Raw genomic sequence first — 52,404 nt, 5'->3', positions numbered from 1 at the left:
TTTCCATAACCCGCACTTGGTTCGTCTTATTCAGTTCTCAATGGTCCTATCCGCTCTCTCAAGCGACAACTATTATATTCTATCAAACCTACTTCCACTTGTCAATAACTTTTTACACTTTTTTTGAGTTTTTTTATTTTTTTCTACGACTGCTCCCTTGTCAAGGAAGTCTACTTGACTTCATTAGCCCTTTGTGATAACATTACTTCCAGTGACTTGTTATCACACTATACTAATATCTTTATCATCGAAAGGAGTCTATCATGGCTGTTCCTGCTCGTCGTACGTCTAAGGCTAAGAAGAACAAACGTCGTACTCACTATAAACTCGCTGCTCCTAATGTAGCTTTCGACCAATCTACTGGAGACTATTCCCGTTCTCACCGTGTATCTCTTAAAGGATACTATAAGGGTCGCAAGATTGCAAAGGCTGCCGCTGAGCAATAATAGAAGGGAGTTATCATGCGCGTTAATATTACACTTGAACACAAAGAGTCTGGGGAGCGTCTTTACCTTACGTCTAAAAATAAACGCAACAATCCAGATCGTCTACAACTTAAAAAGTATTCGCCTAAACTTCGTAAACATGTTCTCTTTACCGAAGTTAAATAGTTACATCAACCCCAGCCTCTTGGTTGGGTGTTTTTTTACTGTCGTATAGTAAAACATGATAAAAAACAAACCTTTTCTATGGGTTTGCTTTTATTTATCGGACAAGTTAATGGCTTTTTCCAAATCTGACAAGACATCTGACATATAGATTGTTTTTAATTCCATTTCCATAGCTGTCTGAACTTGTAACAGTTTATCATCCACGGCGGCGTGAATATTTCCCCCAACAATACAATCAGGATGAGGATTTTCATGGAAATTAAATAGTCCTGTTTTATCAATATTATCGACCGTGACAAAAATATCATAAAGGCTAATCTCATCAAGAGATTTTGCCAAGCGAAAGCCCCTGCTTCCCTGTTTGGCATCAACAATTCCTGCTCCTTTCAAACCAGATAGAACCGACCTGATAATTACAGGATTGGCTTGAATACTATTGGCCAAGACATTACTGGTCACTTGTTGCTGGTCTTGAAATAATTGGATAAAGGCTAAAGCATGAATGGCAATCGTAAATTTATTTGATATTTGCATAGATAAGGTTATTCGCTGACCACACTGATACGAGCTTTGAGATGATTTCCTGATACAATTTCATCAATAATAGCAATGGCATAATCAGCATAAGACACCTTACTTTCCCCTTTACTATTCAAAACAAGTTCTTCGCCGCCAAGAATATAGTTGCCTGTTCGCTCTCCATCTGCTTGGAAATCACCAGCTGGGCTAACATAAGTCCAATCCACATCATCAATCTGACGAAGTGTTTCTAAAGCTTCTTTGTGAGCATTCAAAACAGGTAACGCTTCTTCAGGAAATTCTGTCACATCTGCAACAGTAAGGGTGTGTTCTGGATTAACATACAGACTACCTGCTCCACCAACAACAACTAAACGTGTTTTGCTATCCTTTAAGATTTTTGTCAAATGTTTAGCGGCATCAGGAATAATATGTACGGTATCTGCTGTCCAGGCACCTACTGCATCGACGACTGCATCAAAATTACGCAAATCATCAGCCGTCAAAGAAAAAACATCTTTTTGAATAAAATTTGGTGCAAGAGTTTCATTTTCCTCTCGAACGATTGCAGTGACATCAAGACCACGATCCACTGCCTCTTTCACAATCAAACGACCTGCTTTACCATTTGCTGCTACAACTGCTATTTTCATTTTCTTTTCCTCCAAAAAATATATTGTAAAAACTTTTTTTACAAGTTTTCGTTTATTAATATATCTTATTATCAACTTCTTGTCAATAACTTTTTTACAACTTTTGAGATTTTTTCAAATGCTTGGTAAACGAGTTAACTAGACCTGTCCAATATGAATAATAAAAGACCCCAAATTAACTTGTAATTTGGGGTCTTATTACTATTTTTTAGTTAAGCTTGAGTGCTTGTAACCATAGAAAAAATAGATTAGGATACCAATAATGATGGTAACCGTAAAGACTTTCCAAGTGTCAGCATCCATCTGACCAATCATAAACAGACAGATGACAAAGGAAAGAACTGAAACTAGCGGTGCTGCTGGTACGGTAAACTGACCTGCCTGAGGGGCACCTGTTTCCCTTCTTAATTTCATCAAACCAATTGGCAACATGGCCATACACATCAAGGTTACCAAACTGGTTAAGTTTGCCAAGGTATTGAGTGGGAAAAATCCTGCCATCAAGGCTGAAATAATACCGGCAAGAATGGTCGCATTGACTGGCACCTTACTTTTTTCACTGACATTACTGAATGATTTTGGCAACAGACCATCTTGACTAAGGGTAAAGGTCAGACGAGCCAAGGCAAATAAAAGGGAGATACAAACCGTAATTAAGGTTAAAATAGCCACCGTCGCCACATAATTAGCGGCCCAGCCCAGACCGACTTGACGCAAGGCAAAGGCTACTGCATCCCCAACATTCAATTCTGTATAATTCACCAAGCCTGACAACACTAAGGTCACTAAGGCATAGAGCACAGCCACACTACCAACTGCAATGGCAATGGCCTTGGGCATAGTTTTTTGGTGATTTTTGGTTTCATCAATAGCCATTGGCATGGCCTCAAAGCCGAGAAAGGCATAAAACATGGTTGCTGCACCAGCCATAATCCCTGTCTGACCGCCGACTAATTGACCAAAGCCAAAAGGTGCAAAATTAGACCAATTGGCAGGCTTAACATAAAAGACACCAATCATTAAAAAGAGGGCTAGGGCTGAAAATTTCAAAATAACCAAAAAGTTATTAAATCGTAAAGATTTTTGCGAATCAAGCAAGACTAAGCCAGTCACCAAAACAACAACCAAGAGGGCCATCACATCAACATACTGGCCTTCAGCAGGATTAACACCACTAAGAGCTAAAGGTAACTGGATCCCAATCTCAGCCAAAAGTCCTTTCAAATAACTCGCCCAACCAGATGACACACCTGCCACTGCAGTCAAAAATTCTAGACCCACAAACCAGGCCGCCATCCAAGCAGGAAATTCACCAAGAGTGGCATAAATATAACTATAAGCACCACCACCTCTTGGAATGCGTGAGGCAAATTCAGCATAAATCAGGGCTGACAAACCAACAGCCACTGCGGCAATCAAAATAGAAATCATCAAAGCCGGGCCAGCCGTTGCAATAGCCGCTCCCGAACGGGTAAAGATACCTGTACCAACCATGGTACCAATCCCCAGTAAAATCAGGCTTCCCAAATTCAAATGACGTTTTAACTCTGTTGGTCTAACATCAGTTGACTTTGTCCTAAACATTGACATAACTGTCTCCTTTATCTCATGTAATTCAAAACTATCTCATTTTATCATAAAGTAAAGGGGCTTGCAAATAGCAAAAAAACTGAGAAAACCCTCAGTTTTTAAGTCAGTCTTTTTCAGACATTTTTTCCTTGATTTCATCATAAGATAGGGCACGAACAGCTTCTTCATCAGCCTCTGTCACCTCTGGCATGCTCCCAGTTTCATAGATAGACTTGATTTGGGCTGCATCCAAGGTTTCATACTTGAGCAAGGCTTCCGCAATCAGCCTATGTGTTTCACGATGACTATTGATAATATCCGCTGCACGATAGCGAGCTTCATTGAGCAAGTCACGGACTTCTTCATCAATTAACAAGGCGGTTTGTTGTGAGTAGGATTTCTCAGGACTCACTTGACCTGTTCGAATGGCATGGTTCCCCTCATATTGGACAGGACCAAGCTTATCACTCATGCCGTACTCAGTGACCATGGCACGAGCCATTTGACTGGCCTGTTCAAAGTCATTGGATGCCCCTGTTGTTTGCACATTAAAGATAATTTCTTCTGCAACACGGCCACCCATCAAACCGGCCAACTGTTCTTTCATTTCTTCCTTAGAATGTAACATCTGATCTTCTTTTGGCAGAGAAATCATATAGCCACCTGCACGACCACGTGGCACAATGGTTACCTTATGAACATCACGCGCACTAGACAAGACTAAACCAACAATAGTGTGACCTGCTTCATGGTAGGCTACCAGTTGACGTTCTTTCTCGGAAACTTTCTTATCTTTCTTAGATGGGCCGGCAATCACACGATCCTCAGCCTCATCAATATCACTGGCATCAATTTTTGTCTTATTGCGACGGGCTGCAACCAGGGCTGCTTCATTGAGGACATTTTCCAAGTCAGCGCCGACAAAACCAGGGGTCTGTTCAGCAACCACCTTGAGGTTAACATCATCAGCTAAGGGTTTATTCTTAGCATGGACACGTAAAATCGCCTCACGGCCCTTGACATCAGGATAACCCACCAAGACCTTACGGTCAAAACGACCTGGACGAAGGAGAGCTGGGTCAAGAACATCACTCCGGTTGGTTGCGGCAATCACGATAATGCTTTGATTACCATCAAAACCATCCATCTCAATTAAAAGTTGGTTGAGGGTCTGCTCACGTTCATCATTACCCCCACCAATACCTGTGCCACGACGACGACCAACAGCATCAATCTCGTCAATAAAGATAATAGCTCTCTCAGCTTTTTTAGCATCTTCAAAGAGAGAACGAACACGGCTAGCACCAACACCGACAAACATTTCAACAAAGTCCGAACCTGAAATGCTAAAGAATGGAACACCTGCCTCACCAGCAACAGCCTTGGCTAAAAGAGTCTTACCAGTTCCTGGAGGCCCCTCAAGCAAGATACCTGCTGGAATACGAGCACCCAAGTCCTTGTATTTCTTGGGATTACGTAGGAAATCAACCACTTCCACCAATTCTTGCTTTTCTTCTTCCGCACCAGCCACGTCAGAAAAACGCACGCTAACATTGTCCTTACTTTGGGTTTTTGCACGATTTTTACCAAAGTTCATGGCACCGCTGGCACCACCACCTTGACGCATCATCATCATGAAGAAACCAACCATTATCAGGATAGGGAAGTAACTAGCCAAAATTGACACCCAAGTTCCGGTTGAACTTTCTGGTTTAACTGTCAACTCTGTTCCGGCTGCCTTAGCAGCTGCTTCAATAGATTGAAGGGAAGTATCGCTTGGTAAAACTAGCGATGTGAAACGGCTGACCTTAGTCGAGCTGCTGCCAAGGAAAGTCGTTGGGGACTTGACTTCCTCTTCCTTTTTATATTCTCCTGAAATTTCAATCACGGAACCGCTTGGTTGATAATTTAACTTTTTAATCTCACCAGCTTCAATTTTTTTCAGTAGGGTTGAATAATTAATTTGTTGGCTCTGAGCAGAACTGCCTCTTAGGTAATATTGTCCAGCAGTTACTAGAATAATCATCAGTAAAATATAGACAAAAGCATTTCTAACCAGTCCATTATTTTTATTATTTCTCATATAAAACTTAGTAGACCTTTTCTATTGTTGTGTATAGACTTCTTCTTTTAAAACGCCGACATAAGGCAGGTTACGGTAGTTTTCCGCATAATCCAAACCAAAACCGACAATAAATTCATTGGGGACATCGTAGCAAACATAATCTGCTTCAATCTCAACCTGACGTCCTTCTGGCTTATCAAATAACGTTGCGATTTTAACAGACTTGGCTTGACGATATTTAAACATATCCCGCAGGTATTTCAACGTACGACCAGTGTCAATGATATCCTCGATAAAGATAACCTCACGTCCTTCAACATTGGTATCCACGTCTTTTAGGATTTTCACTTCTCCACTACTTGTTGTTCCTCCATGATAACTGGAAACCACCATGAAATCTACTTCAATGTGGGTATCAATATGTTTCATCAATTCTGCCATAAAGGGAACTGAGCCTTTTAAAATACCAACTAGAAGAGGATTTTTTCCTGCATAGTCTTTAGTCAACAACTGACCAAGTTCCTTTGATTTAGCGATAATCTGCTCTTCAGTGTAAAGGACTTTTTTAATATCTTGTTCTAACATGTGCCACCATCTTCTATTTTTTCTATAAATATGATACCCTCAATTATATCATTTTTGCTAGACTTTCTCAAATATGTTCTGTCTTTCGTAAACACAAAAATAATTTTTCCATCCTGTTCCCCTACAATAGCCTTTTCTCGTTCGTCCTTTGAAATTTTTTCATCAATAAACCATCGACCTAGTTTTTTATGATAAGTGCCAAAATCCAAGACATCCCCTGCTTGCCTTTGGCGTAACTGGATAGGAGAACGACTGGTGACAACTAAACCATCTAAAATAGCCTGATCAGGTGACCACTGCAAGTTAAATTGACCAAACCTGACGTGCCCCTGATAGGGCAAAAGGATAGGCTGATGCTTGACGTTTGGTAGACTAGGGCGACTAATCTTAAACCTGTCCACTGTTTTGCTAAAGTAGTAGCCATTTTTTAAATAATGATCGTAAGTTTTAGTAGAAGACAGTTGCGCCAATAATTGATTAAATTGACTCTTTGATAGGGCTAAATCTGGAAATTGTTGGAGGTACTCCTGCAGTAAAAAATAGCGAACTGCCGGACTTTCTTGCCGAAAAGCCTGACAATTTCCCATTTCAATCTTTTGGGTTAGGCTGGCCAAAGCTTCAAATAAGAGCGATGTTTCATGTGAAACATCTACCAAGTGTTTTCTGATTTGTTGATTTTCCTGCTCTAATAAGGGCAGGTACTGCTGCCTCACACGATTACGGAAATAGGTCAACGACTGGTTGGACGAATCTTCAAAATGAAAAACTTCTGGTAAATCTTTTTTAGCAAAAGCTAGCAAAGGACGAATCAATTCTCCCTGGCCAAACTTCTGAACAGGCTGTATTCCCCTCAGATAACGAAGCCGACTTCCTCGCAAAAGACGCATGAAGACAGTCTCAACTTGATCATCAGCATGATGAGCAGTCACCAGGGCTGTATACGATTCCTTTGCCATTACCTTTTTAAAAAAATCATAGCGGAAATTTCTCGCTCGCTCCTCTGTAAAAGGTCCCGAAAAGTTTGCCTGATAAAAGGCAAGGCCTTTTTCTTTTGCCCAAGTTGCCAAATACTCTGCTTCTACTGCCGCTTCCGCTCTTTGGCCATGATTAACATGGGCTACACCGAGATTAATTTCTAATTTTTCCCGATAATTATGCAAAAAGTGAAGTAAATTCATGGAATCTACTCCACCAGATACGGCAATCAAAACCTGACGATGATTTTTAAAATAACCATTTTTTTGCACATGGGCCAATAATTTTTCATACATCACTTCAATATCTCATAAACATCATTAGCAATAGCCGTGATATCATCATAACTTGCCTTGTCTGTAAAGATGGACAAAATAAATGGGGACGATGCGTAGACAATCGCAACATCATGTTTGTAGTCATAGGCATCACCAATTTTATGGGCAACTCGAACAGAAATATCCTTAGAAATCCTTTGATTATCAAACTCCGTCTCAGAAAGGTAGTCTAACACCGGGCTATTTTGATAGTAGAGACCTTCCATGACTCGACCAGCCATTTGAGCAGTAGCCTTTTTATCAATCATGCTCCACGACCTACCCGCTAACCTTTTGATGTCTCGACGATAGCTAGCATCATACTGATTGGTTAAGTAATACCCCAACAGATTACTAGCCACATTATCCGAATTTTGCGCCACATATTTTAGCAACTCTTCGACACTATAATCTTTATTATCGGCTATTAGGCTGAGTTTACTGCTGCCACTGGCATCATAAGCCCCCTTAAATTGATTAACCTCTTCGGTATAAAGCAGGCGGTCATCTAACTTGAACTGGGCATTTTGTAACTCTTCTTCTACATAATAAAGAATGGGAAGTTTGGTGATACTCGCCGAATACATTTCTAAATCTTGGTTAACTTCCGCAACTTGTTGGGTGGCCAGCTGCTTGACATAGATGCCATAATTTGCTTTTTTGTATTTCTGCTCAAGCATGGCTTGAACCTTCTCAATCCGATTATCCAGGCTAGATAAATCATTTTGATTAACCCAGCCCTGACCCTCAATTTCCAAATAGGTACCATGCTGAGTCCTTGCTTGACTCACCACCTTGACAGGAAGATAAGCTTTTAATTGATGGGTTTTAGCTGGGACGCCAAAGACATACGGAGACTCGTAAAGAGTCAACTGTTCTTTGGTCCAATAAACCTGGTCAACTTTTACTTGCTCTAAAACAATATCATCAAATATCAGAAATTTACTGGCCGCAATGTAACTGCCATCTGCCAGCTCAAAAACTGGAGTGAGATTCTGATTCAAACTCAGAGACTTGATTTTTAGAGAATCAGCTGGACTTATCATTGCCTTGACCTGCTTGAGGTTCTTGTCTGCATAGACCACTGTCTCCTGATACAAACTAGGATTTTTGGGAAGATGGTCAAAGTAACTATATAAGGTCCCTACCTGCGCTGACAATTGATAGCGTTGCCCTTGAGTTAAAGGGAAATCAAACTCACCACTATCTAGGATTAAAGGTGACAAAAAAACAGGTAAAATAAATAATAACAGCAGTTTTTTCACACCCAACTCCTTTCTAGTTCGTCTTTTCCTCCCTTAAATCTTGATTTTTCTGAGCTAGTTCTTCCAACTTCTCTTCAGAATAAGACAAAAATTTTTCAATTGTTTCAATTAAATGATCCATAATATCTATTTCGGTAATAATTCTGGAATGGCATAGATGGTTTCACCTGTTTTGGAATAATAATATTTGGCACGCGCATATTTTTCCACATAGGCCTTGTCCTTCAATCTTTTGGCTAACAATTTTTCTGCATCTGTTTCTAAGATTAAAGACTGGTATTTTTTTTCCAGACGACGAATTTCCACCTGTCTTTCCTGCAACTTCATGTAAGTAGAGACCAAATTATAGGTAGGAAGGATAAAAAGCAGCATCATCCCAATCAACATCCACCCCATGAAACGATGACGTTTCCGAGTCTCCTCCTCTTCATAACGCTTACGAAGATTTTCATCATTGATGTAATGATTATTGATTTGTACAATATTAGGCTTGGCCATCTACTTCTATCCTTGTTTCACTGATAATCTCATACATCTTGAGGGCATCTTCTTTTTTGGTACTGTCTTTCATTTCTAAAACACGTACTGTCAATAGTTTGTTACCAAATCTAATCTCTATTTGGTCATTTATGTTCAAATCAGTTGACGATTTCGCTAAAATACCATTTACCTTAATCCTGCCCTTGTCAGCCACTTCTTTAGCAACCGGGCGACGCTTAATAATCCGCGATACTTTCAAATATTTATCTAATCTCATAACTCACCTCGTGTCTTTTCATTCTATCATTTTTTATGAAAAAATGGTAGAAATGACCACAAACTGTCCGGAAAAACCTGCCAATGATAACTTAATAAGAGAAAAATTCCCCCACCTAAGCCTGTTGACAGCAGTAAACTCATAAAGGCCCAGATACGTGAGTCTTGAGGTAAGAATTGTGTCAAACCAAAAACTAGTAACCCCATGATGGATAAAACCAAATAAAATTTTCCGTTGACTAGATTAGCCCAATTCACAGGCACCTGACGGACATAGGCCAACAAAACAAAGACAAGACTTAGGCATGTTGACAAACTACTGCCAACAATCCCAAAAAATCCAGTCAATGGGCCCGTTATTAGCAACTTAAGTAACACCCCTAAAAACAAATAGAGAAGCGACGACCGATGTTGACCGACAATAAAACAATGGTGATGAAAATATTGCACCATGCTGGCTAAGAAAATCAAGGAACTATAGAGGCTAAGGGCTAATAAGCCTTGTCGATCTGTAAAGAGAACTTGATTAACCTGAGGAAGGACACTTAAAAAGCCAACGGTTATGGTCAAGCTAAGGTAAAAAATCACTTCAAAAAATCGCTGACGTTCCAACTCGTAGGTTTTCTCATTGGCCAAATAGAGTTGGGTTAGTTTTGGAAGATAACTGGTAAACAAGGCCGTCGTCACTAACAGGCCAAATTGAAGCAATGGTTGTCCGCGGTCATAAACCCCTTTTAGGGCCTCAGCTAATTGATTTGCCATACCTTGTTCAACCAGAATGTTTTTTACCAAGAAGGCATCAATCAGTTGAAACAACAAAAGATACATGGCGTACAAGGTAAATACAAGACTAGGAATAGCAGCCGACCCAAGCTCTGCCAAAGACATGCCCCTCTGAGCTAACAAGGGCAAAGGATTTTCCTTAGACTGATAGGCTAAATAGACTACTGTAACTAGGCTAGCAAAAAAATTTCCAGAAGCAGCTAGGTTGGCTGTTTGATAAATGTCCCAACGGTAAACAAGATAGCAAGCAGCCGCCACAATAATGATTAAAACCCTAACCACCTGCTCTACAACCTGACTCAGGGCTGTCACTCTTAACTTCCCTTGTCCTTGATCAATTCCCCTATAAAACGATAGAAAAGGTGTTATAAAAAAAGTAGCTGCCACCCAAATAAAGGCGGGCCCTAACCTACTGGCGCCAATCCAATTCGCTAAGATTTGGTGCCCCAATAACATTAAGCTAGCAGTCACCCAAGAAAATATGGTTGATAGCTTAAGAAAACTAACTAGATGGCGACTGGATGACTTCTGTAATAAACTAGAGATTAGATTTGGAAAGCCAGTCAACCCTAAAGCTGTAATAATCGCTAAAAACGGATAAATCTGTTGATAGGCATAAAATCCCCTATCACCAACCAAATTTTGGTAGGGAATCCGATAAATAGCAGCTAAAATCTTTGAAACTAAACTACTCAACCCAACCAGTAAGCTAGCTGTCTTAGCTTCTTGTAGCAGTTTTTCTTGCTTTAATGTCACGACAAGCCTCTCCAAATTTCTTCAATTCCTCTAACACCTCGTACTCTTTTTTATGACGGATGTCAAAAATAACCTCTATTTTTCCATCAATCTCACTGATTCTAGCTTTAAGCGAGGTTTTTGACAATCCTTCAAAGTAATCTTGAGTCAGAAAGATGGACTGAATGACCCGCTCAAAACGAACAATCAATGCTCCTTGCTTGCGCTCAACCAATTCTACAAAAATATGATCAAAATGGGCCTTGATTAAGGCAATCTCCAATAAATAAGCAACGGCATCAGGATAATCACCAAAACGGTCAATTAGTTCATCCTGTAAACTGTCATAATCTTGTTGATCATCAATCGCGCGAATGCGTCTATAAATTTCAATTTTCTGTCGCTCATCTTTAACATAGTCACTAGCCAAATAGGCATCTAGTTGTAGATTGATCTCTGCATTCCCTTTCTGACGAATCTGAGATTTTCCTTGCTTTTGATTGATGGCTTCTTCCAATAATTGAGAATATAACTCAAATCCCACTGAATCAATAAACCCACTCTGAGAGGCACCTAAAATATTTCCTGCCCCACGAATTGATAAATCACGCATGGCAATTTTAAACCCACTGCCAAGCTCTGTAAACCCCTTAATGGCTTCCAATCGTTTCTCAGACACCTCCGTCAAAATCTTATCTGGACGGTACATGAGATAAGCATAAGCAATCCGATTACTGCGGCCAACACGTCCCCTCAATTGATACAAGGTTGACAGACCCATATAATCAGCATTTTCAATAAACAACGTATTGACATTAGCAATATCGACTCCGGTCTCAATAATCGTCGTGGCTACCAAAACATCATAAACCCCATCAATAAACTCTAACAAGGTGTCTTCTAGCTGAATCTCACTCATCTGCCCATGCACAAAACCTATAGAGGCCTCAGGTAATAATTCCTGCAAGTCAGCAACTTTTTGCTCAATGGTGTCAACCCGATTGTAAACATAAAAAACTTGCCCCCCTCGATCCATCTCACGCAAAACGGCTTCACGAACAAGGCTGGGATTGGTTTCCAAAACATAGGTCTGAACCGGATAACGATTGGTTGGTGGGGTTTCAATAACGGATAAATCCCTAATCCCCAGCATGGACATGTGCAAGGTTCGCGGAATTGGAGTAGCAGTTAGGGTTAAAACATCAATTTTATTTTTTAATTCCTTCAGACGTTCCTTGTGCTTGACACCAAAACGCTGCTCTTCATCAATCACCAAAAGCCCCAAATCAGCAAACACCACATCTTTGGAAAGTAGTCGATGAGTGCCTACAAGAATATCAATCTGACCTTTACCCAACTTGACAATGGTGTCAATCTGCTCCTTCCTAGTTTGAAAACGACTCAATAGTCCAATTTCAACTGCAAAATCCTCAAACCGCTCCTTAAAATTGGTATAGTGTTGCTGGGCCAAAACCGTTGTTGGAACTAAGATAGCCACCTGCTTGCCATCATTAACCGCTTTAAAAGCTGCCCGCATAGCAACTTCGGTTTTTCCAAAACCAACATCCCCCACTAGCAATCGATCCATAGGACGACTCTTTTGCATATCTAGCTTAATTTCCTGAATTGAGCGAAGTTGGTCCTCTGTTTCTGCATAAGGGAAATACTGGTCGAACTCCCTCTGGTTATCATCATCTTCCGAAAAGGCAAAGCCCTCCAACTGACTTCGCTCAGCATAAAGTTTCAAGAGGTCATCAGCAATATCCTCAACCTGCTTAGCAACTTTTTGCTTGGTCTTTTTGAAACGCCCATCATTCAACTTATTGAGCTTAGGTTCCTTACCATCGCTAGCTAAATATTTAGATAGTAAGTCAATCTGCTCAATCGGAACAGAGATCCTATCCTTGTTTTGATACTCAATCGTTAAATAATCCTTATGGATTCCCCTAATTTCAATGGTTTCAATCCCCAAATAACGACCAATACCGTGAACATGATGAACGACAAAATCCCCTTGATTAAGTTCATTATAATCCTTCAAACGCTCAGCATTACTAATCTGCTGACGTCGTATCCGTCGCTTAATCTTTTTATGGAAAATTTCCTTACCGGTCACAAGGGCCAGCTTTTCATCTGCAAAATAAAAACCATGTCCTAAATGACCCAGGGTCAGCTGCGCCTCCCCCTCCTGTAATTCAGTTGGAGCTACAATGGGCAGGTTTAGTTGATAGGATTGCAATGTTTCTTGCAACTGTTGTAAACTAGCTTCTGAATCAGCCTGTAAAATAACCGTTGCTCCCAATTTAAGGTAACGATTCACTTCATCAATTAAAAGAGGAAATTGATTAAAGAATTCCTGCATAGGGTACTGAGTCAATTGGTACAGTTTGTCAAACCTCATATTCCCTAGCCCCTTATGGAAGTTAGAAAAAAACGTGGCCGGTTGGTACTGTCTCAGAGTAGTGAAGACATCAGCTAAGTAAGTTTGTTTACTCAAAGCTTTACAGTTTTGTAAATTATCTGTCAAATAATTAGCCATTTCAATGTCTATCCTGGCATGACGATCAACTAATTTTTGAAAATCATCAAAGAACAATTGAGTCTGAGGAGGGAGATAATCCAAAATGGTCCACTGCTGGTCATAGAAATAGGCTAAAAATTGTCGAATATCTTGATGACGATGACCTCTTCTCGTCACAGATAAAAAATCCTCTAAATAAGTTTGCTGATCTATTCCTTCCTGCTCTAGTTCAGTTTCTAAACGACTAACAGCTCGTTCAAAATCTTCAGATGACAGGATTATTTCACTGGCTGGACTGATGTTAATCTCTTCTAAATTTTCTAGCGACTTCTGAGTCTGACTATCAAAGGAGCGAATCCCATCAATCTCATCACCAAAAAATTCTATCCGATAAGCCTCATCTGTACAAATATCATAAATATCAACGATATCTCCCCGCTGGCTAAATTGACCTAAACTCGTAACCTGAGAGACTTTTTCATACCCTAATTGGCTTAATCTCTCAACTAACTGACTTTGCTCCAAGTCCTGCCCAACTGCTAGGCTAACTAAGCTTTTGACAAAATTCTCTGGCTTGGGAAGTAAAATTCGACTAGCCGCTAAACTCAGTACCAAAATACCAGACTCGCTGTCATTCAAAAGAAAATTTAAGGCCTCTAACCGATTCCGTGACTTTTCCTGTGAGGCCAAAAGAAATTCAGCAATGATAGCATCATCAGCAAAAAAAGGATAAACATGGTCTGGTCCTAATAAGCTAGCTAATTCTTCCGTTAGTTGCTCTGCTTCATGATGACTGGCCGTCAAGATAACTAATTTTCCACGGTGTTTTTGATAATAGCTAGCCATGGCCAAGTGTTTACTTGTCCCAGATAATCCCATCACTAACTGCCGATTGACTGATTGAGCATCCAGCCAGTCTTGAATCAGTTTATTTTTTGAAAATAAATCTATAATTGTTTGTTTAACCATTATATTGTCTCATCGTATCTTCAAAATCTTTTGTTGTCAAGTAATGATTGACAGCTTTGTCAACCCTGTCAAGTGTATTTAACATGGTGATTTCATCTTCTGGGTCAAAAGTACCCAAGACATGATTAATCACTGTCATCTGTGCCTTAGGACGGCCAATGCCAATCTTGACACGGTCAAATTCTTGCATCTTTAGCTGGGCAATAATACTCTTAATACCATTATGACCACCAGCAGATCCTTTTTGACGAAAACGGAGTTTACCCACTTCCATATCCAAATCGTCATAAATGACCAACAGGTCACTGACAGCAATATTATAATAGGTCAAGAGTGCCCTGATAGCTAGACCACTATTATTCATAAAAGTCGTTGGTTTGACAAAATAAACCTTTTCTTGGTTGATAAAGACTGAACCAATCCAAGCCTTAAAATTCTTATCTTCTGTAAAGGTCACGTCAAGGTCCTTTACAAGTCTGTCAACCGCCATAAAGCCAACATTATGCCTTGTTTTATCATATTTTGAGCCTGGATTACCCAGACCAACAATCATTTTTACCATTTTTTTCTCCTCAAATAGCAAAAGGGAAGCAGATAAGGTATTCGGCAAATCAATAACCTCTCTCACTCCCTCTTATTTTCCATTACACATTAAAGCGGAATTCCATAATATCACCATCTTGGACGATGTATTCTTTTCCTTCTTCACGCAAGCGACCGGCTTCCTTGACGGCCTTTTCACTACCGTAGGTCATCAAATCCTCATAAGACATGGTTACCGCACGAATAAAGCCCTTCTCAAAATCAGAATGGATAATTCCAGCAGCTTGTGGTGCCTTGATACCACGTTTGAAGGTCCAAGCACGTACCTCTTTTTCCCCAGCAGTAAAGTAGGTCCCTAAGCCCAACAAATGGTAGGCAGCACGCGTTAATTTGTCAACGCCTGATTCAGTCAGACCAATAGCCTCCAAAAACTCCTGCTTGTCTTCATCATCTAATTCTGAAATTTCTTCTTCGGCACGGGCTGAAATGACTACCACCTCAGCATTTTCTGTTGTCGCAAAGTCACGAATAGCCTGAACATAAGCAATCTCATCTGGTTCTGCTACCTTGTCTTCATCAACATTTGCCACATAAAGAACAGGTTTCGTGGTCAATAAGAACAAGCCCTTAACAACCTTTAACTCGTCATCTGAAAAATCAATGGTACGGGCTGACTTGCCATCTTCCAAAACTGGCTTGATTTTTTCCAAAACAGAAAATTCAGCAATAGACTCCTTGTCTTTTTGCGTCCGAGCCATTTTCTCAACACGCGCATAGCGTTTGTTGACACTCTCCAAATCGGCCAAAATTAATTCTAGGTTAATGGTTTCAATATCAGCAATCGGATCAACAAAGTCCGACTCACGTCCTTGCTCCCGCATGACATTTTCATCATCAAAGGCACGCACCACATGGACAATGGCATCTACTTCACGGATATTGGCCAAAAATTTATTCCCTAGACCTTCTCCTTTTGAGGCACCCTTAACAATCCCTGCAATATCGGTAAACTCAAAGGTTGTCGGCACCGTTTTTTTCGGAGTAATCAACTCCGTCAATTTTTGCAGACGTTCATCTGGGACCTCAACCATGCCGACATTGGGGTCAATAGTCGCAAAAGGGTAGTTGGCAGCTTCTGCCCCCGCCTTGGTAATTGCATTAAATAGGGTTGATTTACCAACATTTGGCAAGCCAACAATTCCTGCTGTTAAAGCCATACTTACTTATCTCCATCTAAAAATTTTAATCATAACCATTATAGCAGAAAAACGACGAAAAAGCTTGCCGATTGACAAGCTTAATTCAAAATTTCCACCAGGGAACGAATAAACCAGATAACTGCACCCAAAACAGGAAAGATGATCCACCAAAATTCTGCTAGAAATTCCCAAAAAGTCTTTGGTTGCTCTAGGGCCTGTGGCTCACTGACACTACTATCTTCCAAGTCCTCTTCTTTACCCAAAATAAGAACATCCAAACTAACCTCAAAAATATCAGCTAATACAATCAATTTTTCCAGGTCTGGTGTGGCTTCACCGGTTTCCCATTTCGAAATGGCTTGTCTGGAAATATACAATCTTTCAGCTAAATCATCTTGGGACATGTTTTTGGCTTTTCTAAGGCTTTTTATCTGTTGGGCTAAAACTGTCATCACAATCCCCTCCTTATTTCTGTTTTATAGGATTAGTATAACTAAAAAACCTAGGGATAACCAGCACTTTTTAAGAACTCTCTTGCAACCAGTAGTTGCAAGTTGTCAACTAGCCCTTGCTAGTCAAAATAGCCTTTAATTTCCGCTCAAAATCATAGCGACTCATCATAACTTCATGCTGACAATTTTGACAAAGCAATTTAATATCTGCTCCCAAGCGTTTCACTTCCCAAGCATTGGCTTTTTTCCCAGTTGCTTTAATGATACAGGCATGGGGCTTCTTCATTTCAACCACACTTCCAACTTGATACATCTTACTTCCCTCAATGACTAATGATAATTTATTATAACAAAAAAGAACTTCACACGGAAGTTCCAAAAACTAATTGGTCCGAACTGGAGTAATCAGTTGAATAAAGTTCTCACTGTCATCACCTGGTGTTAGCGTAAAGGGACGAACAGGTGAGATAAAACGAATCTTAACAGTTTCACTCTTGAGCGCTTTAAGAGCTTCAATCAAGTAGGTTGGATTGAAGCTGATGGTCAAGTCACCTCCAGTTAGACCTTCTGTATCAATTTCTTCGTTAACTTTCCCTACCTCTGGTGAGTTAACATGGGCTGTTACTAATTGATTTCTAATCTCTAGCTTAACAGTACCATTTTGACTGGCATTAGAAACCAGGAAGGCCCGTTCCATGGCCGAGCGTAGAGTCGTTGTACGACAAATAAGCTCTGTTTCAAAGTCGGCTATTAGCAGGCGATCCGTATCAGGATAAGTTCCTTCTAACAAGCGAGTATAAAAACTAATGTTATCTGTTCTGAAAAGCATTTGATTGGCTGAAAAGAAAACTTCAATGCTTTCGATATCCTCTGTAAAAACGGCTGAGAGCTCACGGAGGGAACGACTAGGTAAAACAACATCAAAATCATCTCCCGCCTTGTCTAGGGTCAACTGACGCTGACTCATGCGATGTGAGTCGGTCGCCACTGCCTTAAATTCTTTTTGATTTGTTAAAACAAAATGAACCCCAGTCAAAATAGGACGACTTTCTTGGGTGCTAGCTGCAAAAGCTGTCTCAGAAATTAAGGTTTTTAATAATTTAGTGTCAAAAGTTAACGGATTTTTGGCGGTCATTTCTTGCAGACGTGGGTACTGATCAACATCCTTACCTTTCAAGGTAATCTCTGATTTTCCACTTTTGAGAACAACTTGATGATGTTCAATTTCCTGGAAATCCAAGGTAACATCTGGCAGACTTGAGACAATATTGATGAAAAAATTAGCTTCTAGTAAGATACTTCCTGGAGAAGTAATTAATAGACCAGCATTTTCATTATCCTGATGAATAGCATGTTCAATCGATATTTGACCGTTAGATCCTGTCAAAGTAATGCCTTCTGCTGAAACCTCCAATTTCAAACTAGATAGAATAGGAATAGCATTTTTTGAACTAATTGCTCGTTTGGTAATCGTTAAAGCCTGAAGAAAAAAGGTTTTATTGATTGAGAATTGAATCATGATAACTCCTTTATATAATTAATAATAAATTTAGTAGTAGTAGTATGGCCTGTGGATAAGGTGGAAAAGTTATCAAAAGCCAAATTTCTCAAGGCTTCAGACTTGTTAACAACTTGTGGATAAGGTTTTGATAACTGTTGACTTACGCACATCCTTATTTTAATTTATTTTTGATGGTATTAATTTCTATTTTTAAACTTTCATCTTGGTTAATCAGATTTTTTATTTTATTATAGGCGTGAAGGACAGTTGAGTGATCACGTCCACCAAAGGCACGCCCAATTTTTGTCGTGCTATTATCGGTCATTTCTCGTGATAGATAGATGGCTACCTGTCGAGCGGTTGCTAGATTTTGTGGTCGCTTGGTGGATTTGATTTCCTTAACGGTAACACCGTAAAAGTTACCAACTTCTTCTTGAATTTTTTCAATCGGGATTACCGTCATTTTCGGGGCACCCGTTGTACGCGAACGAATGGCCTTGGCTACTATATCAACAGTGATGGTGTCAAGGTTTTCTAAGCTAGCGATAAGATTGATATTTTTAAGAGACCCTTCAAGGTCACGGACGTTGGAATCAATCTGATTGGCAAGGTATTCAATAGCATCTTTTTGGAATTTAAAATTAAGGTGTTGAATCTTGTCTTTTAGGATAGCCACACGCGTTTCAAAATCTGGTGGAGTGATATCAACTGATAGGCCCCATTCAAAGCGGGTAACCAACCGATCAGGCAAATTTTTTAAATTTTTCGGCGAGCGGTCACTGGTCAGAATAATCTGTTTCTTTTTATCAAACATGGTATTGAAGATGTTAAAGAATTCATCCAAGGTACTTTCCTTATTGACCAAGAATTGAATGTCATCAACCATGAGCACATCAAGGTGACGAAACTTTTCTCGAAATTCATCCATGCTCTTTTTTCCTAGCATCGCACTATTAACAAATTCATTGACAAAACTTTCCGTTGTGATATAAAGAATTCGCTCAAAAGGATTGGCTTCTTGTACAGTATTACCGATGGCATTGAGAAGGTGGGTTTTTCCTAGACCAGGACCTCCCCAGATAAAAAGTGGGTTGTAGTTGGTTCCAGGCTTGGCTGCAACAGCCAAGGAAGCTGATTTGGCAAAGCGATTGCCTTCTCCTTGGATGAAATTATCAAAGGTGTAGCTGCTATTAAGATTGGAAGCAATTGGTGAAAGGTATTGGGAATCGTCTAGATCCGTGCTATCTTCAGCAGCATCTGTTGAGGACAGCAGGTTCTGATCTTCTAGATCCTCTGGAAAAACGTAGACAGCCTTGATTTCAGTATCCAATATTTCAAAACCAGCTGTTAAAATATCACTTTCCAAATTAGTTTCCCAATATTTTCGCTGAATTTCATGAGGAAGTAAGATCGTGGCTTGATTATTTTTAATTGTTAATAACTTAGCAGAAGCGACATAGTAGTCATAGGTATTCTGAGTTTGCGAGTTTCTCGTCAATTCTAGGACTCGTTGCCAAAAAGCTACTTCTAATTTGGTCATAAGAAATCCTTTCTCTTTGATTTAGTAGTTCTATTTTATCACAAAGGGACTTATTTGCAAATAAAACAAAAAAGTTTTCCACAAGCTGTGGAAAACAATTCACATTGTGATTTACTTTTTTCCACAAGCTGTGGAAAAGTGAAATAAGCTTGTTAACTCTCATTTTTTACAGAAAAAAATCTGTGGATAAGTGATTGTTAGCTTAAAAGAAATCAACAAGCTATTTTAACTTGTTGATAAGTCTTTGATAATCTTCCTCAGAAGAAAAATGGATAGTGAGTTGCCCTTTATGCTTTTTGTGATAGGTTAATGTTACCGGCAGGCCCAAAGAACGGCTTAATTCTTTCTCGCTTTCTTGAATGAATAAATCAGGAGTCCTTGTTTTGGTGGGTTTTGTTTCGGTTTTTAGCCGTTTCTCCAACTGGCGGACACTGAGCCCTTCTTCCTGAATCAGGTTAAAATAGAAAAGTTGTTCTGATTCTTTCAGATTAATTAGTAAGCGCGCGTGCCCTTGAGAAAGTTGGTCTAGGGCAACTGCTTTTTGTAGATGAGCTGGTAATTGGAGGAGCCTGAGACTATTTGAGATATAAGGTCTAGATTTCCCCATGGACTTGGCTAATTCATCATGGGTTGTCTTAGTTTTATCCAAGATTTTCTGATAGGCCTGTGCTTCTTCAATCGGGTTGAGATCTGAACGCTGTAAATTTTCAATAATGGCCTGTTTCATACTGTCTTGATCGGAGATTGTTTTGATAATAGCAGGAATTTTAGCTAGTCCTGCTAATTGGCTTGCTTTGAGCCGACGTTCCCCGGCAATTAGCTCATAGCCAAAAATGGGGGACTCTCTGACAATAATGGGTTGTATCAGGCCATTTTCCTTAATTGACTCAGTTAATTCTGTCAATTCTTCAGGTTTAAAGTGCTGTCTCGGCTGATAAGGATTGGGATAAATATCTGACAAATTAATGTAGGAAAATGAATCCATAAAAATCTCCTGTTTATCTTAAAAAAAGACCTTTACATCATTGTAAAGGTCTATCTTTACTTTGTCAACTATCTTGTCAACCTAGTTACTCAAATCTTGAGTGCTTTTTGTTAGTTTAATCGTTTCAGTACGTTTTTCAGAGCCACGATAGAAGGTTACTGTCATCTTGTCACCTAAACTATGCTTGTAAAGTAAACTTTGTAAATCACTGGTATCTTTGACTTCTTGACCGTCAATTTCAGTAATGACATCGTATTTTTCAAGCTTGCCTTCTGACGGCATGCCGGTTTGAACAGCAGCTACTACGATACCGCTGGTAATATCCGCTGGGATTTTTAATTGACTGATGGCAGAAGTTGACAGTTGACTCAAATTAACCATTGAGATACCGAGAGCGGGACGACTAACAGAGCCATTTTCTTCAAGCTGTTTGATGATTTCAACCACGTCGTTAGATGGAATGGCAAAGCCCATGCCTTCTACAGAAACCCCGCCTAGGCCAGACTTACTGGTTGCTGAAATTTTACTTGAGTTGATTCCAATGACCTGCCCCTGGATATTGATCAAGGCTCCGCCAGAATTTCCTGGGTTGATAGCGGCATCTGTCTGGATAGCATTGGTTGAAATAGTCTGTCCAGTATCACTTGTTGAGGTAACTGTTCGGCTAAGACTTGAAACAATACCTTGGGTTACAGAATTAGCATATTCGCTACCTAAGGGGCTTCCGATGGCGATAGCCGTTTCCCCTACGGTAAGAGAAGAAGAGTCAGCAAATTGAGCAACGGTTTTAACTTTTTCTGCTGAGATACGGACAACAGCTAGGTCAGAATAAGTGTCTGATCCAATCAGTTCCCCAACAGCCTTGGTGCCGTCAGCCAAAAGGATTTCAATCTTTTCAGCCCCCTGAATCACGTGATTGTTGGTTACTAGATAGGCATATTTTTTATCTTTTTTATAAATAACACCAGATCCCTCACCAGCAACTTGTAATTCAGCATTTTCATTGAGATTGGTTTCTGGATTTTGACCAAAGAGGCTAGAAATATTACCTGTTGAGCTAGCATTTTGGTAATTGACAACTGAAACAACGGCATCTTGAACAACCTTAACAGCTTCAGTGGTAGATGTTTTATTTTGAGAAGTGACTTTAGTAGTGGCTACCTGGGTCACAGTTGTATTTCCGTTAGACTGCAGGACTACAAGACTGGCTAGGAGTCCTCCGAGAAATCCCAACCCAATGATAAAGCAGGTTTTGATCAGTTTTTTTAAGGGAGATGATTGTTTATTTTCCATAGTCATCCTTTCTTGATTTTTTAAGTTATAATAATTCATATAACTTAATTATAACTTAATTTTTGGAAAAAAACACTTATCCACAATTGTGGATAAGTGTTAGGCATTTCTCCAATCCCTTTAAAATTAGGGAAATAAAGCAGATTTCCCCTTTTTTGGTTTGTGGATAAGTTTGTTGAAAGCTTGTGGATATGTTATACTAGACCTATGAAAATCAAAATTATTTCCGTTGGTAAATTGAAAGAAAAATACCTCAAAGATGGTATTGCAGAATATGCCAAGCGCCTGGGTCGCTTTACCAAGCTTGAGCTGATTGAATTAGTTGATGAAAAAACACCAGACCGTGCCAGTCAGGCAGAAAATCAACACATTATGGCCAAGGAAGCTGATCGTATCATGGCCAAGATTGCTGAGCGAGAATTTGTGATTGCCTTAGCAATAGAGGGGCAGCAATACCCTTCGGAAGCCTTTAGTCAGCTCTTAGCTCAGACAACGGTCAAGGGCTTCTCAGACATCACCTTTGTGATTGGTGGAAGTTTGGGGCTCGATCCTCGAGTAAAAACACGCGCCAATCTCTTACTGAGCTTTGGCAAATTGACTCTGCCCCATCAGTTGATGCGTCTAGTGTTGATTGAGCAAATTTATCGGGCTTTTATGATTCAACAGGGCAGCCCCTACCATAAATAGTTTGACGTGAAACAAGGAAGAAAAATGTCTAAGAAAGATTATCGTATTTACGAAGGCTTGCGTTTTGCCAGCTGTTTGACCTTTATTAGTGGTTTTATGAATGCTTTTACTCTCGTCACCCAGGGTGGACGTTTTGCAGGTATCCAGTCAGGAAATGTCGTTTATTTTGCCTACTATCTAGCCCAAGGCCATGTGACCAGAGCTGTGCCTTTTCTGTTACCCATTTTTTTCTTTATGCTGGGTCAATGCTTGACCTATTTGGCACGGTCCTATTGTGTCAACAGAGGCTTGCCTTGGCATTTGTCGGGCAGTTTAATCATGACAGCCTTGGTTTTGCTAGCCATTATCCTTAATCCGATGATTGGCCATTCCTTGACCATTGCCATTCTTTCTTTGGCAGCATCGGTGCAGATTGAAACCTTTAGACATTTAAGGGGGGCTCCTTATACCAATGTCATGATGACAGGTAATCTAAAAAATTCAGCCTATTTAGCCTTTAAGGGGTGGATGGAGAAAGATAAGGCTCTGTTTCGACAAGGAGGCTACATCTTGCTAGCCATTATCAGTTTTGGTCTGGGTGTTGCCTTATCGACCAGTCTTTCTCTAAAATTTGGTGAGTCTGCCCTTTGTTTTTTAATGTTGCCAAGCATGTATCTCAATTATCAGTTGTGGCAGGAAAAACAGTCTAAGGACCAGTCACAGGTAAAAATAAGCCGCAAATAGAAAGTTATCAAAAGAAAGTTTTTAGGTATTATTTATTATCATCCCTTGTGGGTGTTTGATGATTATAGTGATAGAAAAAGGAGAAGAAAGGATAAGATGTGGGTTAGGAAAGAGTTTGAGCAGGGCTTGGTAGCAGCTACGCCCACCGTTTTAGGCTATGCCAGTATCGGCCTTGCCTGTGGTGTGGTGTCTGCCAATTCCAACATTACAGCGGTTGAGATGGGGTTGATGAGCCTATTAGTCTATGCTGGGAGTGCTCAGTTTGTCATGTGTGCGATGATTGTCGCAGGAGCCCCTCTTTTGTCGATTGCTGTGACCGTTTTTTTCATCAATCTTCGTAACTTTTTGATGAGTCTGCACACGACAACATTTTTTGAGGGGAATCACTTGATGTCTAACTTGTTGATTGGGTCCTTCCTTACGGATGAGTCCTATGCGGTCTTGTTGAAAGAAACCATGAAGAGAGAACAGATTTCCCCTAGCTGGATGTATGGGAATAATCTAGCTAGTTACGCTTCTTGGGTGACCTTTACAGTTTTGGGAAATATTCTTGGTGGCTTAATTCCCAGTCCAGAAAGGCTTGGTTTGGATTTTGCCTTGATTGCCATGTTTGTTGGGATTTGTTCGGGTCAATTAGAAACCATGCTCAGCCAGCATTCTATGCAAAAAATTGCGAAAATCTTGTTCGCAGTAGCGGTAAGTTATTTTGGCTTAGCAAGTCTTGTATCTTCTTATCTAGCTGTTTTGATTTCAACCATAATAGGTTGCTTAGTAGGGGTCTTATTAGATGATTAGTAGTTCAGTAGTTAGTATTATTCTTGTAGCTGCCGGTGTGACTTGGCTTCCGAGGGTGCTTCCTTTTTTATTGACACAGGGGAAATCCCTTCCAACAGGGGTGATTAAGTTTCTTCGGTTTTTGCCCTTGACCATTATTTTTGCCTTGACCTTGTCTAGTCTTGTAGATGAAAAAATTGGCCGTTTACCGTCTTTTTTACTGGTAGAAAGTTTAGCAGTCGTTCCAACCTTTTGGATTGTTGTCAAGAGTAAAAACATCTTGCTAGCTGTCTTGGTTGGCATTTTGTCTACTGCTATTCTTCGCTTCTTTTTCTAGGAAGAGCAACAATTTTGACAACTAAAAGAGGATAAAACAAGCTTTTATCCTCTAACGATGATGAGTGTTAATTGTGGATGTGGGGCCTTAGTTCAAGAAGGCTCTTTTTAGTTATCTTGTCATTGCCTGAACCACTGGGTAACTATCAACGACTTGAATAAAGTGGTTAATCTTGTGGTCGGCATTAAAGGTGTAGATATGGACAAAATCAGCTTGAAAGCTTTTCTGGCTGGTTTTGTGTGTTCCCTGATAACGCCCATAAACCATGACCATTTGCCCATTAAAAGCATAATGAAGAGGTTCTGCTTGGTAGTTGTCCCATTCAGTTCCTAGACGTTTGTGGACATTATCTAGTACGGCTTCTTTGCCGATATAAGTGCCGGCATAGGGAAATCCTGCTGCCTCAGTCCAAGAGACATCTTCTGCAAGGTAGTTGGCAAATTCTTCCAAATGGCCTTGACCAGTCAATTCATAGGTTTTAGCTAGGATTTTTTGGTAGTCTTGGTTTGTCATGACTTACCCCCAAGGCATTTCTAACATGACAACCTTACTACTTAGTCCTAGAACCCCTTGATTGGGTAAATTGGGAAAGGCTTGGTTCATGGCTGTCATGAAGTCATTAGAGCTGCTACTTGTTTCCATCACCTCAATAGCTTTTTGCAGGTAATTTTTAGTAAAAACTAGGGCAGATTTATCAAAGTTACTTTCTGGATGACTATGGCTTGGGATTAGGTGCTTGATGCTAAGCTCTGCTATTTTTTCTAAATGGGTCAGCCAAGCGGTCATCTCTTCAGCAGTCTTACTATCTGCTAAAAAGACATGGGCTTGGTCAAAGGTATCAATCCCGCCAATGAGGACTTGATGTTTACTATCATAAAGATTGATACGATGGCTATCACCAACCATTTCAAACCTTTGCCCACGCCAGATGAGTTCTTTTTCCTCCAAAGCTTGTGGCAAAACAATATTGACAGGAGCTTCTGTTCCTAATTGTTTAGACCAGACTGCTAGTTTACCAAGCACTTTTTGGACAATATGTTCCTGGGTTTCTTTGGTTGCTTGAATGATAGCCTCTGGAAAGGCTGCCTTAATCACTTCAGCACCAAAGTAATAGTCAGGGTCCCCATGAATTAGAAAAATACCATCTAATTCTAACTGATTATCTTTCAGGTAAGTCACAATTTCCCCTGCATGGCTCTTTGTAAAACCTGTGTTAATCAGAAAAGCGTGTCCTTCTTTTTCAATCAGGCTTGCTGTGACCAAAAAACTTTGGTCATTGCTGGTAAATGTTGTGATGGTGTAGTTATTTGTTTGAATGTGTTTCATTTTATTTCTCCCGTTCTAGTAAGGATTGATAGTTGTTTTCAAGGTCAGTGGCTGTCACTGCTCTCCCCCTGAAATCGTAGTATTTGTCATCGATTTGAGCGATGACAGTTGGATAGGTTTGAACGCCCATGGCACTAGCTTTTTGAAAATCCTTCTGAGCAGCCTGTCCAGTTTCCAAGGCTAGGGCAAGCTGATTAAGCAAATGTTTATCTAAGCCAAATTCTGATAAGATTGATTGGTAGCTTTCGGGTCGGCTCAAGCTCTTACCCTCGATAAAATAAGCTTTCTGTATAGCAAAGGCCAGTTCTGACTGGCGTGCCTTAGGAATCTGTTCGCGTAATATGGCAAAGGCAACAGCTGGTCCAGTTGAATCAAGGACCATGTTTCCATCCTCAAGCATTTTTTGATAATTTTCGCCAAAGGTCACAGGATAAAGCTGGGCTATCTTGGCATTACCTATTTCAAAGAAACCGTAATCTCCTACTGCTTTGCTATTTTCACCTAGGAAAAGACCACCAGAAATAATCTCAAGGTCAAGTTCAGGGTGATTAGCGTGAAAATCAGTGAAACTGCTGTTAAAACCGTAAGACCAGCCACAGTAAGCGTCCCAAATGTAATAAAGTTTCATCTTAACTTCCTTTCGTTTTTGTATAGGGCTATTATACCCCTCTAAAAATCAAAAACAAGTAGGATTTTTTAGTAAACAGGGTATCTTTTGTGATAGAATTGTATCAGAATAAGATTTAGATTTGAAAAACATATTTAGAAAGGCTAGATTATGGCTACTTTTAATTCGCATACAATTCCTGAGTGCCCCTTTGTAACGACTCAGAAGGTCTTATCTGGTAAATGGGCGATTTTACTTCTCCATCATTTGGACCATGGGACTAAACGTTTTAATGAATTGCAACGGCTCATGACACCAATCACTCAGGCAACCTTGACCAAACAACTTCGTCAGCTAGAGGATGATGGCCTTGTTGAGCGGCTTGTTTATCCTGAAGTTCCGCCAAGGGTGGAATATCAGTTGACACCGATTGGTCAGGAATTTGGTCAGGTCTTAAAAGAAATTGATAGTTGGGGCAACAAGTACATTGATTTTGTGAAAGAAAAAGAAAACTAGGCTTCCGATTGGAAACCTAGTTTTAGATTGGAGTGATTGTTAAATCTTGCTTGATGATTCCAGCAGGATTCGAACCTGCGACCGTTCGCTTAGAAGGCGAATGCTCTATCCAGCTGAGCTATGGAACCAAACCATACTACCATATTCTATCAAAATTTGACTAAACTTGTCAATATAAAATTATGCAACCGTATTTTTCTAAGGATTTTCTGGCTGAAATGGTTAATTTTTATATGGGCGAGAAAATTTTTAAAAAAATTTAATTTTTTTGAGCAAAAGGCTAGACAAATAAAATTTATCTGCTATAATAGTAAGAGTAATAAGTCATTACGATAAGGTCCGTTGGTCAAGGGGTTAAGACACCGCCTTTTCACGGCGGTAACACGGGTTCGAATCCCGTACGGACTGTTTGAAACTGCTGGGAGCAGTTTTTTATTTTCTAAGGAAAAACTCATTTGTGAAAGGCTAACCTCAGCCTATAGCAGATGAGTCTTTTTTGCGTCAATTTCCTGGGGTAGAAAAAAGAATCCCGTCCTAAGGACGGAGATTCTGAGAGTTTTAGTTCGTTTTTGCTGTTTTATTTCCCTTGATAAGGTAGAGACAGAAGAATAACAATCCTAGCAAGGATATACCTAAGCCAAGGAGGAAACCTTTTGGCATGAATGTTAGGACGATTGTGCCTGATCCTGATTGGACATCTACTGCCATAAAACCATTTTGTGCTTTTCTGATTGGAAGGGGATGACCATTTTGTTTAGCTGTCCATCCTTTATCGTAGGGTAGAGTGAACAAAATTGAAGCTTCCTTATCGGTCTTATAGAAGGCAGTTACCTTATTTTTATTGCTGGTAACTTGGATATCTTTTTGATTGATGATAGACATGGCCTTATCGTAATTTGTTAGATTAAGTGCATAAAAATTAGGGGGGGTAAATGTCACCTTTTCTTGACTAGGGAAACTAAAGACAATTCGATGAGTCCCTGCTTGATTGTAATTTCCTAGGTTAAAGAAACTGTAAGCATTTGAGGTGGTATACTGATAGTCGCGGCCATCGATATTAATTTGGACTGTTTTATTGTCTTCGTTGCTGAGGGTTAGATTTGGTACGCTAACATAGACTTGTCGATCGGCAGGAATTTGAACGAGGTAGCTAACACTGGTTGTCTTGTCCTCTGCCTGTGTGACTGTAATTTGATTATCGAGGATTGTAGCGCCCTGTTCTAAGCTAGCATTTAAACGGGTAAAATAGTTTTGAGAGAGGCCAGAAAGCTGATTAAGAAACTTGGTTTGGTTGTCAAGGGTGTTGACAGTCATGTCAAAATTTTTGTAAATCCCTTCGGTCAAAATACCAAGTTGACTGGCGTAGGAATTTTGGTAGAGTTTCATGCCAGTATTTTCATAAACTTCCTGGAAACCAAATTTACTTGGCATATTTTGGCTGAAGTTGTACTTGATTCCCAAGAGACTATCCATGATAATGGTGTTATTTTGATAGCGGAGGTTGAGATTTGTTCCTGTTGATTTGAAGCCAAATCGGTCCAAGGTACTGCTAGATGAGCGATTTCTGATAGATGAAAATTGGGACAAGCCATAGTAATTAAATTTCATGCTATCGTTGCCTGTCTGGGGATGTAGTCGCTCCATTCGGAAGAAGGAATCAGAGTTTTCTTTGGCATAGGCGACTAATTTATTGATTTCTACCATATTTTTCTGATAGGAATCTCTTGCTGGGAAGACCCACTCAGTGGAAACGCCATTTACCTGATAATAGGTGTTTACACCAATTTCTGTTATTGTAAAGATTAGTGTAAAGATGATAAAAACTAGTTTTGTGACTTGTTTTTCAGTAAAGCTGACTAGGATAATCAGATAGGCAAGGACAAATGCAGCAGTTAAAATTAAATTGACAGGTTCTAGAAAATCATATTTTTTAGTAAAGAAGGCTGTCAAGGTAAAACCAGCGATTAGAAGGCCAAAAGGAAAGAGAAATTGTTTCCATCTTATTGTTGACAGATGTGTCAAGGTTTCCCCGGCTAGTAGAATAATAGTCAGGGAAAGAAGCCAAGCATAGCGATGTAGAAACATATTTGGCGCGTGCATTCCTTGCCACAATAAATCTAAAGGTTGCAGGTAGAAACTTGTGGTGATAAAGATAAGGAGGAGGGCATAGGCCAACTTGACACTAAACTTGACAGTTTTTAAGGTAAAGAAGGTCAGACATAAGATAAGAGGAAAAATGCCAACATAAATCATAGGGATGGCACCAAATTTTGTTGTGTCATAGGCCCCAACAACATTTTTAGCAAAGAGATCAAGGTACCATGCCCCATCAGTGAAAAGACTGGTAATGGGCGTGAATTTTTCGCCATGAGCCTTTAAGTCAAGGTAGGTAGGAAGTAGCATGACAGCACTTGACAAACCTGACAATATTGACACGATTGTAAATTGCTTAAAGCTGTTAAATCTGTCTTTCCAACTGTTAATTTTGGTTTCTTGAACAAAGACATAGAGAACGAGGAAGATGGCTGTCATAAAGCCAAAATAGTAATTTTGGATAAATAATGTGGTCAACGTGAGGTAATAGAGAATCTTACCTTGTCCTTGTAACACTTGATGTAAACCTAGGATAATCAAAGGAATCAGGATGAAAACATCTAACCACATATTGATTTCTAGTTGACTGGTTGCAAAACTCATCAAACTATAAGAGGTTGATAGTCCTAGCAAGAGGGGAAGATTGACAGTCTTGTAAAGCTTTTTTAAGCTATAAGCACTGGATAGACCAATCAAGCCAAACTTTAGGAGGGTCAAGAGATAGAGGGCATCGCCCATAGTCTGGTTATTAAAAAAATAAACTAGTGGTGAAAGAAAACTTCCTAGGTAGTAGCTAGTTAAGGCATAAAAATTTAGTCCAAGACCACTGGTAAAGGTATAAAAAAGACTGTCTGTACCATGTAGGATATTTTTGAGTGTTTCAGCAAAAATAACGTATTGATGAAAGCCGTCACTAGCTAAGATGGTCCGATCACTTCCCCAGGAGATTCCCAGTGATAAGAGGCTGGCAAAAACGATGAAAAGAGGAAGCAAGAAAGAGATGATATAGAAAATAAGGTTAGCGTATTTGCTGAATTTAGGGGGAATAGTCATAGATACTTTATTTTTCCTTTAATGTGATAATGAGAGCTAATCAAAAAGAGTTGGCCAGGCCAAACTCTTTTATTTCCAAAGTTCTTGGACCTTATCTTGAACTTCTTTATTGTCAAGAAATTCATCGTAGGTTTCATCAATACGGTCAATGACTCCATTTTTTGAAATAACGATAATGTGATTGGCCAAGGTTTGAATAAATTCATGGTCATGACTGGCAAAGATGATACTTTCTTTGAAATCTTTCAAGCCATCATTCAAACTAGAAATGGATTCTAAGTCTAAGTGATTGGTTGGGTCATCAAGCACCAAAACATTTGATTTTAAGAGCATGAGTTTAGACAACATGACACGGACCTTTTCTCCCCCTGATAAAACGTTGACAGACTTGTTAACGTCATCGCCTGAGAAGAGCATACGACCTAAGAAACCGCGCAAGAAGGTATTATCGTCCTCTTCCTTGCTGGCAAATTGACGGAGCCATTCAAGAATGCTTTCGCCTGATGCAAAATCGCGAGAATTGTCCTTTGGTAGGTAACTGCGACTGGTTGTCACACCCCACTTGATGGTTCCTTCATAGTCAATGTCTCCCATCAAGGCACGAATAAGGGCAGTGGTTTGAATGTCATTTTGGCCGATTAAAGCTGTTTTATCACCTGGACGAAGAATAAAGCTGATATTATCCAAGATAACTTCACCGTCAATAACGACCTTTAGGTCTTCAACGGTCAAGAGGTCGTTACCAATTTCACGTTCAGCCTTGAAGTTGATGAAAGGATATTTACGGCTAGATGGCACGATTTCTTCCAATTCAATCTTGTCCAGCATTTTTTTACGCGATGTTGCTTGTTTAGATTTTGAAGCGTTGGCAGAGAAACGAGCCACGAATTCTTGTAATTCTTTAATTTTTTCTTCCGCTTTAGCGTTGCGGTCAGCTTGTAGGCGGGCAGCTAATTCAGATGATTCTTTCCAGAAGTCGTAGTTACCAACGAAGAGTTTAATCTTGCCAAAGTCAAGGTCAGCCATGTGGGTACAAACCTTGTTAAGGAAGTGGCGGTCATGGGAAACAACGATAACGGTATTTTCAAAATCAATCAAGAAATCTTCCAACCAGTTAATGGATTGGATGTCAAGACCATTGGTCGGCTCGTCAAGTAGGAGCACGTCTGGCTTACCAAAGAGGGCTTTGGCAAGGAGGACCTTGACCTTGTCACCATTGGCTAGTTCACTCATGGTTTGGTAGTGAAGCTCTTCAGGGATATTAAGGTTTTGCAGGAGTTGAGCAGCCTCACTTTCAGCCTCCCAACCACCAAGCTCGGCAAATTCTCCCTCTAGTTCAGCAGCACGGACTCCATCTTCGTCAGAAAAATCTTCCTTCATGTAGATGGCGTCTTTTTCTTTCATGATGTCGTAAAGGGTTTGGTTTCCCATAATAACGACATCAATGGCACGCTCTTCTTCGTAGTCAAAGTGATTTTGACGTAGGACAGAGAGACGCTCATCTGGGCCAAGGGAGATATGACCTGTACTTGGCTCAATGTCGCCCGCTAAAATCTTTAGAAAGGTTGATTTTCCAGCTCCGTTGGCACCAATTAGACCATAGGTGTTACCAGCTGTAAATTTGATATTAACATCGTCAAAAAGTTTACGGTCACTAAAGCGAAGCGACACATCTGAAACTGTTAGCAAAAGACTTACCTCATTCTTTATAATCTCTTTTATTTTACGATAAAAAGCTGGATTTTTCAAGAAAAACAAGACAAAGAGCAAGTAAATTTGTTATAAAAAAATTGACAAACTTGTAAAGTCTGTCAATTTGGTGTCAAGAGTACTGAAGACAATAGGATGGCTACGTGCATATATTACGATGAAAAATGTTCTTTATTGACTAAAAGACAAACTAATTACAAAAAGTAAAATAGAATATGCCAAGAAGTAATGTTTTTCTTTCGTTACATAGAGTGAGTAGCAGAAGGCTCCCAAAAGGTAACAACACGTTCCTAGAATTGTGAGTTTGAAATCAAAAATACGAAACAAACTTATGATGAACGCGACTGGCAGGTATAAAATTAATGATGTACCTACCGCCAGTAAATCTTTTTTATAATTTTTAATCATGATGGTTAAGGAATATTGACGCTGAATGAGTAGTTGTATCCGGGGATATTTTTCCCAATTGGAACTGTTCTTATTCCATTTTCTACAGCCCATTTAACTGTCGCTGCTGTACTCGCCGTTATTAAAGCTGCTGCCCCAGCTCCCCAAGGGCCTGTTGCAGCTAATTGTTTAGCATACCAGCCAACATAACCTCCAGCAAATACTCCCGCAGCCCAACCATTCATCTTTCTAACTTGAGGACCAAGATTTAGATAGACTCCTACAAATCCACGGAAATTGTATTTTCTTGCTCCTAAATCAGAAATGGCTAATAATTCTAGAGCCTGCTCTTCAGTGATTCCTAAATCTTGAGCAAGTTGTTCTTTAGTTGCCATTAGTATAATATCGCCATACTCGTTATATCCAAAGTATTTTGATAAATCTATTGCAGTTCTTGTCATGGATTCGTCATAAGAGTACTTACCTTTATCAGTAATAATGTTCATTTCATCACTTGAAAAAACAGGAGAAGTATTAACAGTTGGGGTCTCTGTTTGTTGATTCGTGGCGTAATCATTAGCTAAAACTACTTTGGTAGGAATAACCGTAGATACGAAACTAAGAGTAATAGTTGCTAGATACATATATCTTCTAATTTTTTCATAATAGGCCCCTTTCTAAATCCTATTTTCCTTTTTGTTTACGCTTTCATTATACCTTAAAATTGTCTGTAATACAAATAAAAACTTGCTAAAATAGTGGAAATTATGAAGAAAAATTGACAAACTTGTAAAGTCTGTCAATTTGGTATCAAGATGACCAAAATAGGAAAGTAGATAAGGCAGTTCCTAAGAAGAAAATCAACCAGCTGGTTAGCATTAAAGTAAGGACAAAACCTAACTCACTTTGCCATCTGGGAATTTTTCTTTGCTTACCATTTAGAAAATTGACAAGATCGGCATAGGTGTTCAAAGAATACCTTTTGATAATGTAGCAAACTTGAAATAAAGAAAATAGGAGAATGCCACCTAAAAAAGTAATGAGTAGCGAAAATTGATTACTGTCTAGTAAATAGCGTGTTGGATAGGCGACAGAAAAAGCAAAGTAGGACAGAACTAGAATAAGGAACCATTTCTTCAATAGTTTTTGTTCAAGTGCTTGTTTCATGATGGGAAGGTCTCCTTTGACTAAATAATCTAAAGAGATGTCAAAGGAGGTAGCTATCAAAAGTAGGCTATTGATGTCTGGGTAGGTCTTGCCAGTTTCCCAGTTAGAAATGGTCTGACGAGAAACATAAAGTTTTTCAGCCAAGTTTTCCTGCGACAGTCCCCTTTCCTTTCTTAATTCAACTAGTTTGTTTTGCAGCTCCATATGATCATCTCCTTGAATACCTTTAGTTTAGTCTTTTTAGCCTTAGTTTACCATAAAATCTCTTTGACAGGTTCTAGTTTTCTTGTCAAAAGGCTTTGACAAAGTGACGATTGACAAGGTTGACAGGTTTGTCAATCTTACATTGGCAGGATAATATCGTCCTTCTGGAGATGGTGCTTGGTCATGCTAAAGCCACGACCAAAGACTTGACTGGCTGGTAAAACCACGATAAAAGCTGCCTCATCAAGGCTTAAAATATGTTGATGGAGGGCTGGAAACTCATAGCTAGAAATGGTGGTCATCAGCATGGTTTTATCAGTAGTAGAGTAGCCTCCTTGAATGGGGATTTGAGTGACCCCACGATCAGCCACCTTGGTAATATGTTCTTTAATTTGTTCAGTTTCTTTGGAAATAATCATAACCATTTTAGAGGCATTAAAGCCAGTTTCAAGGCGATTGATGACGTAACTAATGACCATGAGGGCCAAGGTAGAGTACATGACACGGTCTGGCGAAAAAGCAATCAGGCCCATAAGGACACTGATACCGTCAATCAAGATAACAGAGGCTCCCAGAGACAAGGGAGTGTATTTATGGATAATTTGGGTAATGATGCCTGTTCCCCCCGTAGAAGAATTGCCACGAAAGACCAAACCAAGGCCTAAACCAACGATAATCCCACCAAAAATGACAGCTAGGAGTGGATTTTTGGTTATGGTGGGAAAGCTAGATGTCAAGTTGATGGCTAGGGGATAGATCATTGCCCCATAAACCGTTTTGAGAAAGACCTTGGGTCCGAGCAGGAAATAACAAAGGATGAGGAGGGGAATATTGCTGAGCATGAGAATGACAGAAGGACTCCAGCCCAAGAGTTTATTGAAAACAACGGCTAGGCCAACCATGCCACCTGAGGCAATCTGATTGTCCAAAAACATGGTGTTAAAGCCAAAGGCGGCAATGAGCGAGCCCAAGGTTACCAGTAGCAAATCCATTAAACGATTTTTCATGAGTTTTCCTTTCAAAGTCTTTTTACTCTTAATTATGCCCTACCAGCCTATAGCTCGTCAAGATATTATGGTATAATTTAGAAGATAGAATTTTTCAAGGAGAAGAGACATGAAACCTATTATTTTAACCGGCGATCGACCGACAGGCAAGCTACATATCGGTCACTATGTCGGGAGTTTGAAGAATCGGGTCTTGCTTCAACAGGAGGGCAACTACCAGATGTTTGTCTTTTTGGCAGACCAGCAGGCCCTGACTGATCATGCTAAAAACCCACAAAAGGTAAGAGAATCTATTGGGCAGGTAGCCTTGGATTATTTGGCGGCAGGTTTGGATCCAGAACAGGTGACAATCTTTATTCAAAGTCAGATTCCAGAATTGGCGGAGTTGACCATGTATTACATGAACCTGGTGTCTTTGGCTCGTTTGGAACGCAATCCAACAGTCAAGACTGAGATTGCTCAAAAAGGCTTTGGGGAGTCAATTCCGACAGGATTTTTAGTCTATCCTATTGCTCAGGCGGCTGATATTACAGCCTTTAAGGCTAATTTGGTACCTGTTGGTACCGATCAGAAACCTATGATTGAGCAAACCCGTGAGATTGTCCGTAGTTTTAATCATGCTTACCAAACCGACATTTTGGTAGAGCCGGAAGGGATTTATCCTACTAATGAAGCGGCAGGACGCTTGCCAGGGCTAGATGGTAATGCTAAGATGTCCAAATCATTGAATAATGGGATTTTCCTAGCAGATGATATGGACACGGTGCAAAAGAAGGTCATGAGCATGTACACTGATCCTAATCATATTCGGGTGGAAGATCCCGGCCAGATTGAGGGGAATATGGTTTTTCATTATCTGGATGTTTTTGGTCGAGAAGAAGATGCCCAGACCATCGCTGAGATGAAGGAACATTACCAACGTGGTGGTTTAGGGGATGTGAAAACCAAGCGTTATTTACTAGAAATTTTGGATCGTGAATTGACCCCAATTCGTGAGCGTCGTTTAGAGTATGCCAAGGATATGGGGCAGGTTTATCGTATGCTAGAAAAGGGCAGTCAAGTGGCCCGTGAGAAGGCAGCTCAAACCCTATCGGAAGTCAAGGCAGCCATGGGACTTAATTATTTTTAATTGGGTGATGACTTAATGTGCAAAACCTGTTATAATAGTAAAAATAAAAATTGAAAAGAGGAACCTATTGTCATGTCAAACTGGGAGACCAAGTTTTTGAAAAAAGGCTTTACCTTTGATGATGTTTTATTGATTCCAGCAGAGAGTCATGTCTTGCCAAATGAAATCAATCTTCAAACAAAACTAGCAGATAATCTGGTCTTGAATATCCCAATTATTACTGCAGCCATGGACACGGTTACTGATAGTAAGATGGCCATTGCCATCGCCCGTGCAGGTGGCTTGGGTGTGATTCACAAAAACATGTCAATTCAAGAGCAAGCCGAGGAAATCCGTAAGGTTAAGCGGTCAGAAAATGGTGTTATCATTGATCCCTTCTTCTTGACCCCAAATCATACCATTGCTGAGGCAGATGAGTTGATGGGTCGCTACCGCATTAGTGGTGTTCCAGTGGTTGAAACCATGGAAAATCGTAAATTGGTGGGTATTTTGACCAATCGTGACTTACGTTTCATTGCAGACTACAATCAACCGATTTCAGTCCACATGACCAGTGAAAATTTGGTCACTGCCCCAGTTGGAACTAACTTAGAAACAGCCGAGCGTATTTTACAAGAGCACCGCATTGAAAAGCTTCCTTTGGTGGACGAAGCTGGTCGTTTGTCGGGCTTGATTACCATTAAAGATATTGAAAAGGTGATTGAATTTCCACATGCAGCCAAGGATAAATTTGGTCGTCTCTTGGTCGCAGGGGCTGTTGGGGTAACGTCTGACACCTTTGAGCGTGCGGAAGCCTTGTTTGAAGCTGGTGCTGACGCCATTGTCATTGATACAGCCCATGGTCATTCAGCAGGTGTTTTGCGTAAGATTGCTGAAATTCGAGCAACCTTCCCAGATAAGACCCTGATTGCAGGAAATGTTGCAACGGCAGAAGGGACACGAGCTCTCTATGATGCCGGTGTTGATGTGGTTAAGGTCGGTATTGGACCTGGTTCGATTTGTACCACTCGTGTGGTAGCGGGTGTCGGTGTCCCTCAAGTAACAGCTATTTATGATGCTGCTGGTGTGGCGCGTGAATATGGTAAAACCATTATTGCAGATGGTGGTATCAAATATTCAGGAGATATTGTCAAGGCTTTGGCAGCTGGTGGCCATGCGGTCATGCTAGGGTCCATGTTTGCTGGAACGGATGAGGCACCGGGAGAAACCGAAATCTTCCAAGGTCGTAAATTTAAGACCTATCGTGGTATGGGATCAATTGCAGCCATGAAAAAAGGGTCAAGTGATCGTTATTTCCAAGGGTCAGTCAATGAAGCCAACAAATTAGTCCCAGAAGGGATTGAAGGACGTGTTGCCTATAAGGGTGCAGTAGCCGATATCGTTTTCCAAATGTTGGGTGGTATCCGCTCTGGTATGGGCTATGTTGGCGCTGGCGACCTAGCTGAACTACATGACAAGGCTCAATTTGTTGAGATGAGTGGGGCAGGCCTAATTGAAAGTCATCCCCATGACGTTCAAATCACTAACGAAGCACCAAATTATTCCATGAGATAAAAAGAACTGGTTTAACCAGTTCTTTTGTCGCCAAAAATAAAGGAAAAAGGTTGACACGGATTGTCAACCGGATAAAGGAGAAAAAGAAAATGACAGGAATTTTATACGCCTTAGTTCCCATGCTAGCTTGGGGAAGTATTGGGTTTATTAGTAATAAAATTGGGGGAACTCCCAATCAACAAACCTTTGGTTTAACCTTAGGAGCGGTTGTTTTTGCCAGTGTCGTTTACATGATTGTGAGGCCAGAGTTGACAGTCATGACTTGGCTCTATGGCATTATCGGCGGCATGTTGTGGGCTGTTGGTCAAAATGGCCAGTTTAGTGCCATGCAATATATGGGGGTATCCGTTGCCAACCCTCTGTCAAGTGGTAGTCAACTAGTTATTGGGAGCTTGATTGGTGTCTTAGCTTTTCAAGAGTGGACAAAACCCATTCAATTTATTTTAGGTACGATTGCCTTGATTTTCCTTTTGGTTGGTTTCTATTTTTCTAGTAAGCAAGATAAGGATAAGTCTGCTAGTCAAGATAGTCAACCACGAGATTTCAAAAAGGGTTTCCAAGCCTTGACAACATCAACTTTGGGTTATGTGTCTTATACCGTTTTCTTTAATAATATTGTCAATCTTGATCCCATGTCAGCTATTCTTCCCATGTCCTTTGGGATGGTGCTAGGGGCTGCCATGTTTATGAAATTCCAGGTAAATTTTGAACCGGTTGTGTTAAAAAATTCCATTGTTGGTATTATGTGGGGCTTTGGTAATATTTTTATGCTCTTAGCAGCGGCAGAAGCTGGTCTGGCTATCGCCTTTTCCTTCTCACAACTAGGGGCAATTATTTCTATTATTGGCGGGATTGTTATTCTAGGAGAGAAGAAAACCAAGAAAGAAATGGTCTGGGTTTTGCTAGGTGTTAGTTGTTTTATTATTGGAGCAGTTTTACTAGGAATTGTTAAATCATATTAAAAAAGTTGACAGAGTTGTCAACTTTTTTTGCTTATTTTTCCCTTGTCAATATAGAAAATGTCTAAATCACTAGGCAGGTGACTAAGGTGATCCAGACTAGTAGTCGTGATAAAGGTTTGAACTTCTGGGTCAATACCTGCTAGTAATTTGGTTTGTCGGTGGTTATCAAGTTCGCTCATGACATCGTCAAGTAATAAGATTGGGTAATCGCCAGTGACCTGCTTGATTAAATCAATTTCAGCCATTTTTAGTGACAGAATCAGACTGCGGTGTTGCCCTTGACTACCGAAGTTGGCCTCCATTTGGTTGATGGCAAAGTTAAGGTCATCACGATGGGGCCCAATACCAGTGTTTTTTTTGAAGAGATCACGTTGACGCTGATTTGCTAATTGTTGAATAAACGACCTTTCCAAGTCATTGACAGTATCGAAAGTGACCGTTGATTGATAAGTGATGGCTAATTTTTCAAGGCCATCTGAGATAATCTGGTGGTGTTTGTTGGCTGCTTTTTCTAAATCTTGGACAAACTGTAAACGATGCTGAATCACCCGACTACCATAGTGGGCTAGTTGCTCATCTAAGACCGCTAAGAAGTCAGTGTCAAGCTTCTTGACAGTCTTTAGATAGCTATTTCGCTGCTTTAAGATATGATTGTAGTGAGATAAATCAGCCAAATAGATGGGTTTGATTTGTCCCAAATCAATGTCAATAAATTTACGCCGTAAACTAGGAGCACCTTTGATGAGTTGTAAATCTTCAGGAGCAAAGAGAACAACGGTCATGGTTCCAATATAATCAGACAGTCGACCTTGCTTGAGGTGATTGACACTGATGAGTCGTCCTTTACTGGAAAGACTGATGTCAAGATTGACAGGGCCAACCACCCTCTGTAAATGCCCTGTCAATTTGAGTTGTTCCTGGTTGAAATAAATCAAATCCTTGTCAGATCTGGTTCGATGACTGCGAGTTAAGGCCAAAAAATAGATGGCCTCTAAAAAATTAGTTTTTCCCTGAGCATTTTTTCCCAAGAAAATATTCAATTTAGGAGAGAAAGTGACTGTCTGACTGGTGTAGTTACGGAAATTAGTTAGGCTGAGTTCTTTTAACCACATAGCTAAGTTCCTGGGAAGCGGACAGGTTTTTTCTTGCCTTTAACGGAAGGATTTTTGGCTGTTTTAGCTTTTTTCTGGCCTTGATTAAGCTGTTTAACCAGCTCAGCCACCCGTTTTCTTTCCGCCTCTTCAGCGAGATAGTCTTCCATTTCTGCTGGGCTAGGTTGGATGAGGGTGATGGTCACTCCTTGCTCTGGCAGTTGGATTTGGTCCCCAACCCTTAGTTTTTTCCCCCGACGTTTTTCATCTTCTCCATTAAAAAGGACAGTATTGTTAGCTAAAAAAGCTTTAATAGCCCCACCTGTTGCAATAATTCCTTGCTCTTTTAGCAGGGCTTGTAGGGTGATGTAATCGCTAAATAATTTATACTTCATCATTTCTTACCTTTCTGCTAATATTATAGCATGTTTCATTATTTTTAGTAGGCAGATAGGTTGATAAAATGATATAATTGAAAGCAACGTTGACTTAAAGGAAGGCTTGTATGGAAATTGTAAAAGGGGTTTATTTACACCCAATAAAGACAAAGAAGTTTAAAAATAACCATATTACTTGTCGGTTTTCAAGTCCATTAAAGAAGCAAAGTGTTGCTCGTCGTGCCCTAGTGGCCCAAATACTGGAAACGGCTAATGCGACCTATCCAAGTCTGCAAAGCTTTCGAGAAAAATTAGCCCATCTTTATGGGGCCCATTTTTCTACTCAAGTCAGTAGCAAAGGTCAGGTTCATATTCTAGATATAGATATTAATTTTGTTGCTGATCGCTATGCTGTTAATGGTGATAGTGTTTTAGTAGAAGTATTTAAATTTTTACATGATGCTCTCTTCAATCCACTAGTTTCAGTTGTCCAGTATCAGCAAAAACTTTTTCAGCGTGAAAAAACGAACCTCATTCATGCTATCAGCTCAAGCATGGAAGATGCTTTTGACTACAGTGACTGGCAGGTAAAAAAACTCTTTTTTAGACAAGATTCCCTAGCGCTTCCTCCTTATGCAATTCCTGATTTATTGCAACAAGAAACCTCCTATACGGCCTATCAAGAATTTCAAAAAATGTTACAGGAAGATCAAATCGATATTTTTGTGGTTGGAGATTTTGATGAGTACAGGGTTTTGCAGTTAATCCATCAGTACCCTTTTGAAGAGCGTCATGTTGAACTCAATTATTTTTATCAACAACATTATTCAAATGTGGTTAGTCATCAGACTGAGTTTAAACCTAACCAACAATCTGTTCTTCAATTGGCTTACCATGCTCTGACGCCTTACGGAAGTAAGGATTATTTTAGTCTCTTGTTGTTAAACGGCATGTTAGGAATGTTTTCTCATTCACGGTTATTTACTGAAATTCGTGAAAAAGCCGGTCTGTCTTACCAGATTGGTAGCCATCTAGATGTTTACACGGGCCTCTTGCAGGTTTATTCAGGGATTGATGCCAGTAATCGTGATAGAACTTTACAACTTATTGTCAAGCAGTTAACGGATTTTAAAACGGGATGTTTTTCTATAGACTTGATTAAGCATACTAAAAAAATGCTAAAGACAAGCATTGTTTTGCTAGAAGATAGCCCGAAGTATCTGGTGGAGTCAACTTATCGTCTCAATTACTGTGCAGCAATGGACGTTGACAGGTGGTTGACAGAAATTGACAAGGTCTCTAAGGCAGAAATTGTCAAGCTAGCTGGCAGTATAAAAATGCAATCAGTTTACTTTTTGGAGGGGGTGTGAGATAGTGACAAGATTAGAAAAAATTCAGTTATCAGCTATTGATGAAGTATACTATCGGGCTCGATTGACAAATGGCTTGAACTTGTACCTCTTACCTAAAGCAGAGTTTACCGAAATTAGTGGGCTTTTAAGTGTAAAATTCGGCTCAATTGACAGTGAGTTTACATCTGTTGGTGATCAGTTGACAAAGTATCCCGTGGGGCTGGCTCATTTTTTGGAGCATAAGTTGTTTGAGCTAGATAATGGAAAAGATGCTAGCCTTGCTTTTGTGAAATTAGGAGCAGAGTCTAACGCCTTTACAGGATTTGAACAGACTAATTATTTTTTTTCAGCCAGGGAACAAGGCCTGGATAGTCTGAGATTACTTTTTGAAATGCTTTCAAATCTATCTGTGACAGGGCAATCTATCGCTAGGGAAAAGGAAATCATTGGTCAAGAAATTGACATGTATGCTGACGACAGTGACTACCTATTATATAGTGGGACCCTGCACAACCTGTACCCCAAGACAGCTTTAGGAGCAGATATTGCTGGAAGTCGTTCTAGTTTAGCGGAGATTGATTACCAAGAGTTGCAAACGAGTTACCAATCTTTTTATCAAACCAATAATATGAGTCTGATTGTGGTTGGACAATTTGATGTCGAACAAATTTACAAAGTTGTCAAAGATTGTCAATCTTTGTTTAGCAATAGTCCCTCTCTTCCTTTACCCGTAAAACAATCTGTTGCTCACCCACCGGTTATTGTAAAACGTTCCATCCAAGTTGAAGACATCAACAAGCCTAAATACTCTTTGGGACTTAGAGGTCTACCTTTTAGCAGTTTCTCCCTATTAGAGCAGAGGCTTGGTTTACAGTTGTTTTTTGCCTTACTTATGGGTTGGACTTCAAAGACCTATCAAAAATGGTACGAGTCGGGTCGGGTGGATGATTCTTTTGACATTGAGATTGAGGTTAGCTCTCGCTTTAGATTTGTTATGATTTTATTAGATACAGATCAACCTATTGCTATGTCAAATTTGTTAAAAACAACCCTTGGTCAGTTTGAGCAGTCACCGGATATGACAGTCAGGCATTTAGAATTGGTGAAGCGGGAAATGTACGGTGATTTCATGCGTAGTCTAGATGATATCGGTCATTTGACTAGCCAATTTGTAACCTATTTGACGGAAGATGAAACTTATTTTGATATTCCAGTTTGTTTGGAGCAGTTGGATTTGGCCAAGATCCTTGCTATTGGAAAGGAATTTTTAAATCAAGCAGATATGACAGATTTTACTATCTTTCCTAAGTAGTTAAAAAATAGTGCTTATGATATAATAAAACTAGTTTGAGTTTGTATAGAAGAGGTCGCGTATGAGAGAAGAAAGTATTGGAGAACGCTTGCGGCAAGCTCGGGTTGCCAAAGGTTATAGTTTAGAAGAAACAGCAAGCATATCAGATGTTCCAACCCACTATCTTTTGGCCATGGAGATGGACCAGTTTAAATTATTGCCCAAAGATAGGATTAATACCTATATTGAGAAATATGCCAATGCGGTTGATTTAGATGGTGTTTCCCTGATACACGGTTATCGCAATCTAGCTTCAAGTAAGGAAACAGCCAAAGTTGAGATTACTAAAAAAGAGTCTTCATCCGAGAAGGCTCCTCTCATCGTACCAAGAGAAACCGCGCCTGTGCAAGTCAAGCCCTTAACGCTTCAGGACAGAAGTCAGGCAGAAACTCCCTCTAAAACGAGACGAAGTCGTCATAAAGAAGAGGATGATAAGAAGTCTTATCTTCCCTTGTTGATTCTGATCTTGCTTTCCTTGGCAATTTTGGCTTTTGTGGCCTATGTGACTTGGAAACAGTTGCAACAACATCAAAATCAGCCGGTAGCTTCTGAGTATGTTGTGACGACTAGTTCTGCTAGTCAGTCAGCTAGTGAAGCAAGCACGACCTCAACTCCAGCTGAGTCTAATCCTAAACCAAGTTTAGCAGTTTCTGGAGGTCAAGATAATTTGGCAGTGACCTTACAAAATCCGAGTCCAGAGATTGGCGTGAGCCTAAGTCTTGTAGAAGGGGCGGAAGAAGCCTGGGTTGCAATCAGTGGGAGTGAAACAGGAGAAGAAGGTGTTCTGTTGACATCCGAAAATCCAACCTACCAGACTAATCTACCAGCTGGAACTAGTTCTAGCCTTATCACGCTAGGAAATAGTCAGAGCATCTCGGTTACCATTGACGGTCAACCTGTAGATTTATCCTCATTAACCAGTAGTTTAAGTTACATTACTTTAACGGTTCAATCGTAAGAGAAAATGATATGTTAACAAAAAAAGAAAATATTCCAAATGCCTTAACCTTAGTCAGAATTTTATTAGTCCCTGTCTTTCTGGTGTTGACGTCCATGTCTAACAACACAGCCCATCAACTAGCTGCTGTTGTGTTTGCTATTGCTAGTGTGACCGATTATCTAGACGGTTATTTAGCAAGAAAGTGGCAAGTGGTGACTAATTTTGGTAAATTTGCTGATCCTTTAGCAGATAAGATTCTCGTCATGAGCGCTTTTATTATGTTGGTTGGTTTAGACTTAGTCCCAGCCTGGGTGGCTGCCTTAATTATTTGTCGAGAGTTGGCGGTAACTGGTTTACGACTCTTACTTTTAGAGACAGGCGGGGAGGTCCTAGCGGCAGCTCTCCCTGGTAAGATTAAGACGGTTACCCAAATGCTATCTATCATTTTTCTCTTGTGCCATTGGTCTGTCTTGGGAATGATTTGTTTGTATATTTGCCTGTTCTTTACCCTTTATTCTGGTTATGACTATTTCAAAGGGGCGGGAGATTTATTTAAGGATACTTTTAAATGATGAAATCAATTGTTGAAGTTGATAATCTTTCTTTCCGTTATGATGAGCAATCAGAGTATGCCATCAAACAGATTGGGTTTCACGTGAAACAGGGAGAGTGGTTATCGATTATTGGTCATAATGGTTCTGGAAAATCAACAACTGTCCGCCTACTTGATGGCCTCTTATTGGCTGACAGTGGGCGTATTCTCATTGATGGGATTCCCGTTGAAGAAGGAAATTTGGAGCGGATTCGTCAGAAAATAGGTATTGTTTTCCAAAATCCAGATAATCAATTTGTTGGTGCTACGGTTGAAGATGATGTTGCCTTTGGTTTGGAAAATCAAGGACTGAGTCGGCCACAGATGGTAGAGCGTGTAGATGAGGCCCTAGCCTTAGTGGGAATGAGCGAGTTCAAAGAAAAAGAGCCGGCACGCTTATCAGGTGGACAAAAGCAGAGGGTGGCCATTGCAGGTGTTATCGCCATGCGTCCTGATATCATTATTTTGGATGAAGCAACAAGCATGTTGGACCCTCATGGTCGCTTAGAGGTCATGAAGATTATCCAGAAGGTTCGTCAAGAGTATGGTTTGACAGTGATTTCTATTACCCATGATTTGGATGAGGTTAGCTTAAGTGATCGTGTGTTAGTGATGAAAAAAGGCCAAATTTTACTTGATACCAGTCCAAAAGGACTGTTTTCTCAAGAAATTGATTTACTAGCATATGGTTTGGATGCTCCTTTCAGTAAAAAATTGCAGGAAGAATTACAAAAGGCAGGTTTCCTGCCGGAGTTTGGCTATGTGACAGAGGAAGAATTAGGAGATAAGCTATGGCAATCACTCTCAATCAGGTAAGTTATAGTTATCAAGAGGGAACGCCTTTTGAAGGGCGTGCCCTTTTTGATGTTAATATGGAGATTTTTGATGGTAGTTATACAGCTGTCATTGGACATACCGGTTCTGGAAAATCAACCCTGATGCAGTTGTTAAATGGGTTACACCTGCCTAGTCAAGGAACAGTGGTTGTTGATGATATGGTAGTGACTAAGCAGTCAAAATTAAAGCATGTCAAACCACTGAGACAGCGGGTTGGATTGGTTTTTCAGTTTCCAGAAAGTCAGTTGTTTGATGAAACGGTTTTAAAGGATGTTGCTTTTGGCCCCCAAAATTTTGGGCTATCGCAATCACAAGCGGAGCAAATTGCGCGGGAGAAATTAACCTTGGTTGGTATTTCAGAGGACCTGTTTGACAAAAATCCCTTTGATTTATCTGGTGGCCAGATGCGACGGGTTGCTATTGCTGGTATTTTAGCCATGAACCCAGCTGTCTTGGTTCTAGATGAACCAACAGCAGGACTTGATCCCAAGGGGCGTAAGGAGTTAATGGAACTTTTTAAAACTCTACATGTCTCAGGATTGACAATTATTTTAGTCACTCATCTGATGGATGATGTGGCTGACTATGCTGATTTTGTCTATGTTTTAGAAAAAGGAAAGGTAGCCTTATCGGGTTCACCAAGGGAAGTTTTTCAGCAGGTAACTGTTTTGGAAGAAAAACAATTAGGCGTACCTAAAATGACTAAGTTTGCACAGCAGCTAGTTAACAAAGGCTTGGTACTGCCTCGGTTACCGATAAGGATAGAGGAATTTGTGGAGATGCTAAAAGATGGATAATTTAATTTTAGGTCGTTATGTTCCAGGTCAATCGATTGTTCATCAGCTTGATCCACGCAGTAAATTATTGGCCATGTTTATTTATTTACTCATCATTTTTTGGGCGAATAATTTAGTGACCAATCTCTTATTGACTCTAGTTACCTTAGCCATGATTTTACTGTCCAAGGTACGGTTAGGATTCTTTTTCAATGGGTTAAAACCGATGTTTGGTTTAATTTTATTCACCACCCTCTTCCAATTATTTTTCACACGTGGGGGTGCGCCACTCTTTGAATTTGGCATAATTAAAATCACAGATTATAGCTTGGCGCAGGCTGCTCTTATTTTTACACGTTTTGTTTTGATTACTTGTGCCTCCACCCTACTAACCCTGACCACGACTCCTTTAAGTTTAGCGGATGCCGTTGAATCATTGCTAGGCCCCTTACGGCGGTTTGGTTTGCCTGTGCATGAAATTGGTTTGATTTTATCGTTGAGTTTACGTTTTGTTCCGACATTAATGGATGATGCGACAAGGATTATGAATGCTCAGAGGGCGCGTGGTGTGGAATTTAGTGAGGGAAATTTTTTACAACGGATTAGGGCGACAATTCCCATTCTGATTCCCTTGTTTGCATCTAGTTTTAAGCGGGCAGATGCTCTAGCGATAGCCATGGAAGCTAGAGGTTATCAAGGAGGAGATGGTCGTAGTAAATACCGCCAACTAAGTTGGGCTCGGCGAGATAGTTTATTGATTATGTTAATGATACTATTGGCCCTATCTCTTTTTCTATTGAAATCCTAGAACAATGCCTTAGGGTGTTGTTCTTTAGTTATTTAGCAATTTTTTGTCACATAAGTTAACCTCGTTTCAATTATTAAGTAACAAAGGAGGTGTAAGATAGAACTATCTTAAAGAAAGCTAGGTGAAAGAAATGAATAAAACCATTAAGTTGAAAAAATTAGTAGTAGGCTTGACTGTGTTGACCAGTCTAGTAGCTCCTAGTCTAGTTAGCGCTTCTAGTTATACAGTTAAAGAGGGAGATACGTTATTAGGCATAGCTAGTCGCCATCAGACTAGTCTTGAACAACTGATTCAACTAAATCAGATAGCAGATGCAAATCTGATTAAACTAGGTCAGGTATTAAACTTGCCCGATAGTAGTCCTCAAGAAACCATCCCCAGTCAGTCTAATTTACCCTCGGTAACAGTTTTAACTGAGGCAGATCAGGCAGCCAAGGAATGGATTGCTCAAAAAGAATCAAGTGGTAGCTATACAGCACAAAATGGTCAGTATTATGGACGTTACCAATTGAGTTTGAGCTATTTGAACGGTGATTTATCTCCAGAAAATCAAGAGCGTGTGGCTGAAGCCTATGTTAAACAACGTTATGGTTCCTGGTCAGCAGCCCAAGCTTTTTGGTTAGCTAACGGTTGGTATTAAAAATGCTGCCCTAATCACAGTATTGGGGCATTTTTACTTGAACTTAACATCTTTTTGTAATCTTTTTAACCTAAATTACATCAAAAAGTAATATTTTAAGGGTAATATTAAAAATAGATTTAATGAAAGAGAAGGTAATCATATATTATGGCAAGTCGTCGACAAAAATCAAAAGGATCTTGTCTGACTAAGATTTTAGGAGCCTTGGTACTCCTACTAGCGCTAGTAATCGGTTTGTTTGGCCTATTGACAGGGAAAAATACTGATCAAGTAGCAAACTCAGCATCAAGCGCAGTAGAGTCAAGTGCTTCAAGCACCAAGGCAACATCCCAATCATCAAGTAGCAGTTCAAGCAAGACTAGTAAAACATCAACTAGTTCAACAAATAAGAAATCTAGTAAGGCAAGCAGTAGCTCTGAAATAAGTCAGTCAGCAAGTGTTTCATCAGCGACTTTGGAATTTGGTGGAGAAGTAGTATCATCTGAAGTGTTGACAGAACAAGCAAGTGCTTCATCAGTAATGGAAGGGGTAGGAGGAGAGACTGCTTCTGTTGTAGGGGAAGCTGCAGTGGACACTGCTGGTACGGCGGTAGCAGTAGCTGAAAACTCTGCTGAAACTTTGCCAGAACCTCCAGCAGGCTATGTTTATGCCCCTAACCAAGATTTGGCAGCATCTTATGGTGGTTATGTCTTGGCTAATGGAAATAGTGCAGGTGTTGTCGGTAGTGAAGCTGCAGCTCAAATGGCAGCTGCCACTGGAGTACCTCAGTCAACATGGGAATATATCATTGCGCGTGAGTCAAATGGTGATCCTAATGCCTACAATGGGTCAGGTGCTTCTGGGTTATTCCAAACAATGCCAGGTTGGGGCTCAACAGCAACTGTTCAAGATCAAATTAACGCGGCCATTAATGCTTATAATTCACAGGGATTGGCTGCTTGGGGTCTTCAATAAGTCAGGTCTATTAAATTAGTTTTAAAAAGACAATCTCAGGAAATGAGATTGTCTTTTTGTTATTTAGTCAAAGGATGTTAAGCCCCTAATCTGCTTTATTTGAGAAATAAGTAAAAGATTGTTCTGTAAATACATTGTAAAGATCGATTGACAAACAATGTCTTCCCTGGCATTCAAGTTTCAAGATAAAGGGCATGGTATCTTTAAGTAGAAAGAAGTCACGATAGCCAAAATCAGGATAAAAATAATGAATAAGACTGGAAATAGCTGTTCCATGTGATCCAATCACAATCGTTTTGTCTGGGTAGGTGTGTAATGCTTCTGTCAATCCATCAAGCATACGGATTTGTACGTCTTGGAGCGATTCGCCCGCAGGGAGATGATACGAAAAATCAGCCCATTGTTTTTGGGCGAAAGTGTCAAAATCCTTAATCCACTCAGATGTAATCTTACGTTCTCGAAAACGACTATCTGTTTGGATAGAAAGGTGTTTGTTCTTGGCAAGTGGTTTAAGGGTATCATAAGCCCGTTTGTAGGGGCTGGACAGGATAGCATGGATAGGAATCTGTTTAAAGTATTGTGTAAGCAGTTGACAATCTTGTAAACCTTTGTCACTTAATTCTCTTTGGAAGTCATCATGGTTGTCAAGATTTGGTTGAGCGTGTCTGATAAAATAAATGTTAGTTACCATGTCTGTTATTTTATCAGGTTCTTTTAGATTTGTTAAGGAAAAAGCACTAGGCTTATGTTATAATAGGAACATGTTTAATCAGAAAAAAATAGTTGGTTATTTTCCCTTTCTTTTGATTGCTTTATCTAGTTTCGTTATGATTTTACCGCAATGGCTAGGTCGTGATGTCATTTTTGGTTCAGATTCTATCTTTCATTATAATCGCTTTTATGATGCTGCGATGCAGATTAAGTCACTTAATTTGAACTACTTTATTTCGATTTACGGTTTTCAGCAATCGGGACGAATTGTCAATGCTTTATACGGGCCTTTTTTTGCTTATTTTCAAGGGATTTTAGTTCTTTTGAGTAAGAACTGGTTCGGCTATCAACTGCTATCCCGTTTTGTTTTAGGGCTATTCGCGGGAAATTCAATGTATGCTTTGTTGAGGGAGGTCAAGGTTAGAGGGACGATTGCCCTGGCTTTAGCCATCTTTTATTTGACGACTTTTTCTATCCAATATTGGTCTATCCGGCAGGGTTTTTCTAGCTGGGGAGCAGCTCTAATGCCTTATTGTCTAATTCCGATGATACGGTTAATTTTTCAAGACAAAATTGAAGTCATTCGTCTGGCGGTATCGGTTGCTCTGATGTTACAGGTTCATGTCTTGAGTGCCCTTTTTTTAGTCATGATGTATGTCCCTTTTTATCTTTATGGTTTGATGAAGAGTTCAGCGAAGCTAAAAATACTTGGGCAAACAACTTTGTCAGTTGTTTTAGCGGTGCTTTTAACCTTGAATATTTGGACGGCCCTAATTTTTTTACGACAAGATAATCTTCTGCTAGATCCTTTTGTCAATCCTTTGATGGGGAAACATACAATTAATCAAGCCTCTAGCTATTGGTTAACACGACCTCAGTTTCTCTTCGTTCTGTTTATAGCCCAGCTAGGCTATTTCTTGTTTTATTGGAAAAAGGTAGCCAAGTGGGAATGGGTTTTAGCCATAACTTATTTCCTGTTTTTCTTTCTATCAACAAGCTATTTTCCTTGGCAAGATTTGGTTGACAGAGGTGTAAAGTTTGCTGAATTGATACAGTTTCCATTTAGATTTTTTATACCGACGACAGTTTTGTTAATTGTTTTAGCGGGGCGCGCCCTAACAAGTTTTCAGCAGCGGCAGTGGTTATTATCATTTCTACTGAGTTTGGCAGTTATTGGAGCTATGGTTGAAACCAGTCAGTATGCTACTCAACAAGCTGAGAAGGCGCATCGCAACGAATATGTTTTAAAAAAGAGTAAACATGTTTACTTGTTTGATGATTACCAACAGACACGAGCAAGCTTGTTCGATGTAGATAAACGAAAACTGCTCAGGGTGATTCAGAAAGCAACACCAGACTATGTTCCGGTTTACGGTGATTTGACAGGTAAAAACACCTATAAGTTATATGCTCAACAAATTATCTTTCCCAACAGTCAGTTTAAAAAGTCTGTCACTAATCACCAACTATCTGTAGAGTGGACAGCCCAAGCAGGGGAGAAAGTCTCTATTCCTATCTTTGTTTACACAGGATCACAGTTAACCCTGAATGGTGTCAAGTTGATGTCAAGTGATTATCAATTATCTGAAATTGGAGTGCCTCTTGTGACCTCTCAGCAGGGAATGAATAAACTCGTATTGACCTATCAAGCTCCGCTAATCTTTACAGTAAGTTTGGTGATGACTTCACTAGCTTGGCTAGGAATTTTTTTGACAAGCCGTCTACATTTCAAAAAATTGACATCTAAGGCTTAATTGATATAATAGAAACGGAAGTGGGAGAGCTTGTTTTTCCCACTTCTATTATCATGTGAAAGACGACCTTCAAATCGTTTTTTCAACGAAAAGATGGGAGAAAAAAATGAGTGATAACTCACATATTCGTGTTGTTGTGGGCATGAGTGGCGGTGTTGATTCGTCAGTGACGGCCCTGCTATTGAAGGAACAAGGCTACGATGTTATTGGAGTCTTTATGAAAAACTGGGATGATACTGATGAATTTGGTGTTTGTACAGCGACTGAAGACTATAAGGATGTGGCTGCCGTGGCTGACCAGATTGGTATTCCCTACTATTCAGTTAATTTTGAAAAAGAATACTGGGACCGGGTTTTTGAATACTTTTTAGCGGAGTATCGAGCAGGTCGAACACCAAACCCAGATGTCATGTGTAACAAGGAAATCAAGTTTAAGGCCTTTTTGGACTATGCCATGTCCCTAGGAGCTGACTATGTGGCAACAGGTCACTATGCTCAGGTGGAGCGAGATGCTGACGGTGTGGTTCACATGCTGCGTGGGGCAGATAATGGCAAGGACCAGACCTATTTTCTTAGTCAGTTGTCACAGGAACAACTGCAAAAAACTATGTTTCCCCTAGGCCATCTGCAAAAGTCAGAAGTTAGAAAACTGGCTGAGGAGGCAGGTTTGGCGACGGCTAAGAAAAAAGATTCGACAGGTATCTGCTTTATCGGTGAGAAGAATTTCAAGGAATTTCTTAGTAACTATCTGCCAGCCCAAAAGGGTCGCATGATGACAGTTGATGGTCGTGATATGGGTGAGCATGCTGGTCTCATGTACTATACCATTGGCCAACGTGGAGGTCTTGGTATCGGAGGTCAGCATGGCGGAGACAATCAACCTTGGTTCGTTGTGGGCAAGGATTTGTCGCAAAATATCCTCTATGTTGGTCAGGGCTTCTACCACGAGTCACTCATGTCAACCTCTTTACAGGCTAGTCAAGTTCGCTTTACACGTCAAATGCCAGAAGAATTCACACTTGAATGCACGGCTAAGTTTCGTTACCGTCAACCTGACAGTCAAGTTACTGTCAAGGTCACAGGTGACAAGGCAGAAGTGATTTTCGCTGAGTCTCAACGTGCTATTACACCCGGTCAAGCTGTTGTTTTCTACCAGGGCCAAGAGTGCTTGGGTGGTGGCATCATTGACCTTGCCTTTAAGGATGCTCAGGTTTGTCAATATATCTAATCCCAAGTTGTGCTGACTATTGATAGTTTATCAGGAATATGAAGGAAAAACTGTAAGTGGTGTTTTGGCTGATCTAAGAACTATGCTATCTTATTGCCCATAAATCAAGAACAAATCGTTAATAGAAATGATAAACCAAGTCCTCAGGGCTTGGTTTTTGTTTAAGGAAAATTTCAGAAAATTTTCAGTATCTTTTCAGAAAACAAACCTATAATGATAGCAAAAAGAAGGTAAGGCTTATGACAAGAAACAACAAAAGAACATTGATTTTACCAGGCTTGATGGCGGTGATGACCTTGACGGCTTGCCAAGCAAATTCCTCAACAACAGGAGCGACATCAAGTCAATCCAATCAAGCTCTTGTAGTAAATCAGACCAGTAACACCAGTTATTTCTCAGACCGTGACTTGGACGCTAGCTATGATGCAGCAACCGCTAGTACTATTAAGCTTAACGGTTCTTCAGCAACAGTAGCTGGCAATGGAGTGAGCGTTGCAGGCTCTGTAGTCAAGATTAGCCAAGCTGGAACCTATGTGATTTCAGGGAAGAGTGAGGGCGTTCAGATTTTGGTCGAGGCAGCAGATAGTGACAAGGTCCAGCTCGTTCTAAATGGAGTTACTATGACAGGGACAGATGCCTTGATTGCTGTAACCTCAGCAGACAAGGTCTTTGTGACACTGGCTGAAGGCTCGCAAAATCACCTAGCAGACTCAGCCAATCGAACAGCAACAGACTTTAGTGCTGCCATTTACAGTAAAAAAGACCTGACCCTCAATGGAACAGGTAGTCTCACGGTCCAAGGTAACTACAATAATGCCATTAAATCCAACGATGATTTGAAAATCACGGGCGGAACCTATACGGTAACGGCAGCTAAGCATGCTCTGTCGGCCAATGATGCTCTCAATATTACAGGAAGT

General features: G+C 40.1%; 53 protein-coding genes and 2 tRNA genes (1 of these 55 cut by a window edge). 23 read left to right on the top strand and 32 right to left on the bottom strand.

The genetic code is table 11. From position 1 onward, the window contains the following. Window positions 1–263: 263 nt before the first annotated feature. Both rpmF and rpmG read left to right on the top strand, forming a co-directional pair. Window positions 264–446, top strand: a complete 183-nt coding sequence (gene rpmF, locus FRX57_RS05425) for a 50S ribosomal protein L32 (RefSeq protein ID WP_146567464.1) — start codon at window positions 264–266, stop codon at window positions 444–446. Window positions 447–461: 15 nt separating this feature from the next. Next, entirely contained in the window at window positions 462–611 is a 150-nt protein-coding gene (rpmG, locus tag FRX57_RS05420; RefSeq protein ID WP_146567462.1) for a 50S ribosomal protein L33, read from the top strand. A 90-nt stretch (window positions 612–701) separates the two neighbouring features. Here rpmG and FRX57_RS05415 read toward each other — a convergent pair whose 3' ends face one another. The 20 genes from FRX57_RS05415 to FRX57_RS05320 form a co-directional block, all read right to left on the bottom strand. Next, a complete protein-coding gene (locus FRX57_RS05415; RefSeq protein WP_146567460.1) occupies window positions 702–1,145 on the bottom strand; it encodes an Rrf2 family transcriptional regulator in 444 nt (147 codons plus the stop codon). Window positions 1,146–1,153: 8 nt separating this feature from the next. Then, window positions 1,154–1,783, bottom strand: coding sequence for an NAD(P)-dependent oxidoreductase (locus FRX57_RS05410; protein WP_146567458.1), 630 nt, complete (start codon window positions 1,781–1,783; stop codon window positions 1,154–1,156). Between the two features lie 201 nt (window positions 1,784–1,984). Then, entirely contained in the window at window positions 1,985–3,373 is a 1,389-nt protein-coding gene (locus FRX57_RS05405) for an APC family permease (RefSeq protein ID WP_146567456.1), read from the bottom strand. 103 nt (window positions 3,374–3,476) lie between these two features. After that, window positions 3,477–5,435: an ATP-dependent zinc metalloprotease FtsH gene (ftsH, locus tag FRX57_RS05400; RefSeq protein WP_146567454.1), complete on the bottom strand. Its 1,959-nt coding sequence runs from the start codon at window positions 5,433–5,435 to the stop codon at window positions 3,477–3,479. Window positions 5,436–5,456: 21 nt separating this feature from the next. Next, a complete protein-coding gene (gene hpt / locus FRX57_RS05395; protein WP_146567452.1) occupies window positions 5,457–6,002 on the bottom strand; it encodes a hypoxanthine phosphoribosyltransferase in 546 nt (181 codons plus the stop codon). Further along, window positions 5,996–7,273: a tRNA lysidine(34) synthetase TilS gene (gene tilS, locus FRX57_RS05390; protein ID WP_146567450.1), complete on the bottom strand. Its 1,278-nt coding sequence runs from the start codon at window positions 7,271–7,273 to the stop codon at window positions 5,996–5,998. The genes hpt and tilS overlap by 7 nt, the downstream gene beginning before the upstream one ends. Beyond that, window positions 7,273–8,559 (bottom strand): serine hydrolase, encoded by a 1,287-nt coding sequence (locus FRX57_RS05385; protein ID WP_146567447.1) that lies wholly within the window; start codon window positions 8,557–8,559, stop codon window positions 7,273–7,275. Before FRX57_RS05385 ends, tilS begins: the two co-directional genes overlap by 1 nt. A gap of 13 nt (window positions 8,560–8,572) precedes the next feature. Beyond that, window positions 8,573–8,680, bottom strand: coding sequence for an SP_0009 family protein (locus FRX57_RS05380; RefSeq protein WP_146567445.1), 108 nt, complete (start codon window positions 8,678–8,680; stop codon window positions 8,573–8,575). A gap of 5 nt (window positions 8,681–8,685) precedes the next feature. Next, entirely contained in the window at window positions 8,686–9,057 is a 372-nt protein-coding gene (locus FRX57_RS05375; protein ID WP_146567443.1) for a septum formation initiator family protein, read from the bottom strand. Further along, window positions 9,044–9,316: an RNA-binding S4 domain-containing protein gene (locus tag FRX57_RS05370; protein WP_146567441.1), complete on the bottom strand. Its 273-nt coding sequence runs from the start codon at window positions 9,314–9,316 to the stop codon at window positions 9,044–9,046. The genes FRX57_RS05375 and FRX57_RS05370 overlap by 14 nt, the downstream gene beginning before the upstream one ends. A gap of 26 nt (window positions 9,317–9,342) precedes the next feature. Further along, window positions 9,343–10,854, bottom strand: coding sequence for an oligosaccharide flippase family protein (locus FRX57_RS05365; protein ID WP_186600833.1), 1,512 nt, complete (start codon window positions 10,852–10,854; stop codon window positions 9,343–9,345). Then, window positions 10,817–14,323 carry a transcription-repair coupling factor gene (gene mfd / locus FRX57_RS05360; protein ID WP_146567436.1) on the bottom strand — a complete coding sequence of 1,169 codons (3,507 nt, stop codon included), beginning with the start codon at window positions 14,321–14,323 and terminating at the stop codon, window positions 10,817–10,819. The genes FRX57_RS05365 and mfd overlap by 38 nt, the downstream gene beginning before the upstream one ends. After that, window positions 14,316–14,885, bottom strand: coding sequence for an aminoacyl-tRNA hydrolase (gene pth, locus FRX57_RS05355; RefSeq protein WP_146567434.1), 570 nt, complete (start codon window positions 14,883–14,885; stop codon window positions 14,316–14,318). The genes mfd and pth overlap by 8 nt, the downstream gene beginning before the upstream one ends. An 82-nt stretch (window positions 14,886–14,967) precedes the next feature. Beyond that, window positions 14,968–16,083: a redox-regulated ATPase YchF gene (ychF, locus tag FRX57_RS05350; protein WP_146567432.1), complete on the bottom strand. Its 1,116-nt coding sequence runs from the start codon at window positions 16,081–16,083 to the stop codon at window positions 14,968–14,970. Window positions 16,084–16,163: 80 nt separating this feature from the next. Beyond that, entirely contained in the window at window positions 16,164–16,517 is a 354-nt protein-coding gene (locus tag FRX57_RS05345; RefSeq protein ID WP_146567477.1) for a helix-turn-helix domain-containing protein, read from the bottom strand. A gap of 109 nt (window positions 16,518–16,626) precedes the next feature. Then, on the bottom strand, window positions 16,627–16,830 hold the full coding sequence (locus tag FRX57_RS05340; RefSeq protein ID WP_146567430.1) for a DUF951 domain-containing protein: 204 nt from the start codon (window positions 16,828–16,830) through the stop codon (window positions 16,627–16,629). A 69-nt stretch (window positions 16,831–16,899) separates the two neighbouring features. Continuing rightward, window positions 16,900–18,036, bottom strand: a complete 1,137-nt coding sequence (gene dnaN, locus FRX57_RS05335) for a DNA polymerase III subunit beta (protein ID WP_146567427.1) — start codon at window positions 18,034–18,036, stop codon at window positions 16,900–16,902. Window positions 18,037–18,190: 154 nt separating this feature from the next. Further along, entirely contained in the window at window positions 18,191–19,558 is a 1,368-nt protein-coding gene (gene dnaA, locus FRX57_RS05330) for a chromosomal replication initiator protein DnaA (protein WP_146567426.1), read from the bottom strand. A 220-nt stretch (window positions 19,559–19,778) separates the two neighbouring features. Further along, the gene (locus FRX57_RS05325) at window positions 19,779–20,543 is read right to left on the bottom strand and encodes a ParB/RepB/Spo0J family partition protein (RefSeq protein ID WP_146567424.1); all 765 of its coding nucleotides are present in this window, start codon (window positions 20,541–20,543) and stop codon (window positions 19,779–19,781) included. Between the two features lie 81 nt (window positions 20,544–20,624). Next, the gene (locus FRX57_RS05320; protein WP_146567422.1) at window positions 20,625–21,836 is read right to left on the bottom strand and encodes a S1C family serine protease; all 1,212 of its coding nucleotides are present in this window, start codon (window positions 21,834–21,836) and stop codon (window positions 20,625–20,627) included. A 207-nt stretch (window positions 21,837–22,043) separates the two neighbouring features. Here FRX57_RS05320 and rlmH point away from each other — a divergent pair, with 207 nt between their 5' ends. From rlmH to FRX57_RS05300, 4 genes are all read left to right on the top strand, one after another. Continuing rightward, the gene (gene rlmH, locus FRX57_RS05315; protein ID WP_146567420.1) at window positions 22,044–22,523 is read left to right on the top strand and encodes a 23S rRNA (pseudouridine(1915)-N(3))-methyltransferase RlmH; all 480 of its coding nucleotides are present in this window, start codon (window positions 22,044–22,046) and stop codon (window positions 22,521–22,523) included. Between the two features lie 24 nt (window positions 22,524–22,547). Next, window positions 22,548–23,246, top strand: a complete 699-nt coding sequence (locus tag FRX57_RS05310; protein ID WP_146567418.1) for a YoaK family protein — start codon at window positions 22,548–22,550, stop codon at window positions 23,244–23,246. A 96-nt stretch (window positions 23,247–23,342) separates the two neighbouring features. Continuing rightward, a complete protein-coding gene (locus FRX57_RS05305) occupies window positions 23,343–24,041 on the top strand; it encodes an AzlC family ABC transporter permease (RefSeq protein ID WP_146567416.1) in 699 nt (232 codons plus the stop codon). Beyond that, window positions 24,034–24,357, top strand: a complete 324-nt coding sequence (locus FRX57_RS05300; RefSeq protein ID WP_146567414.1) for an AzlD domain-containing protein — start codon at window positions 24,034–24,036, stop codon at window positions 24,355–24,357. Before FRX57_RS05305 ends, FRX57_RS05300 begins: the two co-directional genes overlap by 8 nt. A 111-nt stretch (window positions 24,358–24,468) precedes the next feature. Here the strand turns inward: FRX57_RS05300 and FRX57_RS05295 are convergent, their stop codons facing one another. The 3 genes from FRX57_RS05295 to FRX57_RS05285 are packed head-to-tail and all read right to left on the bottom strand — an operon-like array spanning window position 24,469 to window position 26,311. After that, the gene (locus tag FRX57_RS05295; RefSeq protein WP_146567412.1) at window positions 24,469–24,870 is read right to left on the bottom strand and encodes a nuclear transport factor 2 family protein; all 402 of its coding nucleotides are present in this window, start codon (window positions 24,868–24,870) and stop codon (window positions 24,469–24,471) included. 3 nt (window positions 24,871–24,873) lie between these two features. After that, window positions 24,874–25,683, bottom strand: coding sequence for an MBL fold metallo-hydrolase (locus FRX57_RS05290; RefSeq protein ID WP_146567410.1), 810 nt, complete (start codon window positions 25,681–25,683; stop codon window positions 24,874–24,876). A 1-nt stretch (window position 25,684) separates the two neighbouring features. Continuing rightward, the gene (locus FRX57_RS05285; RefSeq protein ID WP_146567408.1) at window positions 25,685–26,311 is read right to left on the bottom strand and encodes a DsbA family protein; all 627 of its coding nucleotides are present in this window, start codon (window positions 26,309–26,311) and stop codon (window positions 25,685–25,687) included. Between the two features lie 150 nt (window positions 26,312–26,461). On the opposite strand from FRX57_RS05285, the gene FRX57_RS05280 reads away from it, so the two are divergent. Further along, window positions 26,462–26,806, top strand: a complete 345-nt coding sequence (locus tag FRX57_RS05280) for a winged helix-turn-helix transcriptional regulator (protein ID WP_146567406.1) — start codon at window positions 26,462–26,464, stop codon at window positions 26,804–26,806. A gap of 54 nt (window positions 26,807–26,860) precedes the next feature. Here the strand turns inward: FRX57_RS05280 and FRX57_RS05275 are convergent. Next, window positions 26,861–26,934, bottom strand: a tRNA-Arg gene (locus tag FRX57_RS05275). A gap of 208 nt (window positions 26,935–27,142) precedes the next feature. Between FRX57_RS05275 and FRX57_RS05270 the strand changes: the two genes are divergently transcribed. Further along, a tRNA-Glu gene (locus FRX57_RS05270) sits at window positions 27,143–27,214 on the top strand. 150 nt (window positions 27,215–27,364) lie between these two features. Here the strand turns inward: FRX57_RS05270 and FRX57_RS05265 are convergent. The 5 genes from FRX57_RS05265 to FRX57_RS05245 all read right to left on the bottom strand — a co-directional run bounded on the left by FRX57_RS05265 (window position 27,365) and on the right by FRX57_RS05245 (window position 34,428). Continuing rightward, complete coding sequence (locus FRX57_RS05265; RefSeq protein ID WP_146567404.1) at window positions 27,365–29,953, bottom strand: YfhO family protein; 2,589 nt, start codon at window positions 29,951–29,953, stop codon at window positions 27,365–27,367. A 69-nt stretch (window positions 29,954–30,022) separates the two neighbouring features. Then, a complete protein-coding gene (locus FRX57_RS05260) occupies window positions 30,023–31,642 on the bottom strand; it encodes an ATP-binding cassette domain-containing protein (RefSeq protein ID WP_146567402.1) in 1,620 nt (539 codons plus the stop codon). A 434-nt stretch (window positions 31,643–32,076) separates the two neighbouring features. After that, window positions 32,077–32,694, bottom strand: a complete 618-nt coding sequence (locus tag FRX57_RS05255; RefSeq protein ID WP_146567400.1) for a hypothetical protein — start codon at window positions 32,692–32,694, stop codon at window positions 32,077–32,079. A gap of 166 nt (window positions 32,695–32,860) precedes the next feature. Further along, window positions 32,861–33,421, bottom strand: coding sequence for a helix-turn-helix transcriptional regulator (locus FRX57_RS05250; RefSeq protein WP_146567398.1), 561 nt, complete (start codon window positions 33,419–33,421; stop codon window positions 32,861–32,863). A gap of 137 nt (window positions 33,422–33,558) precedes the next feature. Further along, a complete protein-coding gene (locus FRX57_RS05245) occupies window positions 33,559–34,428 on the bottom strand; it encodes a YitT family protein (protein WP_146567396.1) in 870 nt (289 codons plus the stop codon). A 109-nt stretch (window positions 34,429–34,537) separates the two neighbouring features. Between FRX57_RS05245 and trpS the strand changes: the two genes are divergently transcribed. From trpS to FRX57_RS05230, 3 genes are all read left to right on the top strand, one after another. Further along, complete coding sequence (gene trpS / locus FRX57_RS05240; protein ID WP_146567395.1) at window positions 34,538–35,557, top strand: tryptophan--tRNA ligase; 1,020 nt, start codon at window positions 34,538–34,540, stop codon at window positions 35,555–35,557. A 72-nt stretch (window positions 35,558–35,629) separates the two neighbouring features. After that, the gene (gene guaB / locus FRX57_RS05235) at window positions 35,630–37,111 is read left to right on the top strand and encodes an IMP dehydrogenase (RefSeq protein ID WP_146567392.1); all 1,482 of its coding nucleotides are present in this window, start codon (window positions 35,630–35,632) and stop codon (window positions 37,109–37,111) included. An 89-nt stretch (window positions 37,112–37,200) separates the two neighbouring features. Further along, window positions 37,201–38,073 (top strand): GRP family sugar transporter, encoded by an 873-nt coding sequence (locus tag FRX57_RS05230; protein WP_146567390.1) that lies wholly within the window; start codon window positions 37,201–37,203, stop codon window positions 38,071–38,073. 17 nt (window positions 38,074–38,090) lie between these two features. Here the strand turns inward: FRX57_RS05230 and recF are convergent, their stop codons facing one another. After that, window positions 38,091–39,185 (bottom strand): DNA replication/repair protein RecF, encoded by a 1,095-nt coding sequence (gene recF / locus FRX57_RS05225; protein WP_146567388.1) that lies wholly within the window; start codon window positions 39,183–39,185, stop codon window positions 38,091–38,093. 2 nt (window positions 39,186–39,187) lie between these two features. Then, complete coding sequence (yaaA, locus tag FRX57_RS05220; RefSeq protein WP_146567475.1) at window positions 39,188–39,559, bottom strand: S4 domain-containing protein YaaA; 372 nt, start codon at window positions 39,557–39,559, stop codon at window positions 39,188–39,190. A 110-nt stretch (window positions 39,560–39,669) separates the two neighbouring features. On the opposite strand from yaaA, the gene yfmF reads away from it, so the two are divergent. The 9 genes from yfmF to FRX57_RS07805 all read left to right on the top strand — a co-directional run bounded on the left by yfmF (window position 39,670) and on the right by FRX57_RS07805 (window position 47,791). Continuing rightward, window positions 39,670–40,911, top strand: a complete 1,242-nt coding sequence (yfmF, locus tag FRX57_RS05215) for an EF-P 5-aminopentanol modification-associated protein YfmF (protein WP_146567386.1) — start codon at window positions 39,670–39,672, stop codon at window positions 40,909–40,911. Between the two features lie 4 nt (window positions 40,912–40,915). Next, window positions 40,916–42,205, top strand: a complete 1,290-nt coding sequence (gene yfmH / locus FRX57_RS05210) for an EF-P 5-aminopentanol modification-associated protein YfmH (protein ID WP_146567385.1) — start codon at window positions 40,916–40,918, stop codon at window positions 42,203–42,205. 61 nt (window positions 42,206–42,266) lie between these two features. Further along, a complete protein-coding gene (locus FRX57_RS05205) occupies window positions 42,267–43,202 on the top strand; it encodes a helix-turn-helix domain-containing protein (protein WP_146567383.1) in 936 nt (311 codons plus the stop codon). A gap of 11 nt (window positions 43,203–43,213) precedes the next feature. Next, window positions 43,214–43,756 (top strand): CDP-diacylglycerol--glycerol-3-phosphate 3-phosphatidyltransferase, encoded by a 543-nt coding sequence (gene pgsA, locus FRX57_RS05200; protein ID WP_146567381.1) that lies wholly within the window; start codon window positions 43,214–43,216, stop codon window positions 43,754–43,756. Beyond that, complete coding sequence (locus FRX57_RS05195) at window positions 43,756–44,592, top strand: energy-coupling factor ABC transporter ATP-binding protein (protein WP_146567472.1); 837 nt, start codon at window positions 43,756–43,758, stop codon at window positions 44,590–44,592. The genes pgsA and FRX57_RS05195 overlap by 1 nt, the downstream gene beginning before the upstream one ends. Then, on the top strand, window positions 44,568–45,410 hold the full coding sequence (locus FRX57_RS05190) for an energy-coupling factor transporter ATPase (RefSeq protein ID WP_146567378.1): 843 nt from the start codon (window positions 44,568–44,570) through the stop codon (window positions 45,408–45,410). Before FRX57_RS05195 ends, FRX57_RS05190 begins: the two co-directional genes overlap by 25 nt. Further along, entirely contained in the window at window positions 45,403–46,197 is a 795-nt protein-coding gene (locus FRX57_RS05185; RefSeq protein WP_146567376.1) for an energy-coupling factor transporter transmembrane component T family protein, read from the top strand. Before FRX57_RS05190 ends, FRX57_RS05185 begins: the two co-directional genes overlap by 8 nt. Before the next feature lie 130 nt (window positions 46,198–46,327). Continuing rightward, a complete protein-coding gene (gene apf / locus FRX57_RS05180) occupies window positions 46,328–46,837 on the top strand; it encodes an aggregation-promoting factor (protein ID WP_146567374.1) in 510 nt (169 codons plus the stop codon). Between the two features lie 147 nt (window positions 46,838–46,984). Further along, window positions 46,985–47,791 (top strand): transglycosylase SLT domain-containing protein, encoded by an 807-nt coding sequence (locus FRX57_RS07805; protein WP_281287367.1) that lies wholly within the window; start codon window positions 46,985–46,987, stop codon window positions 47,789–47,791. 85 nt (window positions 47,792–47,876) lie between these two features. Here FRX57_RS07805 and FRX57_RS05170 read toward each other — a convergent pair whose 3' ends face one another. Beyond that, on the bottom strand, window positions 47,877–48,482 hold the full coding sequence (locus FRX57_RS05170) for a histidine phosphatase family protein (protein ID WP_146567372.1): 606 nt from the start codon (window positions 48,480–48,482) through the stop codon (window positions 47,877–47,879). 70 nt (window positions 48,483–48,552) lie between these two features. On the opposite strand from FRX57_RS05170, the gene FRX57_RS05165 reads away from it, so the two are divergent. The 3 genes from FRX57_RS05165 to FRX57_RS05155 form a co-directional block, all read left to right on the top strand. Beyond that, on the top strand, window positions 48,553–50,256 hold the full coding sequence (locus FRX57_RS05165; protein WP_146567369.1) for a glycosyltransferase family protein: 1,704 nt from the start codon (window positions 48,553–48,555) through the stop codon (window positions 50,254–50,256). Between the two features lie 106 nt (window positions 50,257–50,362). Continuing rightward, window positions 50,363–51,484: a tRNA 2-thiouridine(34) synthase MnmA gene (gene mnmA, locus FRX57_RS05160; protein ID WP_146567368.1), complete on the top strand. Its 1,122-nt coding sequence runs from the start codon at window positions 50,363–50,365 to the stop codon at window positions 51,482–51,484. 239 nt (window positions 51,485–51,723) lie between these two features. Continuing rightward, window positions 51,724–52,404: the 5' portion of a carbohydrate-binding domain-containing protein gene (locus FRX57_RS05155; protein WP_146567365.1), read on the top strand. Its footprint extends 540 nt past the window's final position; only the first 681 of its 1,221 coding nucleotides appear in the window; the start codon lies at window positions 51,724–51,726; its stop codon lies beyond the right edge, outside the window.

Origin of the sequence: Streptococcus cuniculipharyngis (assembly GCF_007859195.1) — a bacterium.
In the GTDB taxonomy this organism is placed as follows: domain Bacteria; phylum Bacillota; class Bacilli; order Lactobacillales; family Streptococcaceae; genus Streptococcus; species Streptococcus cuniculipharyngis.
The sequence above is the reverse complement of the archived record's forward strand: the minus strand, read 5'-3'. Positions and strand labels throughout refer to the sequence as shown.

What these genes read in the sequence shown, in the direction of transcription:
- rpmF (WP_146567464.1), top strand. Translation starts at nt 264, where the DNA reads ATGGCTGTTCCTGCTCGTCGTACGTCTAAGGCTAAGAAGAACAAACGT.
- rpmG (WP_146567462.1), top strand. Translation starts at nt 462, where the DNA reads ATGCGCGTTAATATTACACTTGAACACAAAGAGTCTGGGGAGCGTCTT.
- FRX57_RS05415 (WP_146567460.1), bottom strand. Translation starts at nt 1,145, where the DNA reads ATGCAAATATCAAATAAATTTACGATTGCCATTCATGCTTTAGCCTTT.
- FRX57_RS05410 (WP_146567458.1), bottom strand. Translation starts at nt 1,783, where the DNA reads ATGAAAATAGCAGTTGTAGCAGCAAATGGTAAAGCAGGTCGTTTGATT.
- FRX57_RS05405 (WP_146567456.1), bottom strand. Translation starts at nt 3,373, where the DNA reads ATGTCAATGTTTAGGACAAAGTCAACTGATGTTAGACCAACAGAGTTA.
- ftsH (WP_146567454.1), bottom strand. Translation starts at nt 5,435, where the DNA reads ATGAGAAATAATAAAAATAATGGACTGGTTAGAAATGCTTTTGTCTAT.
- hpt (WP_146567452.1), bottom strand. Translation starts at nt 6,002, where the DNA reads ATGTTAGAACAAGATATTAAAAAAGTCCTTTACACTGAAGAGCAGATT.
- tilS (WP_146567450.1), bottom strand. Translation starts at nt 7,273, where the DNA reads ATGTATGAAAAATTATTGGCCCATGTGCAAAAAAATGGTTATTTTAAA.
- FRX57_RS05380 (WP_146567445.1), bottom strand. Translation starts at nt 8,680, where the DNA reads ATGGATCATTTAATTGAAACAATTGAAAAATTTTTGTCTTATTCTGAA.
- FRX57_RS05375 (WP_146567443.1), bottom strand. Translation starts at nt 9,057, where the DNA reads ATGGCCAAGCCTAATATTGTACAAATCAATAATCATTACATCAATGAT.
- FRX57_RS05370 (WP_146567441.1), bottom strand. Translation starts at nt 9,316, where the DNA reads ATGAGATTAGATAAATATTTGAAAGTATCGCGGATTATTAAGCGTCGC.
- mfd (WP_146567436.1), bottom strand. Translation starts at nt 14,323, where the DNA reads ATGGTTAAACAAACAATTATAGATTTATTTTCAAAAAATAAACTGATT.
- pth (WP_146567434.1), bottom strand. Translation starts at nt 14,885, where the DNA reads ATGGTAAAAATGATTGTTGGTCTGGGTAATCCAGGCTCAAAATATGAT.
- ychF (WP_146567432.1), bottom strand. Translation starts at nt 16,083, where the DNA reads ATGGCTTTAACAGCAGGAATTGTTGGCTTGCCAAATGTTGGTAAATCA.
- FRX57_RS05345 (WP_146567477.1), bottom strand. Translation starts at nt 16,517, where the DNA reads ATGACAGTTTTAGCCCAACAGATAAAAAGCCTTAGAAAAGCCAAAAAC.
- FRX57_RS05340 (WP_146567430.1), bottom strand. Translation starts at nt 16,830, where the DNA reads ATGTATCAAGTTGGAAGTGTGGTTGAAATGAAGAAGCCCCATGCCTGT.
- dnaN (WP_146567427.1), bottom strand. Translation starts at nt 18,036, where the DNA reads ATGATTCAATTCTCAATCAATAAAACCTTTTTTCTTCAGGCTTTAACG.
- dnaA (WP_146567426.1), bottom strand. Translation starts at nt 19,558, where the DNA reads ATGACCAAATTAGAAGTAGCTTTTTGGCAACGAGTCCTAGAATTGACG.
- FRX57_RS05325 (WP_146567424.1), bottom strand. Translation starts at nt 20,543, where the DNA reads ATGGATTCATTTTCCTACATTAATTTGTCAGATATTTATCCCAATCCT.
- FRX57_RS05320 (WP_146567422.1), bottom strand. Translation starts at nt 21,836, where the DNA reads ATGGAAAATAAACAATCATCTCCCTTAAAAAAACTGATCAAAACCTGC.
- rlmH (WP_146567420.1), top strand. Translation starts at nt 22,044, where the DNA reads ATGAAAATCAAAATTATTTCCGTTGGTAAATTGAAAGAAAAATACCTC.
- FRX57_RS05310 (WP_146567418.1), top strand. Translation starts at nt 22,548, where the DNA reads ATGTCTAAGAAAGATTATCGTATTTACGAAGGCTTGCGTTTTGCCAGC.
- FRX57_RS05305 (WP_146567416.1), top strand. Translation starts at nt 23,343, where the DNA reads ATGTGGGTTAGGAAAGAGTTTGAGCAGGGCTTGGTAGCAGCTACGCCC.
- FRX57_RS05300 (WP_146567414.1), top strand. Translation starts at nt 24,034, where the DNA reads ATGATTAGTAGTTCAGTAGTTAGTATTATTCTTGTAGCTGCCGGTGTG.
- FRX57_RS05295 (WP_146567412.1), bottom strand. Translation starts at nt 24,870, where the DNA reads ATGACAAACCAAGACTACCAAAAAATCCTAGCTAAAACCTATGAATTG.
- FRX57_RS05290 (WP_146567410.1), bottom strand. Translation starts at nt 25,683, where the DNA reads ATGAAACACATTCAAACAAATAACTACACCATCACAACATTTACCAGC.
- FRX57_RS05285 (WP_146567408.1), bottom strand. Translation starts at nt 26,311, where the DNA reads ATGAAACTTTATTACATTTGGGACGCTTACTGTGGCTGGTCTTACGGT.
- FRX57_RS05280 (WP_146567406.1), top strand. Translation starts at nt 26,462, where the DNA reads ATGGCTACTTTTAATTCGCATACAATTCCTGAGTGCCCCTTTGTAACG.
- FRX57_RS05265 (WP_146567404.1), bottom strand. Translation starts at nt 29,953, where the DNA reads ATGACTATTCCCCCTAAATTCAGCAAATACGCTAACCTTATTTTCTAT.
- FRX57_RS05255 (WP_146567400.1), bottom strand. Translation starts at nt 32,694, where the DNA reads ATGTATCTAGCAACTATTACTCTTAGTTTCGTATCTACGGTTATTCCT.
- FRX57_RS05250 (WP_146567398.1), bottom strand. Translation starts at nt 33,421, where the DNA reads ATGGAGCTGCAAAACAAACTAGTTGAATTAAGAAAGGAAAGGGGACTG.
- FRX57_RS05245 (WP_146567396.1), bottom strand. Translation starts at nt 34,428, where the DNA reads ATGAAAAATCGTTTAATGGATTTGCTACTGGTAACCTTGGGCTCGCTC.
- trpS (WP_146567395.1), top strand. Translation starts at nt 34,538, where the DNA reads ATGAAACCTATTATTTTAACCGGCGATCGACCGACAGGCAAGCTACAT.
- guaB (WP_146567392.1), top strand. Translation starts at nt 35,630, where the DNA reads ATGTCAAACTGGGAGACCAAGTTTTTGAAAAAAGGCTTTACCTTTGAT.
- FRX57_RS05230 (WP_146567390.1), top strand. Translation starts at nt 37,201, where the DNA reads ATGACAGGAATTTTATACGCCTTAGTTCCCATGCTAGCTTGGGGAAGT.
- recF (WP_146567388.1), bottom strand. Translation starts at nt 39,185, where the DNA reads ATGTGGTTAAAAGAACTCAGCCTAACTAATTTCCGTAACTACACCAGT.
- yaaA (WP_146567475.1), bottom strand. Translation starts at nt 39,559, where the DNA reads ATGAAGTATAAATTATTTAGCGATTACATCACCCTACAAGCCCTGCTA.
- yfmF (WP_146567386.1), top strand. Translation starts at nt 39,670, where the DNA reads ATGGAAATTGTAAAAGGGGTTTATTTACACCCAATAAAGACAAAGAAG.
- FRX57_RS05205 (WP_146567383.1), top strand. Translation starts at nt 42,267, where the DNA reads ATGAGAGAAGAAAGTATTGGAGAACGCTTGCGGCAAGCTCGGGTTGCC.
- pgsA (WP_146567381.1), top strand. Translation starts at nt 43,214, where the DNA reads ATGTTAACAAAAAAAGAAAATATTCCAAATGCCTTAACCTTAGTCAGA.
- FRX57_RS05195 (WP_146567472.1), top strand. Translation starts at nt 43,756, where the DNA reads ATGAAATCAATTGTTGAAGTTGATAATCTTTCTTTCCGTTATGATGAG.
- FRX57_RS05190 (WP_146567378.1), top strand. Translation starts at nt 44,568, where the DNA reads ATGGCAATCACTCTCAATCAGGTAAGTTATAGTTATCAAGAGGGAACG.
- FRX57_RS05185 (WP_146567376.1), top strand. Translation starts at nt 45,403, where the DNA reads ATGGATAATTTAATTTTAGGTCGTTATGTTCCAGGTCAATCGATTGTT.
- apf (WP_146567374.1), top strand. Translation starts at nt 46,328, where the DNA reads ATGAATAAAACCATTAAGTTGAAAAAATTAGTAGTAGGCTTGACTGTG.
- FRX57_RS07805 (WP_281287367.1), top strand. Translation starts at nt 46,985, where the DNA reads ATGGCAAGTCGTCGACAAAAATCAAAAGGATCTTGTCTGACTAAGATT.
- FRX57_RS05170 (WP_146567372.1), bottom strand. Translation starts at nt 48,482, where the DNA reads ATGGTAACTAACATTTATTTTATCAGACACGCTCAACCAAATCTTGAC.
- FRX57_RS05165 (WP_146567369.1), top strand. Translation starts at nt 48,553, where the DNA reads ATGTTTAATCAGAAAAAAATAGTTGGTTATTTTCCCTTTCTTTTGATT.
- mnmA (WP_146567368.1), top strand. Translation starts at nt 50,363, where the DNA reads ATGAGTGATAACTCACATATTCGTGTTGTTGTGGGCATGAGTGGCGGT.